The sequence below is a fragment of the Paraburkholderia sp. Cy-641 genome, from assembly GCF_011752945.1.
In the GTDB taxonomy this organism is placed as follows: domain Bacteria; phylum Pseudomonadota; class Gammaproteobacteria; order Burkholderiales; family Burkholderiaceae; genus Paraburkholderia.
Genome location: NZ_VWWM01000065.1, coordinates 1 through 40,748, shown reverse-complemented (window position 1 = coordinate 40,748; position 40,748 = coordinate 1). Strand labels below are relative to the sequence as shown.

Below are 40,748 nucleotides of genomic sequence, written 5' to 3'. Positions count from 1 at the left end.
GGCCTTGCCCGCCTTGCCCGTTGCGTTGCCTGTTGCACGGTTCGCGTTCGCCGCGCTCGCCGCTTGCGGCGTCATCGCTTTGGCGGGCGGCCTGCCAGTCACGCCGCTCGGCTGCGCCGCCGTCGGGAGACGCGCCGGCGCCGTGCCGCCGCGCACCGAACCGCCGGCGACTGTCCAGCCGCTCAGCACGGCTTGCAACTGGCGCGTCTGATCTTCGAGCGATGCCGCCGCGGCCGCTGCCTGCTCGACCAGCGCGGCGTTCTGCTGCGTGACCGAATCCATCTGCACGACCGCGCGATTGACCTGCTCGATGCCGCCCGACTGCTCTTCCGAGGCGGCGCTGATCTCGCCCATGATGTCGGTCACGCGCCGCACCGCCTGGACGATCTCGTCCATCGTTGTGCCCGCGCGCCCCACCAGTTCCGAGCCGCTGTGTACCTTGTCGGCCGAATCGCCGATCAGCTCCTTGATCTCCTTCGCGGCGCTCGCGCTGCGCTGCGCGAGGCTGCGCACTTCGCCCGCGACGACCGCGAAACCGCGGCCCTGCTCACCGGCGCGCGCGGCTTCGACCGCCGCATTCAGCGCGAGAATGTTGGTCTGGAACGCGATGCCCTCGATCACGCCGATGATGTCGACGACCTTGTTCGAACTGCTCGCGATCGCCTGCATCGTCGTGACGACCTGGCTCACCACGTCGCCGCCGCGCGTCGCGATGTCGGATGCGTTCACGGCAAGCTGGCTCGCCTGGCGCGCGTTCTCGGCGTTCTGCCGCACGGTGCCGGTCAGCTGATCCATGCTCGACGCGGTTTCCTGCAACGACGCGGCCTGCTGCTCGGTGCGCTGAGACAGATCGGTGTTGCCCATGGCGATTTCGCGCGCGCCGGTATCGATCGACTCGGTGCTGCTACGCACCGCGCGCACCATCGTCGCGAGGCTTTCCTGCATGCGCCGGATGCCGTCGAACAGCCGGCCGATTTCATTGCGGCTGAACACCTCGACGGTGCCCGACAGATCGCCCGCGGCAATGCGCTCGAAGCAGGCGGTCGCGTCCGCGAGAGGCTGCACGATGAGCCGGCCCAGCGCGAAGCGGATGCCGAACACGAGCAGCAGCGCGAGCACGGTCACGGCGCCGATCAGCGTCATCATCAGCGAGGCATTGGACTGCGCGCTCGCCTGCTGATCGAGCACGCTCTGCTGCAACGCCTTGATGACCGCGGCCGAAGCCGTGTCGTAGGCGATGAACATCGGGCTGATCTTCATGTCGGCGATCGCGTGATACGCGTCGAGGTTGTTCGCGTTCAATGCGGCGAATTCCGCGTCCACGCCATCGTGCATCACGGTCGTGTGTTTGGTGGCCACGTCGTCGAGCAACGCCTGATCGACGCCGTGCTTCGGCGTGTCGAGATACACCTGCCAACTCTGATTGCCCTTATCGAGCAATTCCTGCGCCCGGCCGAGCGTCTGCTTCGCTTCGTCCGCATTGCCCGCCGCCGTCATCGTGTTGAAGCGGTCGACCGCGACGCGCGCGCGCAGCAGATACGCCGACGCGTCGTCGAGCGCGTGCATCGCGACGAACTCGCCGCGCGCGAGGCGATCGAGCGAGGCGCTGGCGCGCTTGAGCGCCGTCAGCCCGAGCGCGCCGGCCACCACGGTCAGCGCAACCAGAAAAATCCCCACCATCGTCAGCGAGGTGCGGATCGACCACCTGCTCAGCATCTTGACGCTCCCATTGCCATGTTTTCCTTGCGGTTTGCCTTGCTGCTGCCGTTCACGCGGCGCTCAGACGCCGAGCGTTTCGGTCAGCGCCATCTCGGAGCTGGTCATGAGCTTCTCGATGTCCATCAGGATCAGCATGCGGCCGTCGACCGTGCCGAGGCCCGTCAGGTACTCGGTCGTCAGCGTCGCGCCGAATTCGGGCGCCGGCATGATCTGGTCGACCGCGAGCGTGAGCACGTCCGAGACGCCGTCGACGACCATGCCGACCACGCGATGCGCGACGTTCAGGATGATCACGACGGTCTGATGGTCGTACTCGACGCGGCCCAGATGGAACTTGATGCGCATGTCGACGATCGGCACGATGATGCCGCGCAGGTTGATGACGCCCTTGATGAACTCGGGCGCATTGGCGATGCGCGTCACGTTGTCGTAGCCGCGGATTTCCTGCACCTTCAGGATGTCGATGCCGTACTCTTCGGCGCCGAGCGTGAAGACGAGGAATTCCTGACCGCCGGCGTCCGCCTGCTGCGTGTCGCGGCGACCGTTCGCTCCGCTCGCGGCGCTCGAATTGATGGATTGGACTTCTGCCACGTTAGCCCCCAAACGGTTGGGATGAAATGGGTTGAATGTGTGTTGCGGAGACTGCCGGTGCGGATGCCGCCCGCGCGGTCGTGCCGCCCGTGCCGCCTATGCCGCTCATACCTCTTGTGCCTCTTGCGCCGCTCATGCCCGGCCTCACGCGAGACTCATCGCGCCGTGCCCATGCGCATGACGCGATTCGCGATTGAGCGCCGCCACGTCCACGATCAGCGCGACACTGCCGTCGCCGAGAATGGTCGCGGCGGAAATGCCGTGTACCTTGCGGTAGTTCGTTTCCAGATTCTTCACGACCACCTGCTGCTGGCCGACCAGTTCGTCGATCAGCATCGCGAAGCGGCGCCCCTCGGTCTGCATGATCGTGACGATGCTCTGGGTCGGGTCCTGCTTCGCATCCGCGACGTTGAACACTTCGTGCAACGCGACGAGCGGCAGATATTCGCCGCGCACGCGCACCACGCGCTCGCCGTTAGCGACCGTGTAGATGTCTTCGGCCAGCGGCTGCAGCGACTCCATCACGAAGTTCAGCGGCAGGATGAAAATCTCGTTGCCGACCTTCACCGACATGCCGTCGAGAATCGCGAGCGTGAGCGGCAAGACGATGCGCGTGGTGCTGCCCTTGCCCGCGTGCGACGTAATTTCGACGTGACCGCCCATCGACTGGATGTTGCGCTTCACCACGTCCATGCCGACGCCGCGGCCCGACACGTCCGTGACCTGCTCCGCCGTCGAGAAGCCCGGCAGGAAGATCAGGTTCCAGACTTCCTCGTCGCTCATCGTGTCGCTGACCTGCATGCCCTGCTTGGCCGCCTTCGCGAGAATCTTGTCGCGCCGCAGGCCCGCGCCGTCGTCGCTGACCTCGATCACGATGTTGCCGCCGTGGTGCGCCGCCGACAGCACCAGTTGCCCCGTCGAATCCTTGCCCGCCGCGCGCCGCGCTTCCACGGTTTCGATGCCGTGGTCGAGGCTGTTGCGCACGAGGTGCGTGAGCGGATCGATGATCCGTTCGATGAGGCTCTTGTCGAGCTCGGTCGCCTGACCGAAGGTGACGAGTTCGACCTCCTTGCCGAGTTTCGCCGCGAGATCGCGCACCAGACGCGGGAAGCGGCTGAACACGTAATCCATCGGCATCATGCGGATCGACATCACCGCTTCCTGCAGATCGCGCGCGTTGCGTTCGAGTTGCGCCATGCCGTTGAAGAGCCGGTCGTGCAGCGCCGGGTCGAACGTGCTGGTGGTTTCCGCAAGCATCGCCTGCGTAATCACCAGTTCGCCGACCAGGTTGATTAGCTGATCGACCTTCTCGACGCCGACGCGAATCGAACTGCCTTCGCCATTGGCCGCCGCCGCGGCCGTCCGGCCCGCCTTGCGGTCCGGGTCAGCGGGTGCGCCGGCAGCGGGCTTCGCCGCCGCTGTTGCCTGAGCCTCCTGAACCGCCTGAACCGCTTGCACCGACACGGCGGACGACGCCCCCGGCTCGGCGCCGCCGGTCTCACTGGCTGCGCCCGCGGGCGCAGCCAGTGAGACCGCAGTGGCCGACACGGCCGCATGCTCCGCGTAACCGACCGGCTGCGCCGCCGGAACAGCGCTCGCGACATACACGGTTTGCGCCGGCGACTGAGCGGCAGCATCGGGCGTTCCAGGTTCGCCTTGCTGCGCCTCATCCGCCGGTGCGGTGCCGCGGCCGATCGAGATCTGACTTTCGTCGATCACGAAACAGCACACGGCGATGATGTCGTCGGAAGGTACGTCGGTCGAAAGCCACAGCATCAGATCGCTGCCGCTCTTGACCTGCCCGACGATATTGCCCAGGTTGCCCAGCTCTTCGGCAAGCAGTTCCTGGTCTTTCTCTCCCACGCCCCGTAGCGTAATTTTCAGATGAGGACCGGCGCCGTCGGCCTTGGCTTCTGCCTCGCCGTCGCCGGTCCGTTCTCCCGCCGCCGCTTGCACCGCCTGTTCGACGACGTGCTCGGGCGGGGTGCCGTTTTGTTCTGGTGCTGCGTGTTCCGCTGCGCGTGCCTGTGCCTGCACTTGTACCTGCGCGGCTGCGACCGGTGCCTCGGCTTGTGCCACTGCCTGTGCCGTTTGCGCGACCGGTGCGGCCGCCGCCGGCGCCTCTGCCGGCGCACCGCCCATGCGGCTTTCCGCATGCAGCTGTTCGAGCTTCGCGCAGATCGCGCGCGCCACCGCCGCATCGGGCTCGGCGCTCGCGCGGTAGTCGGCGAGCTGGCCCGACAGCACGTCCTTGGTTTCGAGGAACGTGTCGATCATGTCCTTGCGCAGCACGAGTTCGTTGTTGCGCGCGCGATCGAGTAGCGACTCGAGAATGTGCGTCGTCTCCGTGAGCGCAGTGAAGCCGAAGGTCGCCGCGCCGCCCTTGATCGAATGCGCGGCGCGGAAAATCGCCGCGAGGTCTTCGGGGTCCGGGCGCGCCACGTCCAGATTGAGCAGCAGTTGCTCCATCTGCGCGAGCAGTTCGTCCGCTTCATCGAAGAAGGTCTGATAGAACTGTGTGATGTCGAGTGTCATGCCTGGGTCACCGCGAGAGTTCCTGTCTGAGCGTGAGCTGCCGTGCAGCCGCGTCGAGAGCTATGTACTGTGTCCGAAGGTGGCGCTTGCCGCACCGGTTCCGCCTGTCAGGTCGCTTCCGGCTCGGCCAGCGCCGCGACCAGTTCGGTCAGCAGGTCCGGGTCGAGCGGCTTTTCGATCCAGCCGGTCGCGCCCGCCTCGCGCGCCGCGCTCTTGAACGACTCGCCCGACTCCGTCGTGAGGACGAGAATCGGCGTCGTCTGGTACGCCGGATTGCCGCGCAGCGCGGCGATCAGATCGAGACCGGTCCTGCCCGGCATGTGCTGGTCGGTCAGCACGAGATCGAACGACGTCGCGAGCGCGTTTTCGAGCCCCTCGTTGCCGTCCGCCGCGAGCGTGACCTCATAGCCGGCGCTCGTCAGCGTCGCGGCAAGGATCTGCCGCATCGATGCCGAATCGTCGATTGCCAGGATGTGCCTGATCATGAAAACCTCGCTGCGCTTAAACCCCGGCCCCGGGCGGAGCGCGCCGGCGAGGCGCGTTCCGGCCCGGCGGCCGAATCCTGTTCCTGTTACTGGGCCGGCGGCGTTGACGCCGTCGGCTTCGGTGCAGCCGTCGCCGGCTGCGCAAGTTTTTGCAGCAACGGCTTCGAGCCTGCTGCGTCGTCCGACAAGGTGGTCGTCGTCGAGTCGTCGTGATCGAGCGCCTCTTCCGACTTTTTGTTCAACACGATGATGCTGATGCGGCGGTTCTCCGGATCGAGCGGGTCCGCCTTGTTCAGGTTCTGTGTCGAGGCGAGGCCGAGCACGCGCATCACCTTCGCTTCGTCCATGCCGCCCGCGATCAGCTCGCGGCGCGACGCATTCGCGCGATCGGCCGACAGCTCCCAGTTGCTGTAGCCCTTCTCGCCGCCCGCGTACGGCACGGCGTCGGTGTGGCCCTGCACGATGATGCGGTTCGGCACGTCGTTCAGCGTGTGGCCGATCTCGCGCAGGATGTCGCGCATGTACGGCTCGACTTCGTCGTTGGCGGTCGCGAACATCGGCCGCTTCTGCGAATCGACGATCTCGATGCGCAGGCCCGTCAGCGTCGAGTCGATGCGGATCTGCTGCTTGAACTGCCGCAGCACCGGGTTCGCCTCGATCGCGGCCATCAGCTTGACCTGCAGGTCGTGCAGACGCACCTGCTCCTGGCGTTCGAGCTCGCCCTGCAACTGCTTCACCGAGTCTTCGTTGTTGTGCGACGCGCTGCGCTCGGCGCGGCTGCTGCTGCCGTCGGTCGAGCGGGTCACGCCCTGCGCGTCGGTCGAGATGTCGCGCCCGCCGCCCTTCAGGATGCTCGAATCCTCGGCGCTGCGATCGCCGCCCCACAGCGTGATCTTCAGCGGCTGGTTGAAGTAGTCGGCGATGCCGCGCAACTGCACCGTGGACGCCGAACTCAGCAGCCACATCAGCAGGAAGAACGCCATCATCGCGGTCATGAAGTCCGCGTACGCGAGCTTCCACGCGCCGCCGTGGTGGCCGGCCTTCTTCGGCGTGGAACGCTTGACGACGATCGCGCGGTCTTTGTCCTTGCTCATCGGTTTAGCCGCCTGGTTATTTGGCCTTGACGCGGCGCACGTGCTCTTCGAGCTCGGCGAACGACGGGCGCTCGGTCGAGAAGAGCACCTTGCGGCCGAACTCGACGGCAATGGCCGGCGCGTAGCCGTTCAGGCTCGCGAGGATCGTCACCTTGATGCACTGGAACATCTTGGTCGACTCGGTCACGCGCTGCTCGGCAACGCTCGCGAGCGGCCCGATCAGCCCGTACGAAAGCAGAATGCCGAGGAAGGTGCCGACCAGCGCCTGGGCGATCATCTCGCCGAGCACGGCGGGCGGCTTGTCGGCCGAGGCCATCGTGTGGACCACGCCCATCACCGCGGCGACGATGCCGAACGCCGGCATCGCGTCGCCGACCTTGGTCAGCGCGTGCGCGGGCGCTTCGCCTTCCTGGTGGTGCGTCTCGATCTCCTCGTCCATCAGGCTCTCGATCTCGAACGCGTTCATGTTGCCGCCGACCATCAGGCGCAGATAGTCGGTCAGGAATTCGATGATGTGCTTGTCGGCGAGAATCTTCGGGTACTGCGTGAAAATCGGGCTCTTCGACGGATCGTCGATGTCGGCCTCCAGCGTCAGCGTGCCTTCCTTGCGCGCCTTCGCGAGCAGGACGTAGAGGAGCGCCATCAGCTCCATATAGACGTCCTTGTTGTATTTGGCCCCCTTGAACAGGGTCGGGATGACGCGCAGCGTTGCCTTGATCGTCTTCATCCCGTTACCGAGAATGAACGCGCCGAATCCGGCGCCGGCGATCATCAGCACTTCAACGGGTTGCAGCAGCGCGCCGAGATGGCCGCCTTCGAGCGCGTAACCGCCGAAAACGGACAATAGCGTCACGAGTGTTCCCACGAAAATCAGCACTGCCGAGCCCTCACAAAAAAGCGACGGGAGCCGTCGTTAGTTTTGTTTACGGCAGTCGTGCGGAAAACTTTCGGGGAAAAGCGCTGCCGCGCTCGGGTGTGCGCCCGAGGTATTGAGGGGCGTTAGGGGAAGGATCAGGGTCCAGCGGCGACGACGACGGGCTCGGGCGTCATGGCAGTGCGCGCGGCATTGACTGCATTGACGGCACGCATGGCAGCAGTGGCCGTGGCCGTAGCTGCGGCGGTTGCGCCCACGGCGTCGCGGACGTTGCCTGCCCCGCGCGCCCTGGCGCCGGCCATCCCCACGGTTGCCGTTCTCGCGGGCGTGCCGGCACGCTCAGCCGATTTCTTCGTCTTGCCCGCGCGCGAGGGCGGCTGGCACAGCCCGCAGACGAAGCCGCGCCGCGGTTCGTGCGCGTGGGCGACGAAGTGTCCGCCGCAGCGGCAGCAGGTGCTCATCTGCAGCATGCCGGAGTCGAAGAAGCGCACGAGCGTCCATGCGCGCGTGAGGCTCAGCACCGGCTCGTCGCCGTGCAACTGAACATGTTCCAGATAGAGCCGGTAGCTCTTCACGATCGACTCGATCGCGCGGCAACCGCCGTGGTCCGTGATGAAGCGGTAGGTGTTGTAGAACAGGGACGAATGAAAGTTCGGCTGCCAGGTCATGAACCAGTCGGTCGAAAACGGCAGCATGCCCTTGGGCGGCGATACCCCTTTCAGTTCCTTGTACAGCCTGATGAGCCGGTCGCGCGACAGGCTGGTTTCCGCTTCCAGCAACTGCAGACGCGCACCGAGTTCGATCAGCTCGATGGCGAGAGTGATTTCCCTGACTTCGAGTACGACGCTTTTACCGGCCATCAGCCGAGTTGCTCGACCGGCTGGCTCGCCATCAGGATTGCCGAGTGCGCCTGCGCGACGACGCTCGCCTTGTCCTTGTCCGCGAGGGCGGACAGCACGGCGTGGTCGTCGAAACGGAAACGGCACAGCATCTGGTTGGACGCCGCCAGCTTGACGGTCTGCGCCAGCGACAGATTGGCGATCACCTCTGCGAGCTGATCCGAGATTCCCATGCGAAACATGCCCATAGGCTTGTCTTCGCGCAGCAGACGCTGCGCGAGCAGGAGATAAGACAGGTTAACTTCTCTGATCTCATTGAGCATATCGCTATTCGTGCTCATGATTTCCCCCGGACGTTTATCTGGCTGGTCAGGCCATTTTGCGAAAACGTTTGCTCGAACGCATTCACCCGAAGTGTGCGAATCGGCTCGTTTCCTGTGTTGCAAGCATTGTCTCGAAAGGGGGAGCTGCCGAAAATCGGAGAGACACCCTGCCTTTTTGACGGATTAATCCGTCATTTATGTAGGAATTTTTCCTACATACCAGGCTGAGCCGATGCAATAAATGGGATGAAGCGGCGCGCGGGCAGGGACGTGCTATGCACTTTGGGAATTTCCGGGGCGATGCCATGTGCCGAATGGTGAGTTTGCAGCGGCTTATCGTCGCACCGCGGGGCGGTGGCCGATGATTATAAGACCTTTTCACCGCTCTGCAATAAAGCCCTATTAGACGATTCCCGATTGCCGTCCGATCGCCCGGGCGCGCGGCTTGCTCGGCTCGCGTACGCGTTTTTGAGTGTTTGTTTACTATGCGCAAACACGCGTCCCGAGTATCGGGACAGCCTGTCGATTGAGCTGTAGCGGCTCATGTTTCGCGCTGTAACAACATTAAGCGTTTGAAAAATAACTCGAATTAGCGCGGTTCATCCCGATAATGAAGCTAAGGGATTACCCGATGCCGATTCGGAGCACCCCTCGGGCGGGGGCAAACCGCGCCCAGCCGTCCGTGGCATTCGCTCCTCGCGCTATTCGAGCGCCGCAGCGCGAAGCCCCTAGTAACCCCCCCTTTTCGCAAGGGATCGGAGCACGCCTCAAAGCGTCCACTCCGATTGACACAGGAGAAACCGCATGCGAATCGCACAAATTGCGCCGCTGTATGAAGCCGTCCCGCCGAAACTCTACGGCGGCACCGAACGCGTCGTGTCGTACCTGACCGAGGCACTGGTCGACCTCGGACACGACGTCACGCTGTTCGCGAGCGGCGACTCGGTCACGTCCGCGAATCTCGAGGCATGCTGGCCGCGCGCGCTGCGCCTCGATCCGACGATTCGCGACGCACTGGCGCCGCACGTGCTGATGCTGGAAAAGGTGCGCAAGGTCGCGCACGAGTTCGACGTACTGCATTTTCACCTCGACTACATGCCGTTTCCGCTTTTCACGACCATGGACACGCCGTTCGTGACGACGCTGCACGGCCGTCTCGATCTGCCTGAATTGCAACCGGTGTTCGACGCGTTCTCGCATGTGCCGGTCGTGTCGATTTCGGATTCGCAGCGGATTCCGCTGCCGCAGGCCAACTGGCTCAACACGATCTATCACGGCCTGCCGGAGCAACTGCTCACGCCGCAGCCGCACAGGAAGCCCGAGTATCTGGCGTTCCTCGGCCGCATCTGCCCCGAAAAACGCGTCGATACAGCCATCAAGATCGCTGCGCAAAGCGGTCTGCCGCTGAAGATCGCCGCCAAGGTGGACAAGGTCGACATGGAGTACTTCAAGCGCGAGATCGAGCCGCTGCTGTCGATGGCGCATGTGGAGTTCGTCGGCGAGATCAACGAGGCGCAGAAGCCCGAGTTCCTGTCGGGCGCGAAGGCGCTGCTGTTCCCGATCGACTGGTCGGAGCCGTTCGGCCTCGTGATGATCGAGTCGATGGCGTGCGGCACGCCGGTGATCGCGTTCAACCGCGGCTCGGTGCCGGAAGTGATCGATCATGGCGTGACCGGCTACATCGTCGAGGACGTGCAGGGCGCGGTGGCCGCGCTGCAGCGTCTCGACGAGCTGTCGCGCAGCGAAATCCGCGCGCAATTCGAACGCCGTTTCAGCTCGAAAACGATGGCGCAGAACTATATCGACGGCTATTCGGCACTGATTGAAACGGCGAGCCGCCCGGTATTGCGCCAGGTGGCGGTCGGCTAAACCCGTTTGAAAGGCAGCTGGAAACTTTTGCTTCCGGCTGCTTTCAGCGGGCTTTGAATAACGGACTGAGCCGTTCGCTTCAAACGAACCCATAGCGGACAAATCCGGCATGGAAATCGTTTGCGTGCGGGGAAATCACGGTAATCTTCGTGATCGCCAAGAAAAAGCCGCCCACGTGGGCGGCTTTTTTTAATGCCGGCATGGCTGAGCTTTCATATCGCACGCCCCATCGCCGATAAAAGCGGCGGCCGAAAAACCTTCAGCCCGCTTTCACAGCCACGGCCGCGAACTCAGACCGAGCCGATCAGAAAGCGCTCGCGATTCTTGCCGACGATCCACTTGGGCGGCTTGCCGCGCCCGCTCCACGTACTGCCCGATTTCGGGTCCTGGTATTTCGCCGGCAGCGGCGTCTTCTTGGGCGGACGGCCGCGCTTGGCGGCGACTGCGAAGCCGAGATCCTGCGCGGTCAGACCGTATTCGGCGATCTTCTGGCGGATGTCAGCGATGACATTGTCGATCTCCGTGCGGCGTGCTTCTTCTGCCTGTGCCTGCAATTTGGCGATCTGCGCCTTGAGGTCTGCATATTGAGACATTCGGTTCTCCCCTTTTCTAGAACTCATTCGATCGCAGACTAACTGCAATTATAAAAATTCGCAATGGCCAATAATACCCATTTATGAAGATTTCCTCTGATAATTATTAAAATCTGGTGAATTGTAAAACCTTCGGTTTATCCCATAATAATCCCCATAAGCGACACAGCCTTGACAATTCTTGACACTCGAATTGGATTCTGCTGACTAGAATTGCGCGCTCAAGGCATGTTTTCGTCGTTAGCGATTCATGCTCCCTGAGCACTTTTTTAGGATTACCAATCATGCAGCTGTCAAAGCGCCTTGTCGCCGAAGTTTTCGGCACTTTCTGGCTCGTACTCGGAGGCTGCGGCAGCGCGGTTCTCGCGGCGAATTTTGCCGGGCCGGTTCACGGTCTGGGCATCGGCTTCGTCGGCGTGTCGCTCGCATTCGGCCTGACCGTGCTGACAATGGCGTTTGCAATCGGCCATATTTCCGGCTGCCATCTGAATCCGGCCGTGAGCGTCGGCCTCACCGTCGCCGGCCGCTTTCCGGCGCGTGACCTGCTGCCGTACATCGTCGCGCAGGTGATCGGCGCGGTGCTCGGTGCGTTCGTGCTGTCGCTGATCGCGTCGGGCAAGCCGGGCTTCGATCTCGTCGCCAGCGGCTTTGCCACGAACGGTTACGGCGAGCACTCGCCGGGCCATTACTCGCTCGCCGCGGCGTTCATCTGCGAAGTCGTGATGACCGGCTTCTTCCTGTTCGTGATCCTCGGCGCAACCGACCGGCGCGCGCCGGCCGGCTTCGCACCGATCGCGATCGGCCTGTGCCTGACGCTGATCCACCTGATTTCGATTCCGGTCACCAACACGTCGGTCAACCCGGCACGCTCGACCGGCCCGGCGCTGTTCGTCGGCGGCGCGGCGGTCGATCAGCTGTGGCTGTTCTGGGTTGCGCCGATTATCGGCGCGGTAATCGCGGGCGTCGTTTATCCGCTCCTCGCCGAAAATCGCAGCGACAATGCACAGCAACTGGCGCTCGATTGACGAAGCGCTTGTGCAAAGCGTAATTGTGTAAATTGCGTGAATGGCGCAATCAGTAAAAGCGGGCGCTACGGCGCCCGTTTTTTATGCAATCGAACGAGAGTGCGGCATAAGCCAGCCACCGCGTATTAAGGAAGCGCGCTGCTAGAATCGGACGACATCACGGCCTTTTGCACAGGGGTAACCGATGAATCGTTTCCGTGGATGGCTGCATGGCGCAGCACTTTCGATCGGCAGCTTGTGCGCCGGCGTACTCGCGCTGCAGGCGGCGCATGCGGCGACGCCTGCAACGGCGGTCACGGAGAAGGCAGACGGCAATATCGAAACGCTCGTCTTCGTTCGACATGGCGAGAAACCCGCTCAAGGCTACGGTCAGCTCGACTGCCAGGGGCTCAACCGTGCTCTCGCCCTGCCGGCCGTCATCGCCGCCAAATTCGGCAAACCCGATGCGATCTACGCGCCGGATCCCGGTCAGCAGAAAGACGACAACGGCCATCCCTACTATTACGTCCGTCCGCTCGCGACGATCGAGCCGACCGCCATTCAATTTCAGATGCCCGTGCAAACGCCGTACGGTTTTGCGCAGATCGACCAGTTGGGCAATGCGCTCGCCGATCCGGCCAACCAGGGCAAGCTGATCGTCATCGCATGGGAACACCGGCTGATCGAAAAACTGTCGCGGCAAATGATGAGCGCATATGGCGGCAACGCGGCCGACGTCCCGAAGTGGCGCAGCGCGGATTTCGACAGCATCTATATCGTTCGGCTCGACTGGCAAAACGGCACGCCTCGTGCGAGCTTCAAACACGATCGGGAAGGCCTGGACGGACGCGCGGCCGATTGCCCTTGCGCGGCACTGCCGGCTGCATCGGCGGCCGCAAGCGGCGCTTCAGCGAATGCGGCCGATTAATCGGGTAATACAAATGTAAGCCGCTATTACGCGCGTTGCGACGTGGGTCGTATGCAACGAGCGATACGCGACGCGGCCGGATGCGCCCGTCAGCCGCACAGCCTTACATAGCGGTGCATCCGGCGCGACGCGGCGAATGACCGCCGCGAACGCATCAGATTTCCGGCGCCCTTCGATTGCCTCGACGATGCTTGCAGTCCGTAACATCTCGTCGCAGTCCGAACCGCCCTCGGTGCGTACATTGGTCCTGTGCGACAAACCTACGTCGCTTCACAGGAGAACAACATGAAACGCATCGTCACTCACCTGCTGGTTGCTGCCGGACTCGCGGCGGGCGCATGCGGAGTCGCGCAAGCGCATACGGATCTGAACATCGGCCTGTCGCTCGGCGCTCCGGTTTATGCCGCCCCCGCGCGCGTCTACGCGGCACCGGAGCCGGTGTACTACGGCGGCTGGAATCATGGCTACTACCGCGACTATCGCCGCTATGACCGCGGCTGGGGTCACAACGACCGCCGCTGGGGCCGCGACGATCGCGGCGGGCATCGTGGTTGGCGGGATTGAGAATCGAGCCGAGGCGGGTTGAACGTCGGCTGGGTTGTATCGGGAATCGGCGTGGATGACGCTGCGCCAGCCCGGCTGGCTCGCCATTGGCATCAATCGGCAGTTCGCGATCAATCGAAGCCCGCACGATCGGGCGTTCGCGCCACCACCGGCCCGCCTCCGCGAAAGCGAATGCGGGCCGGTTTCATTCCGGTTCAGGAAGCCAGTTCGTCGCCGAGCGAGAAGAGCTTGCGCAAATGGTGCGCCACGCCCGCCTCGAAGTTGTTGCCGATGCGCGGCACATGCGGCAGACGCGTGACGAGGTCGGGATTGGCGTTGTTCATCATGAACGGATGGCCGGCCGTTTCGAGCAGATCGATGTCGTTCATGTTGTCGCCGAACGCGACGCATTGCGCGGCATCGATGCCAAGGCGCTCGAGCACGATCTGCAACGCGCGCCCCTTCGACACATTCGCCGTCATCACTTCCAGACAATCCGGCAACGAATAAGTTACGTACAGGCGCTCGCCGAATTCGCGTTCGAGATTGGCGGCGATCTGCGCGAGATCGGCCGGATCGCCGATGTACAGCACCTTCGCGATGTCGGCGCCATCGTGATTCGGCAGATCGGTCACTTCATAGGTGAAGCCCGAGTCCTGATGAAACTTCAGCAGATCGGGCGCGTCGCGATCGATGAGCCATGCCGCGTGGGCAAACAGATTGACGATCGCGCGGCCATGCGCACCGGCAATGTCAGGTTGCACGAGCCGCTGGACGACGGCAGGCGGCAGGTCGTCGGCGTGAATGACTGCGTTGTCCGGCGCGTGAATGCGCGCGCCGTTCGACGTGATCAGATACGGGTTGATGCCGAGCAGGTCGCGAATTCCCGCGACGTCGCAATAATGCCGCCCCGTGGCGATCACGAACTGCAGTCCGTCGCGTTCGAGCTTGCGCACCGTGGCAACCGTGAACGGGTCCACCTGATGGTCGGCGTTGAGCAGCGTGCCGTCGAGATCCGTGGCGATGACTTTGTACATGGTGAGAACCGGCGGTTGTAAGCCGTCAGGGCAGCGTCAAAGTGCGTATTTTACCGTTGGCGGGCGTGGCGGCTGCCGCAGGTGAATAGGCCGGACTGATCGCATTGGCAGCCCCACTTTAAGCGGCATGCGTAACAGCACCACGACGAGCACAAAGCTACAAGCGTCCTCAGCCTTCGGTTGCCGAACATCAGCCAATCAGCCAACGAGCCGCGCCGCTTCGCGCCGGGCCAGTTGCAACCCGCCGTGCGCCGAATCGGCAAGCGGCTCCCGCAAACGCGCCTGATACGCTTGCGGCACATATTCGCGCAGCGGCGCGCCGAGCCCACCGCACAGCGCGACCGGCAGGCTCGCCGAAGCGTCCAGCGCGGCAATCATCTTGCCCACCTCGGCACCGGCCTCGTTGAGCAGCCGGGCCGCGAACGGATGCGTGCGATGGGCGATCGCGATGGGCGCGAGCCGCGCATACGCCGTCTGATTGGCCGCGCAGAGCCACACGACGAGGCTGTCGCGATCCCGCACGCCTGTGTGAACGAGCAGCGCCTGCGCAAGATCGTCGAGCGGCACGCGGCCGTCGAGCGCCTGCTGCGCATGGACGATGAGCCGCACGCCGAGCCACGCGCCGCTCGCCTCATCGCCCGACGGGAAGCCATAGCCGCTCGCCATGCGAAACTCGCCGTCGCTCGCAAGCGATGCCGCAACGCTGCCTGTGCCGAGCGCCACGATCACGCCAGGCGCGCCGTCGTGCGCGCCGAGCAGGGTCGTATAGGCGTCGCTCTCGACGGCAAGGCCAACGAGCTTCGGCGCCTGCGCATGGAACTCGGCGAGCCAGTCGCGATTGTTGACGCCCGCGAGGCCGCAACCGAGTACACAGCGCGACCAGTCCAACGCCATGCCCGCACGTGCGAACGCTTCGCCGCAAGCGCTCTGAATGGACTGCCACGCGCCCGCGATGCCGAGCCCGAGGCCCGACGGACCACCTGTTGCTTGTGCCAGTTCGCGGCCCTGCGCGTCTCCGAGCACGACGCGCGTGCCGGTACCGCCGCCGTCGACGCCAATCAGAAAGAAGTCGTGATTCATCGAATCGAATGAGTATCGTGGGTGAATAACGCGTAGCGTGGCAGGTCGGCTCCAATCTCGCAATTGGCCGAACGGCTAGCTTGCGGAGTGTCCCGCTTCGGCTATGCTGGCGAACGACATGACCGCACGGGAGCGCGACAGTGACACAGCGATGCAACTGGGTATCGAGCGAAGCGCTCGCACAGTACCACGATGCCGAATGGGGCGTGCCCTCGCGTGACGACCCGCACCTGTTCGAGATGCTCGTGCTCGAAGGCGCGCAGGCCGGTTTGTCGTGGTCGACAATACTCAATAAGCGGGCTGGTTATCGCCGCGCCTTCGCCGGCTTCGACATCGATAAGGTCGCGCGCTTCACGCCGAAACACGTCGACACACTCGTCGCCGACGAAAGCATCGTGCGTCATCGCGGCAAGATCGAGGTGGCCATTCAGAACGCGCGCGCCGTGCAGCAGATTCAGGCCGAGCACGGCTCGCTCGCGAACTTCGTATGGTCTTTCGTCGACGACACGCCGATCCAGAACGAATGGGAGTCGTACAAGCATGCGCCCGCGTCGACAGACGTGTCGGACGCATTGAGCAAGGCGTTGAAACGCTATGGCTGCAAGTTCGTCGGCTCGACGATCTGCTATGCGTTCATGCAGGCGGTCGGCATGGTGAACGACCACGAGACGACCTGTATGTGTCGCGCACGATGCGCGGCGCTCGGCAAAAAGGTGCGCAAGCGCAAGGCGGATTGAAACAGCGTTGATCGATCCTGCGTGCTGAAAAAAGCGCTCCTGACGCAAAATCCAGGCATCAATAAACGCCGGCATTCATCCCAATCCGCAACCGGCTATGCCCGGCTCTCGCAAACAAGCACCCAAAAGCAAAACGGCGATGTGGCTTCTTTCGAAGCTCACACCGCCGTTCGGCCTGTGGAAAAGCGTGCTTAGTGCAGCTTTTTCGGCAGCATCTGGCTGCGCAGACGCTTGTGCAGGCGCTTGACCGCAGCAGCCTTCTTGCGCTTACGTGCCGTGGTCGGCTTTTCGTATGCCTGGCGCTCACGCAGTTCAGCGATCAGGCCATTCTTTTCGATTGCGCGACGAAAGCGGCGAATTGCCACTTCGAACGGCTCGTTTTCCTTCAGAAGAATCGTCGTCATGTAATTCCTAACTCAATCACTAGATACGGGTTTAATTGCATGGCGGTTACCTCAGGCAACCACTCACGCGCCGGCCCTCCGGTCGCTTCGATTCATGGCCAGTAACAGGCAAACGCGAGGCAGAAACACAACCCCGGCCAAACCACGAATAATGAAGCGAGAGGCAAGCGGCCACGGAGGCCGGAAAAGAGAGGTGGGGAGTTCACCGCGGAACGCGGACAGACGTATTGCAAAAGCCGCGTCTGTTGCCGTTTCGCCAACCTTTCATCAATGAAAAAACACTGACGAAACAGGCAAAGATCTCAATTCACTCCCGATGATATCAGGAAACCTTCCATCCTACCAGGGGTTTAGCGATTGCGCCAGGCTTTTCCCCAGCGCTGGCGCAACAAGCCCGACCGCCGCTCCGCGTCGGCCTCGCAGCCCGCTTTGCCCGTCCCATCGGGTGCTCGCCGCGTCCAGTTCGCGGATATCGCCGGCACTCAGCGCGAGCTCGACGGCATTTGCGAAACTTTTTAGCTGTTCGACCGAGGTCGCGCTCGCAATTGGGGCAGCAACGCTCTGGCGGACGATCGACCAGACAAGTGCGATCGCGGCCGGCGTGCTGCCATGCCGCTCGGCGACGCGATCGAGCGCGCGGAGAATCGAACGTCACGCGCCTGGCGCCAAACCGGCGGACAAGCCGGTCGCCCAAGGCACTCGATACGCGCGTCCGCGAGAACGCGGCGAACGCAGACAGCTCAAAACCCGGCGCGACGCACCGGCATCAGACCGGCGTCAGAATTGCGCGACGCGCTGATACTGCCCCGCATGACCGGCCGCCTGCATCGCCGCCCGATATTCGGCACTGAGCTCGTTCTGCGCCAGGCGCGCCTCCGCGGCGATCCGCTCGTCGATTGCCTGAACCGCCTTGAGCACATCGAGCGCGGCGCCCGCCTGCTGCGCGGAGAGCGACATGATAAGCGGCGAGCGCTCGCTCGCAAGCTGCGCCGCCCGCTCCCATTCGGCGACGGCCACCGCCTGCTCGATGGACTTGGTGAGTTGCCAGATGCGATCGATCGGCGCCGCGAGTTCCATGTCGTATCTCCCTGTTCCGCTCAGTTCTTGTTGGTGGCCAGCGCGCCGGCGCTGTTCGTGCCGCCGAAGAGCTGCGTCAGATATTGCGAGTTGTTGTTCGTCGTCGCCAACAGCGAGTTGAGCGCCGTGAACTGCGCGGTGTACATACTGGTGAGTTGCGTCTGATAGGTCGACAGCGACGTCTGTTGCGTCCCGAGGCTCGTCAGGTCGGCATTGAGCGCGTTGGTGCGCGACGTGATGATCCCGGTGGTCGATAGATAGCCGGTGATGTTGGTGTTCAGCTGTTGCGCGACGCCGTTGGTGGAATTGAACAGCGTCGCCACGGTCGCCTGATTGCTCTGCAGCGCATTGTTCAGCTTGGTGCTGTCGACCGAGAGCGAGCCGTCCGCGCCCAGCGTAATGCCGATCGAAGCGAGGTTCGTCGTCGTGCCGTTGCTTTTCACGCCCGTCGCGACGATCGAGGCGAGCTGATTCTGCACCATGTTCAGCGTCGTGTCGCCGAGCAGCACGCCTTGCGACGTCGAACCCGCGGTGTACGAGGTCAGCGTGCCCATCGTCGTGACGAGCGTGTTGTACAGCGTGACGAACTGATTGATCGCATTGGCCTGCGAGGTGGTGTCCTGGGCGACTGTTACCGTCTGCGGCGAAGAGCCGGTCGTATCGACCGAAGCGGCCGACAGGTTCAGCGTGATGCCTGAAAGTGCGGACGTCACGCTGTTCGTCGAACTGGTGACGCCCGTGCCGTCGATCGTGAAATAGGCGTCCTGGGCGGCCGTCGTCTGGGTCCAGGAAGCGGTGCTGGTGACGCCGGTCGACGAACCGTCGTTGAGGGTCGACTGATTGGCCTTGAGCTGCGCGCCGGTCGCGCTCGCGTTGCCGGCCAGCGACGTGCCCTTGTTGCTCGACACGGCGAGATTGTTCAGCGGATCGCTCGAATTCGAATCGGTGATCTGGACGCTGATGGCATTCGCGGAGCCGGCGGATGCCGCGTGCAGCACGAGGTGCGCGCCGTCCGCGCCGTTCACGACAGTCGCCGTGACGCCGGGATTGTTGCTCGCGCCGTTGATGGCCGCGGCGATGCCGGAAACCGTGCTGTTGGTGCTGTCGAGCGAGATCGTCGTGCTCGCGCCGCCGACCGACAGCGTCATCGTGCTCGGGCCCGAAGCGAGCGCCTTGGTCCCGTCATAGCCCGTCGATGTCAGCACCTGCGCCGTCGCCACCTGAGCCACGTCGAGCGAATACGAACCGGCCACCGCACCGGCTCCCGCCGAGGCCGTGATGCCGTTGCCACTGGCCGTTGCCGTGAAGTCGTTGACGGTCGAGCCGTTCGAGAGCGAGGTGAGGCCGGCCTGCAGCGCGGAAAGCGCGGCGGAGAGCGTGCCGTACGCGGAGATTTCCGTGTTGTCCTGGGTTGTCTGCGCGCTCAGCGTCGCGGCCTGGCCGGCGATCTTGGCGTTGACGAGCGCGGTCACGAGCGAGCTCACGTCCATCGACGAATTGCCGGTCGAGCCGCTGATAACCGACTGCGCGGCTTCCTGCACCGCGGCATTGGCTGCCGCGGTCGTGGCGGCGGCGGTGGCGGCGGCAGTGCTGGAGATCGAACTTGCGGTCGAGGATACGGTGGACATGGACAGGCTCCGTGTTTCGGCGATGCCGTGTGAATCGATTCAGATCTGAGAAATGGCAATCGGGAGGCAAGCCTCCCGACCGGTTTGCGTGCCGCGCACCGGATACGGCGGCGGGGCGCGGAACGCATGCTGCGTAAAGCGTGTTACTGCAGGAGCTTCAGAATCTGCTGCGGCTGCGAGTTCGCTTGCGCCAGCACCGAGATGCCCGCTTGCTGCAGCACTTGCGCCTTGCTCAGCGCAGCCGTTTCCTGCGCGAAGTCGGCGTCCTGGATTTGCGACTGGGCCGACGACAGATCGGTCGACTGGGCTTGCTGCGTCGTGCTGATTGCCGTGAAGCGGTTTTGCGCGGCGCCGAGCGTAGCCTGCATGTTGTTGACCGTGTTCAGTGCGTCGTCGATCGATTCGATCGCCTTGTTGGCGCCCGCGACGGTGCTGACGTCGATCTGGTCGACGGTTTGCGTCGTGGCGGTCGAACTGGCCGTCCACGGGTTCGCCGTCTGCGTGATGCCGGTGCCGAGCGTCGCGCCCACGGTTCCTGCCGTGCCGCCCGTGGGGGCCGTATAGGCGAGACCGGTGGCACCGAGGATCGCCGCGCCTGCCGTGGTGCCGCCCGTGATCTGGTTGCCGTTCTGATCCCAGAACGTCAGACCCTGGTTACCGTCCGACTTCACCGTGATCGACGTGATATCCGTGGACGACGGGGTCGTCGCGTCCGCGCCGGTCGTCGCGCTGATGTCGAGACCGGTGATCGTGCCGAGCGTCGCGCCAGCGGTCTGAGGCTTGGCGTTGGCGCCATTGATTGCAACCATCTGGGTGGCCGCATCGAGCGAGCCGCCGGCAGTGATCGACAACGAGCCGGTGGTGGCGCTGACGGTGAAAGCCTGGGTGGTTGCGGCGGTCGGATCGAACGAAAGCGCGTTGCCGTTCTGGTCCGTGTACGTGAAGCCGCCCTTGCCGTCCGACAGCACGTTCAACTGCGTGATTTCCGTGCCCGTCGACGTGCCGGCCGCCCAGGCACCACCGTTCGAGTCGAGAGAAACAGCCAGCGACGCGACCGTATCGCCCGCCTGCACCGCACCACCGCCGAGCGATGCCGCCGACACGTTTTGCGAGAGGTTCAGGCTGATCGTCTGACCGACGTTCGCGCCGACCTGGAACGACACGCTGCCGAGCGAACCGTTCAGCACGTTCATGCCGTTGTACGTCGTTTGCGAAGCGATCCGGTTCACTTCCTGAATCTGCTGCGCGACTTCCTGTTGCAGCGCTGCGCGGTCGGTATCGGTCATGCCGCCGTTGGAGGCTTCCGTTGCGAGGTCGCGGATGCGCTGCAGGCTGCTCGTCAGCGACGACAGGCCGCTCGATGCGGTTTGCACCATCGAAACGCCGTCGTTCGAGTTCGACACACCTTGCGTCAGACCGTTGATCTGGGTCTGCATGATGTTCGAGATGGCGAGGCCGGCTGCGTCGTCCGCTGCGCTGTTGATGCGCTTGCCCGACGACAGACGCGTAATTGCTTGCGAGAGTGCGCTACCCGAGTTGGTCAGGTTCTGCTGCGCGACCAGCGAGTTGATGTTGCTGTTAATTCCGAGCATGAAAATTCTCCTGTTGGGGCCGTCAGCCCGTTACATGCCGTATAGACCAAGGCATCAGCGAACGAGGCAACTGCTGTTCGTTTGCCGCCCGCCTTGTTTGGGGTATCGGCCCACTCAGGAAAAACTTTATGGAATAACCCGCATATTCGTCGCTCCGCCCCGGCTGAAGCGCCGGTAAACCGGGGCGGCAGGCGATTCGCCGGCACAGGCCTCAAGTCCGTCGGAATCCTGCCGATAACACAGCGGCAAGCCCGCTTTGCCGCGCCTAGCGCGTCAACGTTACCGTCAGATACACGGCATACAGCACCCCGCACACGAGCAGCGCGCCGACCCGCAAGCCCCGCTCGCGTACGTTGATACGCAGCCACGCGGCCGCGGCCAGCGTAATCACGACGCCCGTCACCACTTCGATACGCGGCGTCCACGGCGTCAGCAGAATGCCGATCGCGGGCAGCAGCGTCCCCTGGAACACCATCGCGCCGGTGATGTTGCCCAACGCGAGCGTGTCCTTGCCACGCCGCACCCAGAGGATGCTGTTGACCTTCTCGGGCAATTCGGTGGCGATCGGAATGATCAGCAGCGACAGCAGCAGGGGCGATACGCCGAGCGCCGCCGACACGCCCCGCACACCGTGGATGAAGCCCTCCGCGCCCCACACCAGCAACGCGACCGCGAGCGCGAGTTGCAGCGCGATCGTCGCGAGATTGGTCGGCACGCCGATGCGCGCGAGCATCATCCTGCCGGGCGCTTCGGTGCCGTGTCCCGCCTCGACGAGCCCGCCCGATGCGCGGAACGTCATCACCACATAGGTGACGTACACGCCGACCAGCGCGACGCTGAAGAGCGCGCGCACGATGATCTGCTCGTGCGGCACGTACATCGCCACGGCCGCGAGCAGGAACGCGCAGAGGAAATAGTTGAGGTCGCGCGTGAAGCCGGTGCGCTCGGGCGTGATCCAGCCCTTGACGCCGCGCATGCGCAGGATCGCGAGCGTCATCAGAAACGTCGACAGCGTGGAGAGCATCAGCGGTGCGCCGAGAATCGCGCCGACGCCGATCTCCTGATTGACCGAGCTGCCGGCCTGGCTTCCCGCAATCGCGAGCAGCGGCACGAGCGTTTCGGGCAGCGCGGTGCCGACCGCCGCGAATAGCGAACCGGTCACGCCTTCGGAGATTTTCAGACGTTCGCCGAGATGTTCCAGCGCATTGGTGAAGAGTTCGGCCGCCACCAGAATGACGACCAGCATGCAGGCGAGTTCGAGGAACAGACCGGTCATGCGTGGCTCCCCGGCTGTGCGCGAAAAGCGCGGCCGCTCACCGGATCAACCGGGCAATAAGCGAAGGCAAAAACACGCGGGGAGACTGACGATGGGCGACGGTGATTCACAGGGCAAACTCCGCGGTCGGACGTAGATGACGAACCCATGACGCACCGCCGCCCGTCCGACCGGAACGAGGCAGTGCGTCAATGGTCTCGCCAAACCGACCCGGTCGAACGCGCCATGACCCGCAGGCCAAGTATGTTGACGCGCTCTCCTTCAAAGAATGAAGGAAGGCTACTCCCCAGTGACCGAAGGATTCTAATGGGGCGGGCGGCTTTCAACAAGCTTGTTGAAACGCGAACCACGTACGCTCCGCTCGAACCCTCGCACCCGGCATCGTCCGATAACACGCGGTTGCGCTCAGAGCTGATAGAGCGCCCGCCAACCATCCATGCTGAAGACGTCGAATCCGGCTTGCCTGCCGCATTCCGCTCAGCTATGTTTTACCCGTACCTATCTGGACGTTCACCGTGACCGAGACGACCCCGACGCCGGCATTCCTGAAGTTTTATGTTCCTGAAGAACCGGGGACAGCGAAACTCGCTCGTACGTCTGAGGATATCGAGCGGTTCCAATCGCTGATTCAGTACGCGGAGTCTGCCGAGACGATCAGCGAGAAGAAGTTCAGGTGGCTTGAAAAAGCGACGACGCCATGGCTCGCGCAGCAATTGGGCGTCTATGCAGAGCACCTGGAGGTCAATGGTCAGGCAATGCTTGCGGCACGCGTCGCGTGGCTCGGTGTTCTTGCTGCAAAGTGGGTTCGAGACGACGCGAAATACTATTTGGCCAATCTGCTCACTGCCGGCAACATGTGGCTAAAACTCGGCGCAGAAGCCACCGACGACACCACCGATGCCGCCATCGATGCCGCGCGAGGTTTTTTCGAGGTCATTCTGAATCTCGCCGCTTATGAACAACGAAAGGAACGGCTCGGCGCGCACGTGGGTATGGCGAGCTACTACGGACTGATCGAGGACTACGTCGGCGCGGCGTTTCACGTCGACCGATATCTTCCCTACATTGACGAGATCGTTCCAAAGCAGCAACACGAAACCGTGTATGGCCAGGCCGCGCGTATCTATGGAAAAGTCCAGGACGTACCGGGATTGTTATTCTGCTGCGAGAGATTAGGCAAACCACTCCCGCCCGCGTCGCAATTGTCCGCTCAGCCGCTGGACGCCGTGCTGATGACTGTCGCGCGCCTGCATAGCCTGGGCAGCAGCTCAACCGCTTTTCGCATCATGTCCGAATTCAAATCAAGAAACAGGAGCGCATAACATGACTCAGCAAACCGTGAAGTTTGGCATACAGCTTCCCGTCGACATGGGACAGGACGTTGCCGAAGTTGCACGAGAGCTTTCCGAAAACTGCCAGGTAAGCTACCGGCTGCCCGAGCCAGACAGCGAGTCCGCCAAAGACGAACTCTCCTTCGATCCGATATCGGGCGCGGCCATCGGCTGGATACTCCTGAAGGTGGTGGGTGCCGCCGCGCAAGGCATCGCCGCAAAACTGATCATCGAGATTGTTTGCAAGCGATATATGGGGCGCTCAAAGGAGTCGAAGGTCGTTCCAATCCGATTTTCCGACGGCACGATTTTCGAGCTGAATACGGACGATCCCGAGTCCACCGAACAGCTTCGCAAGATCCTCGCGGAAAAGGCCGATCGTTGAACGCCCTGTATGGCAGTGATGGCTTCGCCAAGGCTCTGACCGACAGCCTGGCCATCTACATCGACTTCGATCGACTTGGACTCGAGTCAACCCCGGCGGCCGTTTCCCAAGCTGTCCAGCGGCTGTTGGGTTTGCACGGCCCAGACGAGACGCTGCGATCGGAATCCCGATTCAATGAAGCGGCTCGCGACTATTTCGAGCACTTCAAAAAGATCGACCCCAGCGACAGAACGGTGGGGATCTTTCTCGCCTATCTGTCATGTTTTTTTCATGAGGCTAGACACTCGCACGATCTGATGTCGACGATCGTAGGCCAGCGCATCTTGCGGCAGTACTTCGTGCATTACAAGAATGTGCCGAAACTGCAACGAAAGCTAAAAGACTGGCAAAGCAGGAATGCATCGCAACCTATTCCGCTGCCCTTGTCCAGGCATGCGCCGTCCATGAACGGAATAGATCAGGACGTGCTGGAATTCGTGTCGAAGTATACGGAACTGGATTCTTTGCTGGATAAGGCCGGCGTAGTCGGTAGCGGAGTGTATTCGTGGGTCGGCGTGAAGCATTTGCTCGAGGCGAGTGCCGTCCTCGTTCAGCTCGAAGTCGTGTACGACCTGTTTGGGGGCGAAGCATATGAAATTCTCTGGAAACTGATACATGGCGGCCCGAACGCGAGAACCTACACGTGGCTGATCAATGGTGTCGCCGAGGATTTGCTGCTGACGGGAAAATTCGCCGGCCGCCATGGAGCCGGCTCCGTGATGAACTATCTTCTTTGGGTTGCGCTGCAGGGAAACGCTAGAACAGTAGAGGGAAAGGAAGTCGAAGTTTCGGCGGGCGCATTGTATTTTGCGTTAATCGAACACGTCTTGCGCAATGGAAGCGGGACCATCGACGTCGCCGAGGCACATCAACATGCCGCGTCTTTTTTGGCGGAGTGGGGCTTCCATGATCTCAACAGCATGCTGGACGGATTCCATCAGAGGGCGAGTCAGCGACTGGAGAGAAGCTTAACCAATATTACCGTTGCTACGGATCACCTGTTCAACGTTGTGGAGACACAGCTATTGGATAGTTTTCTTCCGTTCTGTCATTCGATTCTGGCCGACCCCGAGGCTTATTTTTCCGGGCGAAGGTACACAACCTCTTTGATATCCGGGGAATTGCCGGGTATCCCCATCTACTTTAAAGCGAATGGCGAGGTGTTTCAGTCGTTTACGCCGGGAGAGAAGCCGATAAGCCGCGAAAGCGCCGAGAACATGATTGCGTTTTCGAGCATGATCCGGCTTCTTGTGAATGGGCGCCGTTCGGCCGGCTTACCGTTTGTCGAGGATACGTGCTTCGAGGCGCTGACTGCGGATGCGGGGTTGGTTTTTTCTGATCGGTTGTTTGAGGGGTTTTGAACCCGGCTGGGATCGAAAAAATCGGCGGGAGGCGCGTCAGATAAGGCACTGACAGGAGGCCACCTTTTGTGGGTACGCCCTGGAGGGTAGCAATCTTGTCGCCACAATTTTTTGCTACAAATTATTACGGCACGCCCTCGCTAGTAATCCGCCTTGGGTGGCCCATCACGCATGAACAAGCTGCACGACGAGCCGGTTTAAGTCTCCAAGGACAGATATCGTGATTAAAGCGCAACGTGCCTTTACGCAATGGAATGGACGTTCGTGGCGCTATGCTCGAACCTCTATGGCTTCACCGCACCTTTGGCAGGTTTGGCAACAGTCTTTGAGTTTGATATATAACGGGCGTCGCTAAGAGGTGATTGATAATAGTCTTCATCCAAAAACCTAAGGACTCGCTTCAACTCAGCGCGAGTTTCGGGGAAAATAATCGTAGTCTTTCCATCCACCTCTTGCGTCTTGATTTCGATGTCAAAGCTAACAGCAACTTTCGCGATTTGATCGGCGGGCGTCTTGTCCAAAATACCAGATTGGCGGATCAAACCAATTTTTCGACGGGTCCATGCATCGCATGTGTCGAGAAATGCTTTTTGGGCTTCCGGCGGCTTTTCTGCAATTCGACAAAATTCCTTAACATCAGCATCGGTCGCCTCCTTGAAATAGTTTGAAACGTCAAAAATCGTCCTAACGAAGTGAAAACTAGAAAATAGTAATTTTGCGCCGTCAAGAACAGCTGTCAGCTTGTTATCAAGGGTAAGGCCCGTCCCATCAAATTTTGTGAACTTATCCTTACTATGGATGATTGAAAAACCCTTCGGACTGATAATTCGCCGTCGATCAAAAGCTTGGGCCAACACTCGGGTTTTACCCTGATCCGAATATCCCGAAAATACTGCATGGACGTGCTCCAACCCGCCATTCTCTATGCTCAACTCGGGATAACCCAGCGGATCAGCAATTGCCGCCCCCAACTTGTCAATATCATCAAAATCCTCAATGTACAACAGCTCATGCTCCTCGGGACGATATTTACCATCGAATTTATAGTAATCATCGGTTTCGACACCATTGAAAAATTTCTCTTCCTGCCCTATAAATAACTCGGTTATTGACTTTTGCAATTCCTGGGTGACCGAAACTCTCATCACGCGAGACTCATTAATATCAGTCAGGACGAACAAATTCAAAAAATTCTCGGGCACGGCTAACTCCTGTCTAGTATTAAATATTCTGTTAGCTGAACGGCTGTCTTAACGCTTTTCACGTTAACTATTTTTCTCTTTGTGACAAGCAAAAATGAAATCCCATTTTCAGAATCCACCTCATAGAAGTGATAACCGAATATTCCAAGCAAAGGATTTACTTGAATTGAATGAGTGCCCCAAATCACAAAAGCCAATAAAGCTATAAAAATTAATATTGCCGTCGGCTCTAACGTCACTGTTTTTGCGAAAAACAGAGGTAAAACGTATGCCACAAAAAACCCGATAACGTCCTTATCTGCCGACTTCGCCTTCTTTATCGTAATAGGCACCGTTTCCAAGTGTGTCTTTGCCAAGTTCACAATCCCTATGCATGATCCGCCAAGAACAATGGCTACAGCGAGTATAACGAGTCCCCATGGCCAAAACCCTTGCTTGAGAGAGATCACATAGCTCAACGAAAAGCACACAGGTGCGAGAGCCGTAGCGATGAAGTAAGTTTTGACGATTTTTCCGAACATAGCTCTCCCACGGTTTTCGCACTGTATAAAAACACAGTACTAGATCGTGCCCAGAAGTGCAATCACCACCGACATCACAAATCAGTCAACAATCACCAAGGGTTAACCCTTGCCCCGGTATCGCAGAAGCGTGGTAATTATTCCTCAAACCACTTTGACCGTATCGAAAAATACACTCGATCTTTTTGCCAGAGCGAGTCAATCGCGAAATCGTCCCGTTGGTGACTATTGCGATCCTGAGTAATGCCGCCAAACGAACGGGCGTCTCTTCCATACTGGAAGGCCCAGCATGAACGCAACCAGAACGTCGCCCCAGAAAAGACCAAGAAGCTCCGCTGCGGGGTAACGCCTGTGAACAACGACTGAGCGACACGCTCGATGCAGCGATCCGTCGACGAAGTCCAAGCGAAGTAGCGCAGCTTGAAATTGTCATAGCCTGCCACCGCCACAGGCTCGGTTATGGCTCTTGACACTAACTATCGCGACACCAAGATCCGCGAAGTACAATGCTCCTCGTAATACCAATAAGAAATTAACGAGGACCGCATGGAAAATCCTATAGAAGATTTTGCGAAGGAACGGGGCATCAAATATTTAATGCACTTCACGAGGCTGGAAAACCTCGGCTCGATTGAGCAGCGAGGGCTCATCACTCGCGATGTGCTGGTGACCGAAGGTAATGTTGGTGCATTAAATGACAAAGAGCGCCACGACCATACTGACGCAGTGTGTCTGTCGATCGGTTTTCCCAATTACAAAATGTTCTGGGGTCTTCGCCAAGACAACAAGGACACGGACTGGGTTGTCGTTGCTGTCGATGCGTCCGCACTCTGGCAACTCCCATGCGCGTTCTGCGCAGCAAACGCCGCGAGCGGCCATATCTCTGCCATTCCGATTGAACGACGGCAGGCCGTTGAAGCGTTCCGCAGCATGTATGCTGATTATGAAACGAAAGTTCGTGCTCAATTAGGAATCAAGGACTGCTACCCCACCAATCCTCAGGCCGAAGTATTGATGCTGAAAGGCGTTCCTCGCAGCTATATTCCCGGTGTGTGGGTGCCGAGTACTACAATGCAAGGCTCGGTCAAGGCCCTACATCCGGGTTTGCAGGTCGCGCTCGGGCCCAACCTTTTCAAGGCCCGTCCCGACTACGCTCACTGGAAATGAAACGTATAACTCATGGCTGAACGTCCAATATTCACTCCAACGCTAAGCGGGCCACTGCTCGTCTCGACGCATCACGTCGAATTTCAGTGGTCACCAGGCATGGCAAAGAGTCAAGCACAAAAATCCATTGATTCGCTGCATGAGCAGGCAAAGAAGCAACTGCACGTAAACAGCGTTTTGGAAATATCCAGCAAATCACGAGACGATGCCGGTGTACGCCTCAGTGCCTTCAACCTGATGATAAAGACTGTTCGCTATGAACAAGAATTCAGTCTCGAGTGCGCATATCAGGCCAGTAAGGTTTTCGAGCGTGGCGGCCCATTCAAGGATCTGCTTAAGGTCAAATCAATCGATGCTAAGCGCGACCCACGACTCAACCAGCATGGTCGGCTGGTCAAATTCCAATTCTTCGGCACAGATTGGCCGCTAGAGCCGCGCACTGCCTTCTACGACTGGCTCTACATTAACGCACTACACAAGAAGCCCGAGCTTGCCGAGGTCGTACTGACGTACCATGCATTTTCGGACATCGCGTTTAACCCGGAGCGCTCCATCAATTGCCAAGCCTACGCTGCAGCTCTCTATGTGTCGTTGCATACGCGTGGTTTGCTTACTGATGAGGTACTTCGGAATCAGGACGAATATCTCAGCGTGATCAATACCGGTGCAGTCAGCAACGCGCACGAGAACACCGTACGCAACCATCCTCTTCGCTTCGAGTAATTATCTAGGCTTGATGCCCTCACTGTCCCGCAGTTCCCCTCCCCTCGTCGACGTATTTGGAGACGCTGATAGTCTGCAATCAGTCTCGGGGCATACGTATCAACGTCGACCTATGAAAGTCCGAGACGCATATCGTCGCGGCGCGCTTACGATGGTGGCTTGCGGGGTACGACTGTCATTCGTTGCATAACGATCCCGCAACGCTTGCTTTGCTATACCACGCTCAGTTTGGCTTTGCTCTTACCACGAGTGGACCCGCCGCCCTCGATGCTGTGATAGTTGGTGAGGCGAAACAAAAGGTTGTCGAATTCCGCAACCGGTAGCGACAATGCGCTCGAGATCGAGTGCTTCGTCATACCATCGGCACGCAGCATCTGCATAACCTTGTCCCAAACAACCGAGGTTTCACGTTCAACGGAGTATGGTTCAGATTGCCGAAAATGCTGCGATATCTGAATCGCGAAGTTACGGTACTGCCAATCAGTGGTAATGCCAAGGCGATGCAATCGATAATTCAGAGCGGCGACCGATACTCGCCATCGCCTTTTGGCTTCCACAATCTGATTTATTGCGTTGACACGAGGAAGCCTTGCTTTCAAATCTCCCTCTGGCATCAGAAATGCCGAGGCAAATTGGTTAGCCTCATCTTCGACAACCCTTCCCCCCTCTGGACCACCATGTTTGTGCAAGACAAGATGTCCTAGTTCGTGCGCAGCGTCGAACCGACTGCGTTCTGCAGTCTTAAGCGTGTTCAAGAAGACGTAGGGTGTCTCCTTCCTCCACATAGAAAAGGCGTCGACCGTCTTAGTATTCTCAGCGAGCGAAAATACCCTTACACCCTTGGCCTCAAGGAGATGCACCATGTTTGTAATCGGGCGCTCTCCAAGTCCCCATTCCTCGCGTAGAACTCGTGCTGCTGCTTCGGGATCGGCACAGTCCTTACAGTCAATGAGGGCATGTGAAGGCAGATGAAACCGCGCGTCGATCCAGTCGTTGAAAATAAACGAAAATGCGCCAGCGGCGAGGGCCGCGTCCCTCTCGCGAGCAGACATCGTACTCATCGATCTGAAGCTCGCAGCTTCAGGCTGTGGCTCATCAATATCGTTGCCGGAAAAAAAGGCAACTGGGAAATTCAATGCCCCTGAAAGCGCATTCAAACTTTCTTCCGGCGGTTCAGCTTCGCCGCTTTCATACCGAATGATTGTCTTTTGATCACAGCCCAGCAGCTCTGCGAGAGCCTTTTTCGTGAACTTGCGTCGGCGCCTAGCGAGACTCAGTCGGCTTGGATTAAACATGCTTACTTACGGGTTACTTCAATAGGGAATGAGTCGAGATCGTCATCATCATCGCTGCTATTTTGATCACGGACTGGCGTATTCCACTCCCCAGGCGCCACGAGAATCACCTTTTCAAGGCACTCGGAAGCGTAGCCAGCATCGAAATCTCCCAGCAACGACAATTCGGCCTGGACGTTGTCGCCCTTGATGAAAACGCAAACGTGCCACGTAGCATATTCGCTGAGATTAGTGACCGGTGAGTCGCCGTCAGGAGACGGCCAGTCATCGGCATCAGGCAACGTATATTGATGAACCTGCTTATTGTTGAAGGCGGCGCGTTCCGAGTTCGGGCCCTTCTTAGAGCGATTCTGTGGAACACGATCAGGAACACCGGCCCCGTCATCAGCATTCAGGATAGCCAGTCGGACCTTTTTCTCACGATTCAGACAGGTAGCAAGCCCGCCGGTATTGTCTTTGAGCCAACCCAACGGTCGAAGCAGTTCACGGCTTCGACGGACGCCGTGTCGCCACGAAGAATAGCCCGGGGCACCCGGCGGATCGTTGTCGGTACAGCCTGCATATCCCGCGACGCACGCTTGCACGATCTCGATCATAATTTCGCGGGTGAGGCCGAGTTGCGACAGCCTCGATTCGACTTCTTCGAATTTCTGGTACACGACCGCAGGCATACGAGAACTCCATGTCCACTTTTTGATCCTCAATTGTAATGGAAAAAATGGACATCGTGGATCTATCGACGACGACCCGCTGACTCACGCGATTCTTGCGCGCCTCGAGGTCCGTCTGACTCACAAGTACAAAATTACCGCAGATCGAGCCTACACACCGACACCTGATTCAAAGCCTTATCTCGTAACGCTGGTCGCAACTGACTACCCTGGCGCTACTTCCGCTCATTCACGCCAAAGCAGACATGGCGCCCAAAACCGGCGTAAGCCTATCCTGCCATCACTCATTTCTCTATTGTTCTTCTGTGGCTTCGACTAAACATTTTCAGCGAGTTTAGCCCCAAAAGTCGGCAAGGCAGCCCTAGAGCGTTCGTTAGGTAATCCCACGACATCTGCGAACACTCTTCATCCGTCTACTGGTAATGCGTTCACATTCCGTGCGGTGCCTCAATCGTGTCTGTCGGGGATACAGGAAAATTCTGAGAGGTAATCTGCTCTTTCGTGTCGTAGCCCAGCGTACGTAGCGCACTGTTGATCGTGTTCTCGCTCATGTAGCGAGTCGCTTCCGAACGCTTAGCAACACTACGAAAAATTGGCCCCTTCGGTCCAGTCAGCGGATACAACTCCCTCAGGATCTCCATGGCCTGCAATGGAAGCGGCACCACGTGGGCTGGCGTACGACTATCCCGCTTCTTCCATTCCCGCATCTTCATTTTTTCAGGCGGGCAGATCCAAACGGCGCCATCAAGATCGATATCTTCCCAGTGGGCAAAGCGCAACTGGCCCGGTCGCTGGAAGAGCAATGGAGCAAGCTGCAACGCTGCACGGGTAATTACATGGCCGCTGTAGGCGCGGATATCGCGCATCAGCTGTCCGACCTGCATGGGGTCAGTGATCGCCGGGTAATGGCGGCTACGTACTGCGGGAAGTCCGCCAGTACGGCCATTCACAAAATTCTTGGCTGGCTCAAGAACGCCGGTATCCACTGCGTATTGATATACGTGCTGGATAGTCTCGCGGACCCGCATCGCAGTTTCAAGATGGCCGCGCTCTTTGATGCGGTGCAGACAACGCACGACTTCAGTCGGCTTGATGTCATCGACCGGAAGCCGCCCCACCCAGGGAAACACATGCAGTTCCAGGTAGCGGATGATCTTTTCAGCGTAGCCAGCGGACCATTGGCGATCCTTCTCCGATACCCCAGAATCGAAATCGAGGAAAAACCATTTTGGGGTACACCGCCGGGCATATGCAAACCCCGGCTTTGAACGGAATTCACTGGCTTTCCCCGGACGCAAAAATCCCGCAACGCCTTACCCGGCAGGGCTTTTCAGGATTTCAGGGGATATCTACGGAAATGCGGATGGCGCGCCCGGCTGGGATCGAACCAGCAACCCCTGCCTTCGGAGGGCAGAAAACCTTACAAACAATTTTCAGCATGTCCGCCAAATTACGCGAACATATTCTACGTATTTTCTCATCCAACAGCACAATTCCAGCGACCGCATAAATCAAATCACAGGGACGCATTCAACCGCATATCATCTCCACGATGCGCACCGATCTATTCTAATATCGACCTGCATCGGCATGTCCTTTCGTTCCAAGCCACGCCGAACTGCGAGACTTTTTTTGTCCGTTAGTACTCTTGCAGACAACTGAGGAGCGTTGCGCACCACCCCGTCAATCCCGTAGTGCGAATCCAGCAGAAAACGAAATCATTAACTGTCTCCACGGACAGAAGTAATTATCGCCAAACGTGCATGTCTGAAAACTAGCCAATCGACGCGATGAGAAAACAAAGACCCCGAGAGTCATCCAACGCCCACCTTCGTCATTTAGATAGAAATTTCGCTCTTCATTCGCACAAGCTAATGGGTTACGTCATGATCAAGCTCTTGCAATCAGAGAACAGGACATCATTGTGAAACTGAAATCACTGCTTTTCTCACGGTCATCTGAGGCGCCACCGGAAGCGGACATCCATTCGACACATAAGTCCCGCCCGACTCCGAATGTACTCGCGCACCCCCATCTATCACCGATTAGCGGGTTACCCGAAAACACCTCCCCCTCGCACACGGCGAATCTTTCGCCACGCCCCCGAGTGCGGTTGCCTAGTACAAACTCCAAAGCTTTTGTTCCCCCAAGCCCGACAAATTCTGTTCAGCCAGGCAACAAATACGATACGCTGGGTGTAGTGAATATGCCACCACCAGAGGACCGGACACCGATGAATCGCAAGGATCTCGAACGGGTCAAGGTCTCTGTCAATAACGGTCTATTAATGCAAAGAGGCAAACCAATGTCTACGAAAGGACAGAATGCCGAATTCGTCATGAACGGGGAAGGAAATCTGTATGTTGACGCCGGTCGTGGCCATCAAGCTTTCTTGGGTAGTCGACCGGTAGCAGCAGCTGGAGAAATGCAGGTGAACAACGGGAAACTTGTCGAGATCAACAACCAAAGCGGGCACTATCAGCCTCCGCCAGCCTTTGTGCAGCAGACAGTCGCTCATTTGCAGAGTCAAGGTGTCCAGGTTCCCGCGAGTGCACAAAACTTCATGCAAGTACCCGATTTGAGAACGCGAGCCTATCCCACGGCGGACGGATGGACAACTGCCGTACGCACAGAGGACTATGATTCCGCGAAACAAGAGGAACACTTCTGGGAGGACGGCGAGGTCTTGGACATAGGTTGAAAATAGCTCGTTCGAGCCGCGCCTTGTTAGTCGCGGAGAACAGAACATTCATCTGGCTTGAGCCGTTCGTCGCGCCACGTGGCCATGAGTGCCGGCAATAGGTCGTAGACCGGCATATCGGCAAAGGCTCGGTAGCCGCGAAGAAGCGCATTAATACCGAGCTGTTTGATGGCCCCACCGCGATAGGCGTCGCAGTATCGCCGTAGGACATCTACGAATATCGTATCGGGCCGCCCGGAGCCTCGCCCATATCCTAAAAGCGTTCGACCGGGTGCGCCCACTTACAGAGCCATCAACCGCTGAACCGCAACGCGCCCTTGATCTGGCGAAAGATGTGCATACCGTTCAGTCACCGTCACCGACGAATGGCCAAGCAAATCACGAACGACGTAGAGCGACACACCATCCATGACGAGCCAAGAGGCAAAGGTGTGACGCAGATCGTGAATGCGGAAGTCGTCAATGCCGCTACGCTTACACGCGGCCTCAAATCCCTTTTGCAGCGTAGTAATGCGCGCACCCGACTTCGCCCCAAACACCCACGGAGACCCTGGACAGTGGTCAGCCACCCAGCGTTGCTGATCCCGCAACGCCGACAGCGCCGCATCGTTCAATGGAATCAGCCGCCGTCTACCGCCACGAAGTTTTCACCGCATCACGCAGATTGCTGACGTTATGGCACGAGTCCCACTCGTAAAGCATCGCGCGGTTCATTCCGAACAGACGCCGCACATGCACGTGCCGCCCGACCAGGTCACGCACTGTCTTGTTCATTCGCTGCGGATTCTGCGTCACCAGCACGAAATCGACGCCCAGATGACGATGCACGTGCAGCTTCTCAATATCCTCAGTCGGCTTCGTGCTGACCGACACCGGAGGCCAGATGCGCTGGACCTCATCAATGAACACGATATCGTTCGGCTCCACATGCTTATGCCACTCGCGGATCCACGGCTCATCGACCATGACGTGATCGATAGCCAGATCCTTTACGCCATCGACCAGCAGCCGTCGCCCCCGTTTCAACTCAGGCAATAGCGACCATATGGCATACAGCGATTTGCCACTGCCGGGAACACCCGTTATCAACGTGATCATTTGAGAAAGAACCTTTTGGCCGCAGAGATACCCGCCAGCGTGACCCGCGCCGACACCGCGCCGAGAATGTAGGACACGCCCTGGAACACACCGCCAATTGCCAGCACGTTAGCCATATCGGACGGCAGCCCCGACACGCCTGTCGTGATCCAGCTCACAAGCTGGCTGAACGCTGCATCGAAACCCACCACCGTCATGACACCCACGCCGAGCGCCACGAGCGCCTGAATCAGCAGCGGCCCTGCCAGCGACATCAACCACGCGGCCAGACCGGTCATGATTTAAGCCCCGCACCGAAGATCAACGCCGCAATAATCCCGCACGCCGCAAGAACGAACGGACGAACACGAGACATGAAATCGCACTCAGGCTGATAGGAGAACGAGAGCCCCATCCCGAATACCGTGATGCTCACCGGCGAAGGACATACGCCATCCGATGCGCCAACCGTAACGGGTGTAACCGAAACCGTCGCATCGCTCGAAGGCAACGTTGGCGCAGTTGCAGAGCCAGGCTGCTGACACGCAATGATCGACGGATCAAGCTGGCAAAGATCGGGCGTATCTGACGGAGACGAACCCGAATCGTCACCGGTACCCGGATCGGTGCCGCTGCCTGTTCCCGGATCAGTGCCAGTACCGGTACCCGGATCGGTGCCCGTACCTGTGCCCGGGTCAGTACCCGAACTGGGCGAGGTAATCTGAAACGGACTACTGGCGCCCGAAGGCGTAGAAGCCGGAGACGACGCACTACCGACACTAGGCCAGTTCGACGGACTCGAACTCTCAATAGCCCCCGTATCCGCAGACGTTATAGGGTTCGACGCAGGGTAAGGAATACCGCTATACCCGGACTGCTGCGAAGCACTCTCCCAAAGCGCGTCAGCAAGCGCAGCAACAATAATCGGGCTCAGCGGATCATCCAGATCAGACGACGGGACACCGGACGACGCGGACGAACCCGACTCAGTGACCGGCGGAAGAGGCCTGACTGTCTCATACGTGACACAGCCACTGTCCCCATACATACCCGAATCACAGCTTCCAAACGGAAACCCTTTATCGTCCGAAACCCTCGCCACCTTCATGGTCTTCACTTCACCAGCAGCAGGCGTGAACCGGCTCACCATCGTATAGGAACACGTTCCACTACCATTACTGTCAACGTCGCAGCCATTTGACGACACCCCGTCAACAACGGGGTTATCCGAATCCTGCTGCATGGATTCCTGCAAGATCGCCTCAGCCGATGAGCCGTAAATCGGGGCACAACTACCCTGACCACCAATTACACAAAAATACGGCGCGCCTGACTGCAAGGGAGAAAACGGACTGGCACTCCCGTCACCCGACGTATCCGGCGTCGCATGTGACACCGAAACCGTCCCGTCATGATTCAACTGCCACGCCGTCAATGAACCATCACCTAGCGGCGTCGGTTGAGTCAGCAAACCCAACGGCCCCGCAACGCTAGCCAGCACACCCAGCCACGCACCCGCACCAGCAGCACCCGCCGCCGCAGACATGGCAGCCTCAGTCGCGCCAACCACGCTATCGAGCGCACCAATTCCCAATTGCGCCGCCTTACTCTCCACCGTCTTCTCGATAATCCGGTTGATAAGCCCGGAGCCGCCCGACGGAGTCTGCTGCGCATACGCAACGTCATGAGGCGCAGTGAACAGGATGCCGAACAGCAGCACGCCACAGGACAGAATGAACGAACCAAACCGCACGCCGAATCCCACGCATCACCCCGCAAGTCAACCGAACAGAATCATTCCCGCGCCGTAGCACGTCGCCACCACTATCACCAGCTCGATCCAGTAGCTCACGCTATTCCCCCGCTGAACCCGCAATAAAATCGCGCAGATGACGCAGCCCCCACGCCACCGCCAGCACACCTAACACCGCACCGCCGATTGCCAGGCCAGCACCCGAACCATCGGCACCTGAACCCGTATCCATCAAATCCAGCCGCATTACCGACAGCTGGCCCGCCGTCCCGTCACCCATCACACACGACACCGCCGCCCCCCCGGCCAGCACCGACCCCGCCGCAGCGCCCGACGCCGGAGCGCACACCACCACATCGAGCCCTGCACTCATATCTGCCCCGTAAACGAAAAAGCGACGCTCCCCACAAGGAAAGCGCCGCGAACCGTCAGGTCATCCCCCGGACATCAACGACCGAGGAACGTACGAACCATCTTGATACCCCACGCCACCGCCACGACGCCGAGGACCGCACCACCGACCGTCACCAGCGCCGGCGCCACGTTGTTGATCGACGCGACGATTGCCGTCGGATCGAACGTCGAGGCATCCGAGGTTTGCGCGAAAGCGCCAGCCGACGCAACCGCAACCGCCGCACCAACCGCAGCACGCTTCACACCCTTCAACATTGCAAACATTTTTTTCTCCCTGATTTAGCCCACCGATTAGGATTCGTCCGACCGGGCCGGCTTCGAACGGATCAACTTCTTTGGCGGATCGCGCCGCGCCAGCACCGCAGACGCATATCCGACACCCTTACAGAGCAGATACACGAACAGCATCACATTCAGAAACGTTAGCTGTCCTGCAATCTGCTCGACTGAATCTGGCGGAAGACTCTGCATCACCACTCCCTTCTCTCCTGAACTAGCCGTTGTGAATCGCGATACGCATCTCAGCGAGCAACGTCCCCAGCTCAAACGGCATCGCAAACGCGCCAAGCGTGAACGCCGCCAGCGACCAGTCTTCGAGATGTTCAGCCGCCTGCATCCCGGATATACGTCGCACCAGTTGCAGCGCTTCGAACCCCACGCACGACTCGCCCAGCTCGAACCCATCGCGACAGACATCCAGAATCGCCGCCTGCTGCTCAACAGAAAACTCGCTCACCAGCTCATCGACCGGAGGACACTGCTCATGCCGCAGGTTTTCCGCCAGCTCCCAGAGCACCACCCGGCCATCGAACGCGGCAACGGGTGCCTTCGCATTCCCTTCAGATGCAGACGAATCCGCAGGCGTTTGTTCTGACGAGGACGATTCAGCAGGAGACGTTGCACCCGCAGGAAGATTCGTTGACTCCGCAGGCTTCTTCTTCAGCCCCGCAAGCACTTCCCTCGCTTCTTTACGACCCGCCTTGCCTTCACGGACATTCAACGCCAGCACTGATGCATGCGACTCGCTCAGCTCAGCCACTTTCGAAATCGCCTGCAGCAGCTCCACGTCCTCTGTTACGCCGTCCTCAAGCAGCTTTCTCGCGCGCCAGTCAAAGCCGTCATAGGTCAGCGCAAGCCGCTTCGATACCCACGCGGACGACTTCTTCACGCGACCGGCCACCCGATCGACCTTTTTGAGCCGGTCATACAGCCGCCGGATCGCCCGCGCCTCATCCTGCAAACTCAGTTCTTCGCGCTGGATGTTCTCCGCAAGCTGCATATCGTCCGCAGCTTCTTCGCTTACATCACCAACCAGCGCGGGCACTGCCGACAGCCCCGCCATACGAGCCGCACGAATCCGACGCTCGCCCGCGATGAACCGATACCGCCCCTCAACCGGCGTACGCAGCAACACCGGCTGAAGAATCCCGCGCGCCTTGATGTCGTCCGCCAGCTCGATAAGCGCCTGCTCATCGAACGTCGTCCGCACCTGCTCCGGCATGTCGATTACATCGAGCGCGACAAACTGCAACGCCGGACCATCCGACGCTGGAAACACATCCCCATTCAATGGCACCGCCGCCGCTTTCCTTGCTCTTCCCGCCATCACGTCCCCCGCATTTAGCATGCGAAAAAAGCGGACCGCAAACTTCACGGCCCGCACCGAGGCAACTTATGCCGGGACCGCATCCGATTTCGGACGCGCCATTGGACGCCCCCATGGCTGCAACGACGTAATACGCGGTTCGAGCTTGCCCTCCATCGACTGGAAAAATGCGAAATTCGCGAGGTAATCACCCGGCTCCGTTTCCTTCAGCACATCGGGCAAATTGATCGTGCCGACGAGCAGCTGCGGCTTACCGTCCACTTCCTGTTCCAGCACACATTGCGCGGAAAAAATCGACCATGCGTTACCAGTCTTCCTGGCAATACCCGAACGATTGATGACCTGGAGAACCTTCAGCTTTTGCGAATTCATAAATACCCCTTTGAGGTTAGGACTACTATCCACAATGAATAAAGCCTTTTCAGGCGGATAACAGACTCACGCACTCGACGTGAGACGCTTAGCGCTCTACCGCGCTTAAGTCACTACAGGCACCGCAACTACCCACGCGATCGACACCACACCACGCGCACAACTCAGGTACGTCATCACCATAAGGACGCACCCGAACGTCATCCGGCAGCGGTCGGGCAGGACCGAACACGCGCGGAACAAAATCCAGCGACGCGACGGCACCCGACTGTACGCAAGCCGGCCTCATCACTATTGAAGGAGCGGATTCGCTAGCGCGCCGACTTCGACCGGCACCAGCGTAAGGAAATTAGGTTCGCGACCTTGGCGCGACAGCTCGTCACGTGCTTTCTCTCGTACACCCTCGCTACTACGAGCGCGACGAACCTCAATGGTCGCGACACGCGTATGCGCGCACTGCGTATAGGCATAAACACGATATACAGGCACAGCTAACCCCCGTCCGTTACAACCCCAAAATTTCGCAGGCGAAAAATATACCCATTGGGTACATCGCCACTGAACCCTGCTATAGTCCGTTTAACGATACATGAAAAATTTCACGTTTCTTGAAATTGGATAATTTCACAAACCTTGAAATAGGTCAAGAGGTTTTTATGAATGTCGATGAACTGCTCGACGCAGCGAAACGTAAGCAAGGCTCATTGGGCGCTGTCGCGACCACGCTGGGAGTACGGCAATCGACTCTGTCGAACTGGCGTGCGGGACGCAGCAATCCGAACGCAACAGAAATCGCATTGCTTGCGGAAATGGCTGGGTTGCCTATTTTCGAGACGCTGGCAGAAGTGGAGTGCGAACTGAACGCAGATCAACGTTCAGTATGGGATCGCGCATTGGGAAACCTACGCGCGGCGGGAGTAGCTGCAGGCGTGGTTCTAGGGGTAGGGATGGTGACGCTGACAGCGGTTGCACCTGAAAAGGCACAAGCTGCAGAGAACGACAAGAATAGTGTGGCGCGCCCGGCTGGGATCGAACCAGCAACCCCTGCCTTCGGAGGGCAGTACTCTATCCATTGAGCTACGGGCGCTTCACCACGGGGGAAACTACGCGAAAGCACTGCAACCAGAACGGCCGCAACGCCAAAGCGAGAGACCGCAAGGATACCCGGTTTCATCCGAACCGTCCACCGGACGGCCGGCGAGACGCACCGCGAAGCCATCCGGGTGGCCGCCCCGCTTCGGGTAAACGCCTGCTGAACACCGTTCGGGCCGCTCGCCGCCGCCGAAATCTTGCGTCTATAATCGTCCGTGGCTGATAAAGAACAAGAAGTTGCCGTCGCGCTGTACCGCTCACATACCCACGGAGACGAGACAAGCATGAGCGAAGCACCACACGGAGCCCCGATCAAAACCCCTGCACAGCTCATCGCCGCGGTCATCGCCGGGTTTGCTGTGCCGATCGCCATCATCGTTCTGCTCGCGGTCTACGTCGATAACTCGACGCGCACGGGCGCCGGCACCGACTCCCTCTCCGACGCCGAAGTCGCCGCCCGCATCCATCCGCTGGCGCAGGTCGAAATTCGCGACGCCAATGCGCCGCGCGTCTACAAGAGCGGCGAGGAAGTCTATAAGGCCGTCTGCTCCGCGTGTCACGCGTCGGGTGCGGCCGGCGCGCCGAAATTCACCAATACCGCCGACTGGGCGCCGCGTATCTCGCAAGGTTTCGACACGCTCTGGCATACCGCCTTGAGCGGCAAAGGCGCGATGCCGCCGCGCGGCGGCACGAGCCCCGACGATTACAGCGACTTCGAAATCGCCCGCGCGGTGGTCTATATGGCGAACAACTCGGGCGCGAGCTTTCCCGAGCCGGCGCAACCGGCGGCCGGCGCGGCAGCGGCTTCCA

General features: G+C 59.9%; 40 protein-coding genes, 1 tRNA gene, 3 pseudogenes and 1 riboswitch. Of the genes and pseudogenes, 13 read left to right on the top strand and 31 right to left on the bottom strand.

Annotated features, from left to right (window positions below):
- From F3J20_RS27085 to flhD, 8 genes are all read right to left on the bottom strand, one after another.
- Positions 1 to 1,716, bottom strand: a 1,716-nt coding sequence (locus tag F3J20_RS27085; RefSeq protein ID WP_167285298.1) for a methyl-accepting chemotaxis protein, incomplete at its 3' end; no start/stop codon positions are given.
- Between the two features lie 63 nt (positions 1,717 to 1,779).
- Positions 1,780 to 2,310, bottom strand: coding sequence for a chemotaxis protein CheW (locus F3J20_RS27080; protein WP_167047285.1), 531 nt, complete (start codon positions 2,308 to 2,310; stop codon positions 1,780 to 1,782).
- A gap of 144 nt (positions 2,311 to 2,454) precedes the next feature.
- Positions 2,455 to 4,845, bottom strand: coding sequence for a chemotaxis protein CheA (gene cheA, locus F3J20_RS27075; protein WP_167285296.1), 2,391 nt, complete (start codon positions 4,843 to 4,845; stop codon positions 2,455 to 2,457).
- Positions 4,846 to 4,952: 107 nt separating this feature from the next.
- Positions 4,953 to 5,330 carry a response regulator gene (locus F3J20_RS27070; protein ID WP_167285294.1) on the bottom strand — a complete coding sequence of 126 codons (378 nt, stop codon included), beginning with the start codon at positions 5,328 to 5,330 and terminating at the stop codon, positions 4,953 to 4,955.
- 86 nt (positions 5,331 to 5,416) lie between these two features.
- Entirely contained in the window at positions 5,417 to 6,424 is a 1,008-nt protein-coding gene (gene motB / locus F3J20_RS27065) for a flagellar motor protein MotB (RefSeq protein ID WP_167047276.1), read from the bottom strand.
- 16 nt (positions 6,425 to 6,440) lie between these two features.
- Entirely contained in the window at positions 6,441 to 7,301 is an 861-nt protein-coding gene (gene motA, locus F3J20_RS27060; protein WP_167047273.1) for a flagellar motor stator protein MotA, read from the bottom strand.
- Between the two features lie 134 nt (positions 7,302 to 7,435).
- The gene (flhC, locus tag F3J20_RS27055) at positions 7,436 to 8,158 is read right to left on the bottom strand and encodes a flagellar transcriptional regulator FlhC (protein ID WP_240159207.1); all 723 of its coding nucleotides are present in this window, start codon (positions 8,156 to 8,158) and stop codon (positions 7,436 to 7,438) included.
- A complete protein-coding gene (flhD, locus tag F3J20_RS27050) occupies positions 8,158 to 8,478 on the bottom strand; it encodes a flagellar transcriptional regulator FlhD (RefSeq protein WP_167285293.1) in 321 nt (106 codons plus the stop codon). The genes flhC and flhD overlap by 1 nt, the downstream gene beginning before the upstream one ends.
- Positions 8,479 to 9,264: 786 nt before the next feature.
- Between flhD and F3J20_RS27045 the strand changes: the two genes are divergently transcribed.
- Positions 9,265 to 10,329 carry a glycosyltransferase family 4 protein gene (locus F3J20_RS27045; protein WP_167285291.1) on the top strand — a complete coding sequence of 355 codons (1,065 nt, stop codon included), beginning with the start codon at positions 9,265 to 9,267 and terminating at the stop codon, positions 10,327 to 10,329.
- Positions 10,330 to 10,619: 290 nt separating this feature from the next.
- Here the strand turns inward: F3J20_RS27045 and F3J20_RS27040 are convergent, their stop codons facing one another.
- Positions 10,620 to 10,922: an H-NS histone family protein gene (locus F3J20_RS27040; RefSeq protein ID WP_167047267.1), complete on the bottom strand. Its 303-nt coding sequence runs from the start codon at positions 10,920 to 10,922 to the stop codon at positions 10,620 to 10,622.
- Positions 10,923 to 11,206: 284 nt separating this feature from the next.
- Between F3J20_RS27040 and aqpZ the strand changes: the two genes are divergently transcribed.
- From aqpZ to F3J20_RS27025, 3 genes are all read left to right on the top strand, one after another.
- Positions 11,207 to 11,947: an aquaporin Z gene (gene aqpZ, locus F3J20_RS27035; RefSeq protein WP_167285290.1), complete on the top strand. Its 741-nt coding sequence runs from the start codon at positions 11,207 to 11,209 to the stop codon at positions 11,945 to 11,947.
- Positions 11,948 to 12,131: 184 nt separating this feature from the next.
- A complete protein-coding gene (locus tag F3J20_RS27030; protein ID WP_167047261.1) occupies positions 12,132 to 12,854 on the top strand; it encodes a histidine phosphatase family protein in 723 nt (240 codons plus the stop codon).
- Positions 12,855 to 13,139: 285 nt separating this feature from the next.
- On the top strand, positions 13,140 to 13,418 hold the full coding sequence (locus F3J20_RS27025) for a PXPV repeat protein (RefSeq protein ID WP_167047258.1): 279 nt from the start codon (positions 13,140 to 13,142) through the stop codon (positions 13,416 to 13,418).
- A gap of 194 nt (positions 13,419 to 13,612) precedes the next feature.
- On the opposite strand, the gene F3J20_RS27020 is transcribed toward F3J20_RS27025, so the two are convergent.
- Both F3J20_RS27020 and F3J20_RS27015 read right to left on the bottom strand, forming a co-directional pair.
- Positions 13,613 to 14,434, bottom strand: a complete 822-nt coding sequence (locus tag F3J20_RS27020; protein WP_167285288.1) for a Cof-type HAD-IIB family hydrolase — start codon at positions 14,432 to 14,434, stop codon at positions 13,613 to 13,615.
- Positions 14,435 to 14,632: 198 nt separating this feature from the next.
- Positions 14,633 to 15,514 carry a BadF/BadG/BcrA/BcrD ATPase family protein gene (locus F3J20_RS27015; RefSeq protein ID WP_167285286.1) on the bottom strand — a complete coding sequence of 294 codons (882 nt, stop codon included), beginning with the start codon at positions 15,512 to 15,514 and terminating at the stop codon, positions 14,633 to 14,635.
- Between the two features lie 140 nt (positions 15,515 to 15,654).
- Between F3J20_RS27015 and F3J20_RS27010 the strand changes: the two genes are divergently transcribed.
- Entirely contained in the window at positions 15,655 to 16,251 is a 597-nt protein-coding gene (locus tag F3J20_RS27010) for a DNA-3-methyladenine glycosylase I (RefSeq protein ID WP_167285285.1), read from the top strand.
- Between the two features lie 191 nt (positions 16,252 to 16,442).
- On the opposite strand, the gene rpsU is transcribed toward F3J20_RS27010, so the two are convergent.
- The 6 genes and pseudogenes from rpsU to F3J20_RS26980 all read right to left on the bottom strand — a co-directional run bounded on the left by rpsU (position 16,443) and on the right by F3J20_RS26980 (position 22,228).
- Positions 16,443 to 16,655 carry a 30S ribosomal protein S21 gene (gene rpsU, locus F3J20_RS27005; protein ID WP_007581560.1) on the bottom strand — a complete coding sequence of 71 codons (213 nt, stop codon included), beginning with the start codon at positions 16,653 to 16,655 and terminating at the stop codon, positions 16,443 to 16,445.
- Positions 16,656 to 17,102: 447 nt separating this feature from the next.
- Positions 17,103 to 17,300, bottom strand: a pseudogene (locus F3J20_RS32280) (aldo/keto reductase); the annotation flags it as partial.
- Positions 17,301 to 17,432: 132 nt separating this feature from the next.
- A complete protein-coding gene (gene fliT, locus F3J20_RS26995) occupies positions 17,433 to 17,732 on the bottom strand; it encodes a flagellar protein FliT (RefSeq protein WP_167047246.1) in 300 nt (99 codons plus the stop codon).
- 20 nt (positions 17,733 to 17,752) lie between these two features.
- On the bottom strand, positions 17,753 to 19,360 hold the full coding sequence (fliD, locus tag F3J20_RS26990) for a flagellar filament capping protein FliD (RefSeq protein WP_167285283.1): 1,608 nt from the start codon (positions 19,358 to 19,360) through the stop codon (positions 17,753 to 17,755).
- Between the two features lie 143 nt (positions 19,361 to 19,503).
- Positions 19,504 to 20,952 (bottom strand): flagellin, encoded by a 1,449-nt coding sequence (locus F3J20_RS26985; protein ID WP_167285276.1) that lies wholly within the window; start codon positions 20,950 to 20,952, stop codon positions 19,504 to 19,506.
- A gap of 265 nt (positions 20,953 to 21,217) precedes the next feature.
- Positions 21,218 to 22,228 (bottom strand): sodium:calcium antiporter, encoded by a 1,011-nt coding sequence (locus F3J20_RS26980; RefSeq protein WP_167285274.1) that lies wholly within the window; start codon positions 22,226 to 22,228, stop codon positions 21,218 to 21,220.
- Between the two features lie 124 nt (positions 22,229 to 22,352).
- Positions 22,353 to 22,528, bottom strand: a riboswitch (yybP-ykoY riboswitch).
- Between the two features lie 215 nt (positions 22,529 to 22,743).
- On the opposite strand from F3J20_RS26980, the gene F3J20_RS26975 reads away from it, so the two are divergent.
- Genes F3J20_RS26975 through F3J20_RS26965 form a run of 3 tightly spaced genes read left to right on the top strand, consistent with a single transcriptional unit; the run spans position 22,744 to position 25,344 of the window.
- Positions 22,744 to 23,550: a hypothetical protein gene (locus F3J20_RS26975; protein ID WP_167285273.1), complete on the top strand. Its 807-nt coding sequence runs from the start codon at positions 22,744 to 22,746 to the stop codon at positions 23,548 to 23,550.
- A 1-nt stretch (position 23,551) separates the two neighbouring features.
- On the top strand, positions 23,552 to 23,944 hold the full coding sequence (locus tag F3J20_RS26970; RefSeq protein ID WP_167285271.1) for a hypothetical protein: 393 nt from the start codon (positions 23,552 to 23,554) through the stop codon (positions 23,942 to 23,944).
- Positions 23,941 to 25,344 (top strand): hypothetical protein, encoded by a 1,404-nt coding sequence (locus F3J20_RS26965; RefSeq protein WP_167285269.1) that lies wholly within the window; start codon positions 23,941 to 23,943, stop codon positions 25,342 to 25,344. Before F3J20_RS26970 ends, F3J20_RS26965 begins: the two co-directional genes overlap by 4 nt.
- Positions 25,345 to 25,628: 284 nt before the next feature.
- Here F3J20_RS26965 and F3J20_RS26960 read toward each other — a convergent pair whose 3' ends face one another.
- Positions 25,629 to 26,546 carry a DUF4868 domain-containing protein gene (locus F3J20_RS26960; protein WP_167285267.1) on the bottom strand — a complete coding sequence of 306 codons (918 nt, stop codon included), beginning with the start codon at positions 26,544 to 26,546 and terminating at the stop codon, positions 25,629 to 25,631.
- Between the two features lie 2 nt (positions 26,547 to 26,548).
- Positions 26,549 to 27,067 (bottom strand): hypothetical protein, encoded by a 519-nt coding sequence (locus tag F3J20_RS26955; RefSeq protein ID WP_167285266.1) that lies wholly within the window; start codon positions 27,065 to 27,067, stop codon positions 26,549 to 26,551.
- A gap of 546 nt (positions 27,068 to 27,613) precedes the next feature.
- Between F3J20_RS26955 and F3J20_RS26950 the strand changes: the two genes are divergently transcribed.
- Positions 27,614 to 28,234, top strand: a complete 621-nt coding sequence (locus tag F3J20_RS26950) for a DarT ssDNA thymidine ADP-ribosyltransferase family protein (protein WP_167285264.1) — start codon at positions 27,614 to 27,616, stop codon at positions 28,232 to 28,234.
- Positions 28,235 to 28,246: 12 nt separating this feature from the next.
- Positions 28,247 to 28,957, top strand: a complete 711-nt coding sequence (locus tag F3J20_RS26945) for a hypothetical protein (protein ID WP_167285262.1) — start codon at positions 28,247 to 28,249, stop codon at positions 28,955 to 28,957.
- 212 nt (positions 28,958 to 29,169) lie between these two features.
- On the opposite strand, the gene F3J20_RS26940 is transcribed toward F3J20_RS26945, so the two are convergent.
- From F3J20_RS26940 to F3J20_RS26930, 3 genes are all read right to left on the bottom strand, one after another.
- Positions 29,170 to 30,252, bottom strand: a complete 1,083-nt coding sequence (locus F3J20_RS26940; protein WP_167285260.1) for an XRE family transcriptional regulator — start codon at positions 30,250 to 30,252, stop codon at positions 29,170 to 29,172.
- 2 nt (positions 30,253 to 30,254) lie between these two features.
- A complete protein-coding gene (locus F3J20_RS32275; RefSeq protein ID WP_240162925.1) occupies positions 30,255 to 30,923 on the bottom strand; it encodes a hypothetical protein in 669 nt (222 codons plus the stop codon).
- Between the two features lie 428 nt (positions 30,924 to 31,351).
- Complete coding sequence (locus tag F3J20_RS26930) at positions 31,352 to 32,221, bottom strand: hypothetical protein (RefSeq protein ID WP_240162924.1); 870 nt, start codon at positions 32,219 to 32,221, stop codon at positions 31,352 to 31,354.
- 935 nt (positions 32,222 to 33,156) lie between these two features.
- Between F3J20_RS26930 and F3J20_RS26925 the strand changes: the two genes are divergently transcribed.
- On the top strand, positions 33,157 to 33,624 hold the full coding sequence (locus F3J20_RS26925; protein WP_167285254.1) for a hypothetical protein: 468 nt from the start codon (positions 33,157 to 33,159) through the stop codon (positions 33,622 to 33,624).
- 281 nt (positions 33,625 to 33,905) lie between these two features.
- Here the strand turns inward: F3J20_RS26925 and F3J20_RS26920 are convergent, their stop codons facing one another.
- The 8 genes and pseudogenes from F3J20_RS26920 to F3J20_RS26885 all read right to left on the bottom strand — a co-directional run bounded on the left by F3J20_RS26920 (position 33,906) and on the right by F3J20_RS26885 (position 38,846).
- On the bottom strand, positions 33,906 to 34,238 hold the full coding sequence (locus F3J20_RS26920; RefSeq protein WP_240162923.1) for a site-specific integrase: 333 nt from the start codon (positions 34,236 to 34,238) through the stop codon (positions 33,906 to 33,908).
- A 31-nt stretch (positions 34,239 to 34,269) separates the two neighbouring features.
- Positions 34,270 to 34,722 (bottom strand): annotated as a pseudogene (locus tag F3J20_RS26915) (zonular occludens toxin domain-containing protein); the annotation flags it as partial.
- Positions 34,719 to 35,000, bottom strand: coding sequence for a DUF2523 family protein (locus F3J20_RS26910; protein WP_167285250.1), 282 nt, complete (start codon positions 34,998 to 35,000; stop codon positions 34,719 to 34,721). The gene F3J20_RS26910 and the pseudogene F3J20_RS26915, both read right to left, overlap by 4 nt.
- Positions 34,997 to 36,466 (bottom strand): virulence factor TspB C-terminal domain-related protein, encoded by a 1,470-nt coding sequence (locus F3J20_RS32575; RefSeq protein ID WP_167285249.1) that lies wholly within the window; start codon positions 36,464 to 36,466, stop codon positions 34,997 to 34,999. Before F3J20_RS32575 ends, F3J20_RS26910 begins: the two co-directional genes overlap by 4 nt.
- Before the next feature lie 88 nt (positions 36,467 to 36,554).
- Positions 36,555 to 36,827: a major capsid protein gene (locus F3J20_RS26900; RefSeq protein ID WP_167285247.1), complete on the bottom strand. Its 273-nt coding sequence runs from the start codon at positions 36,825 to 36,827 to the stop codon at positions 36,555 to 36,557.
- 74 nt (positions 36,828 to 36,901) lie between these two features.
- A complete protein-coding gene (locus F3J20_RS26895; RefSeq protein ID WP_167285245.1) occupies positions 36,902 to 37,132 on the bottom strand; it encodes a major capsid protein in 231 nt (76 codons plus the stop codon).
- Between the two features lie 229 nt (positions 37,133 to 37,361).
- Entirely contained in the window at positions 37,362 to 38,522 is a 1,161-nt protein-coding gene (locus tag F3J20_RS26890; protein WP_167285244.1) for a ParB/RepB/Spo0J family partition protein, read from the bottom strand.
- A gap of 18 nt (positions 38,523 to 38,540) precedes the next feature.
- Complete coding sequence (locus tag F3J20_RS26885; protein ID WP_167285242.1) at positions 38,541 to 38,846, bottom strand: cellulose synthase; 306 nt, start codon at positions 38,844 to 38,846, stop codon at positions 38,541 to 38,543.
- Between the two features lie 656 nt (positions 38,847 to 39,502).
- Between F3J20_RS26885 and F3J20_RS32265 the strand changes: the two are divergent.
- A pseudogene (locus F3J20_RS32265) lies at positions 39,503 to 39,661 on the top strand (helix-turn-helix transcriptional regulator); the annotation flags it as partial.
- A 196-nt stretch (positions 39,662 to 39,857) separates the two neighbouring features.
- On the opposite strand, the gene F3J20_RS26875 reads toward F3J20_RS32265, so the two are convergent.
- Positions 39,858 to 39,933, bottom strand: a tRNA-Arg gene (locus tag F3J20_RS26875).
- 289 nt (positions 39,934 to 40,222) lie between these two features.
- Here F3J20_RS26875 and F3J20_RS26870 point away from each other — a divergent pair.
- A partial coding sequence (locus F3J20_RS26870; RefSeq protein WP_167285240.1) for a c-type cytochrome occupies positions 40,223 to 40,748 on the top strand: 526 nt, incomplete at its 3' end.

Bases quoted from the DNA above. Each gene is read 5' to 3' on its own strand.
- cheA (WP_167285296.1), bottom strand. From the start codon at position 4,845: ATGACACTCGACATCACACAGTTCTATCAGACCTTCTTCGATGAAGCG.
- F3J20_RS27070 (WP_167285294.1), bottom strand. From the start codon at position 5,330: ATGATCAGGCACATCCTGGCAATCGACGATTCGGCATCGATGCGGCAG.
- motB (WP_167047276.1), bottom strand. From the start codon at position 6,424: ATGAGCAAGGACAAAGACCGCGCGATCGTCGTCAAGCGTTCCACGCCG.
- flhC (WP_240159207.1), bottom strand. From the start codon at position 8,158: ATGGCCGGTAAAAGCGTCGTACTCGAAGTCAGGGAAATCACTCTCGCC.
- flhD (WP_167285293.1), bottom strand. From the start codon at position 8,478: ATGAGCACGAATAGCGATATGCTCAATGAGATCAGAGAAGTTAACCTG.
- F3J20_RS27045 (WP_167285291.1), top strand. From the start codon at position 9,265: ATGCGAATCGCACAAATTGCGCCGCTGTATGAAGCCGTCCCGCCGAAA.
- F3J20_RS27040 (WP_167047267.1), bottom strand. From the start codon at position 10,922: ATGTCTCAATATGCAGACCTCAAGGCGCAGATCGCCAAATTGCAGGCA.
- aqpZ (WP_167285290.1), top strand. From the start codon at position 11,207: ATGCAGCTGTCAAAGCGCCTTGTCGCCGAAGTTTTCGGCACTTTCTGG.
- F3J20_RS27030 (WP_167047261.1), top strand. From the start codon at position 12,132: ATGAATCGTTTCCGTGGATGGCTGCATGGCGCAGCACTTTCGATCGGC.
- F3J20_RS27025 (WP_167047258.1), top strand. From the start codon at position 13,140: ATGAAACGCATCGTCACTCACCTGCTGGTTGCTGCCGGACTCGCGGCG.
- F3J20_RS27020 (WP_167285288.1), bottom strand. From the start codon at position 14,434: ATGTACAAAGTCATCGCCACGGATCTCGACGGCACGCTGCTCAACGCC.
- F3J20_RS27015 (WP_167285286.1), bottom strand. From the start codon at position 15,514: ATGAATCACGACTTCTTTCTGATTGGCGTCGACGGCGGCGGTACCGGC.
- rpsU (WP_007581560.1), bottom strand. From the start codon at position 16,655: ATGACGACGATTCTTCTGAAGGAAAACGAGCCGTTCGAAGTGGCAATT.
- fliT (WP_167047246.1), bottom strand. From the start codon at position 17,732: ATGGAACTCGCGGCGCCGATCGATCGCATCTGGCAACTCACCAAGTCC.
- fliD (WP_167285283.1), bottom strand. From the start codon at position 19,360: ATGTCCACCGTATCCTCGACCGCAAGTTCGATCTCCAGCACTGCCGCC.
- F3J20_RS26985 (WP_167285276.1), bottom strand. From the start codon at position 20,952: ATGCTCGGAATTAACAGCAACATCAACTCGCTGGTCGCGCAGCAGAAC.
- F3J20_RS26980 (WP_167285274.1), bottom strand. From the start codon at position 22,228: ATGACCGGTCTGTTCCTCGAACTCGCCTGCATGCTGGTCGTCATTCTG.
- F3J20_RS26970 (WP_167285271.1), top strand. From the start codon at position 23,552: ATGACTCAGCAAACCGTGAAGTTTGGCATACAGCTTCCCGTCGACATG.
- F3J20_RS26955 (WP_167285266.1), bottom strand. From the start codon at position 27,067: ATGTTCGGAAAAATCGTCAAAACTTACTTCATCGCTACGGCTCTCGCA.
- F3J20_RS26950 (WP_167285264.1), top strand. From the start codon at position 27,614: ATGGAAAATCCTATAGAAGATTTTGCGAAGGAACGGGGCATCAAATAT.
- F3J20_RS26945 (WP_167285262.1), top strand. From the start codon at position 28,247: ATGGCTGAACGTCCAATATTCACTCCAACGCTAAGCGGGCCACTGCTC.
- F3J20_RS26940 (WP_167285260.1), bottom strand. From the start codon at position 30,252: ATGTTTAATCCAAGCCGACTGAGTCTCGCTAGGCGCCGACGCAAGTTC.
- F3J20_RS32275 (WP_240162925.1), bottom strand. From the start codon at position 30,923: ATGCCTGCGGTCGTGTACCAGAAATTCGAAGAAGTCGAATCGAGGCTG.
- F3J20_RS26925 (WP_167285254.1), top strand. From the start codon at position 33,157: ATGAATCGCAAGGATCTCGAACGGGTCAAGGTCTCTGTCAATAACGGT.
- F3J20_RS26910 (WP_167285250.1), bottom strand. From the start codon at position 35,000: ATGACCGGTCTGGCCGCGTGGTTGATGTCGCTGGCAGGGCCGCTGCTG.
- F3J20_RS26900 (WP_167285247.1), bottom strand. From the start codon at position 36,827: ATGAGTGCAGGGCTCGATGTGGTGGTGTGCGCTCCGGCGTCGGGCGCT.
- F3J20_RS26895 (WP_167285245.1), bottom strand. From the start codon at position 37,132: ATGTTTGCAATGTTGAAGGGTGTGAAGCGTGCTGCGGTTGGTGCGGCG.
- F3J20_RS26885 (WP_167285242.1), bottom strand. From the start codon at position 38,846: ATGAATTCGCAAAAGCTGAAGGTTCTCCAGGTCATCAATCGTTCGGGT.